The 56157-nt window shown below is 63.6% G+C and carries 50 protein-coding genes, 1 other RNA gene and 3 pseudogenes (2 of these 54 cut by a window edge); 35 read left to right on the top strand and 19 right to left on the bottom strand.

Translation table 11 applies throughout. The features are described from left to right. A protein-coding gene (locus NKJ91_RS17260; RefSeq protein WP_029351415.1) for a hypothetical protein crosses the window boundary here: on the top strand, positions 1-280 show its 3' portion. Its footprint begins 2 nt before the window's first position; 280 of the gene's 282 nt are visible here — the last part of the coding sequence; only part of the start codon is in view: it crosses the left edge, with 1 base visible at position 1; the stop codon is at positions 278-280. 7 nt (positions 281-287) lie between these two features. On the opposite strand, the gene NKJ91_RS17255 is transcribed toward NKJ91_RS17260, so the two are convergent. Beyond that, entirely contained in the window at positions 288-863 is a 576-nt protein-coding gene (locus NKJ91_RS17255) for a TMEM175 family protein (RefSeq protein WP_023676740.1), read from the bottom strand. A 182-nt stretch (positions 864-1045) separates the two neighbouring features. On the opposite strand from NKJ91_RS17255, the gene NKJ91_RS17250 reads away from it, so the two are divergent. Further along, on the top strand, positions 1046-2254 hold the full coding sequence (locus NKJ91_RS17250) for an MFS transporter (protein WP_352456547.1): 1209 nt from the start codon (positions 1046-1048) through the stop codon (positions 2252-2254). Positions 2255-2263: 9 nt separating this feature from the next. On the opposite strand, the gene NKJ91_RS17245 is transcribed toward NKJ91_RS17250, so the two are convergent. Then, positions 2264-3736, bottom strand: coding sequence for an MATE family efflux transporter (locus NKJ91_RS17245; RefSeq protein WP_352456546.1), 1473 nt, complete (start codon positions 3734-3736; stop codon positions 2264-2266). Positions 3737-3928: 192 nt separating this feature from the next. On the opposite strand from NKJ91_RS17245, the gene NKJ91_RS17240 reads away from it, so the two are divergent. Continuing rightward, on the top strand, positions 3929-4717 hold the full coding sequence (locus NKJ91_RS17240) for a L,D-transpeptidase (RefSeq protein ID WP_023676737.1): 789 nt from the start codon (positions 3929-3931) through the stop codon (positions 4715-4717). Between the two features lie 146 nt (positions 4718-4863). Here the strand turns inward: NKJ91_RS17240 and NKJ91_RS17235 are convergent, their stop codons facing one another. After that, entirely contained in the window at positions 4864-6342 is a 1479-nt protein-coding gene (locus NKJ91_RS17235) for an esterase-like activity of phytase family protein (protein ID WP_023676736.1), read from the bottom strand. A 247-nt stretch (positions 6343-6589) separates the two neighbouring features. On the opposite strand from NKJ91_RS17235, the gene NKJ91_RS17230 reads away from it, so the two are divergent. Genes NKJ91_RS17230 through NKJ91_RS17205 form a run of 6 tightly spaced genes read left to right on the top strand, consistent with a single transcriptional unit; the run spans position 6590 to position 13082 of the window. After that, positions 6590-7579: a sugar phosphate isomerase/epimerase family protein gene (locus NKJ91_RS17230; RefSeq protein WP_023676734.1), complete on the top strand. Its 990-nt coding sequence runs from the start codon at positions 6590-6592 to the stop codon at positions 7577-7579. Between the two features lie 40 nt (positions 7580-7619). After that, complete coding sequence (locus NKJ91_RS17225; protein WP_352456545.1) at positions 7620-8678, top strand: sugar ABC transporter substrate-binding protein; 1059 nt, start codon at positions 7620-7622, stop codon at positions 8676-8678. A gap of 56 nt (positions 8679-8734) precedes the next feature. Then, positions 8735-10267, top strand: coding sequence for a sugar ABC transporter ATP-binding protein (locus tag NKJ91_RS17220; RefSeq protein WP_352456544.1), 1533 nt, complete (start codon positions 8735-8737; stop codon positions 10265-10267). A 16-nt stretch (positions 10268-10283) separates the two neighbouring features. Then, entirely contained in the window at positions 10284-11261 is a 978-nt protein-coding gene (locus tag NKJ91_RS17215) for an ABC transporter permease (RefSeq protein WP_352456543.1), read from the top strand. Next, on the top strand, positions 11258-12133 hold the full coding sequence (locus NKJ91_RS17210; RefSeq protein ID WP_023721163.1) for a MurR/RpiR family transcriptional regulator: 876 nt from the start codon (positions 11258-11260) through the stop codon (positions 12131-12133). The genes NKJ91_RS17215 and NKJ91_RS17210 overlap by 4 nt, the downstream gene beginning before the upstream one ends. Before the next feature lie 31 nt (positions 12134-12164). Beyond that, a complete protein-coding gene (locus NKJ91_RS17205; RefSeq protein ID WP_352456542.1) occupies positions 12165-13082 on the top strand; it encodes a ribokinase in 918 nt (305 codons plus the stop codon). A gap of 10 nt (positions 13083-13092) precedes the next feature. Here the strand turns inward: NKJ91_RS17205 and NKJ91_RS17200 are convergent, their stop codons facing one another. Continuing rightward, the gene (locus NKJ91_RS17200) at positions 13093-14118 is read right to left on the bottom strand and encodes a LacI family DNA-binding transcriptional regulator (RefSeq protein WP_352456541.1); all 1026 of its coding nucleotides are present in this window, start codon (positions 14116-14118) and stop codon (positions 13093-13095) included. Positions 14119-14314: 196 nt separating this feature from the next. Here NKJ91_RS17200 and NKJ91_RS17195 point away from each other — a divergent pair, with 196 nt between their 5' ends. The 5 genes from NKJ91_RS17195 (at position 14315) to NKJ91_RS17175 (ending at position 19304) form a co-directional block, all read left to right on the top strand. Beyond that, a complete protein-coding gene (locus NKJ91_RS17195) occupies positions 14315-15349 on the top strand; it encodes a Gfo/Idh/MocA family protein (protein WP_352456540.1) in 1035 nt (344 codons plus the stop codon). Further along, positions 15349-16254: a sugar phosphate isomerase/epimerase family protein gene (locus NKJ91_RS17190; RefSeq protein ID WP_502896708.1), complete on the top strand. Its 906-nt coding sequence runs from the start codon at positions 15349-15351 to the stop codon at positions 16252-16254. The genes NKJ91_RS17195 and NKJ91_RS17190 overlap by 1 nt, the downstream gene beginning before the upstream one ends. A 107-nt stretch (positions 16255-16361) precedes the next feature. Next, positions 16362-17375: a substrate-binding domain-containing protein gene (locus NKJ91_RS17185; RefSeq protein ID WP_352456538.1), complete on the top strand. Its 1014-nt coding sequence runs from the start codon at positions 16362-16364 to the stop codon at positions 17373-17375. 85 nt (positions 17376-17460) lie between these two features. Further along, a complete protein-coding gene (locus NKJ91_RS17180; protein WP_352456537.1) occupies positions 17461-18258 on the top strand; it encodes an ATP-binding cassette domain-containing protein in 798 nt (265 codons plus the stop codon). Then, a complete protein-coding gene (locus tag NKJ91_RS17175) occupies positions 18255-19304 on the top strand; it encodes an ABC transporter permease (RefSeq protein WP_352456536.1) in 1050 nt (349 codons plus the stop codon). Before NKJ91_RS17180 ends, NKJ91_RS17175 begins: the two co-directional genes overlap by 4 nt. Positions 19305-19415: 111 nt before the next feature. Here the strand turns inward: NKJ91_RS17175 and NKJ91_RS17170 are convergent, their stop codons facing one another. Then, positions 19416-20354: a Bug family tripartite tricarboxylate transporter substrate binding protein gene (locus NKJ91_RS17170; RefSeq protein ID WP_352456535.1), complete on the bottom strand. Its 939-nt coding sequence runs from the start codon at positions 20352-20354 to the stop codon at positions 19416-19418. 190 nt (positions 20355-20544) lie between these two features. Here NKJ91_RS17170 and NKJ91_RS17165 point away from each other — a divergent pair. Continuing rightward, a pseudogene (locus tag NKJ91_RS17165) lies at positions 20545-20790 on the top strand (helix-turn-helix domain-containing protein); the annotation flags it as partial. Positions 20791-20845: 55 nt separating this feature from the next. Here the strand turns inward: NKJ91_RS17165 and NKJ91_RS17160 are convergent. Beyond that, on the bottom strand, positions 20846-23569 hold the full coding sequence (locus NKJ91_RS17160) for an ATP-dependent helicase (protein ID WP_352456534.1): 2724 nt from the start codon (positions 23567-23569) through the stop codon (positions 20846-20848). A gap of 252 nt (positions 23570-23821) precedes the next feature. Here NKJ91_RS17160 and NKJ91_RS17155 point away from each other — a divergent pair, with 252 nt between their 5' ends. Then, a complete protein-coding gene (locus tag NKJ91_RS17155) occupies positions 23822-26134 on the top strand; it encodes a glucose/quinate/shikimate family membrane-bound PQQ-dependent dehydrogenase (protein WP_352456533.1) in 2313 nt (770 codons plus the stop codon). Positions 26135-26144: 10 nt separating this feature from the next. On the opposite strand, the gene NKJ91_RS17150 is transcribed toward NKJ91_RS17155, so the two are convergent. Beyond that, complete coding sequence (locus NKJ91_RS17150) at positions 26145-26576, bottom strand: hypothetical protein (RefSeq protein ID WP_352456532.1); 432 nt, start codon at positions 26574-26576, stop codon at positions 26145-26147. Between the two features lie 9 nt (positions 26577-26585). After that, on the bottom strand, positions 26586-26780 hold the full coding sequence (locus NKJ91_RS17145) for a hypothetical protein (protein ID WP_352456531.1): 195 nt from the start codon (positions 26778-26780) through the stop codon (positions 26586-26588). A gap of 224 nt (positions 26781-27004) precedes the next feature. Here NKJ91_RS17145 and NKJ91_RS17140 point away from each other — a divergent pair, with 224 nt between their 5' ends. Continuing rightward, complete coding sequence (locus tag NKJ91_RS17140) at positions 27005-27904, top strand: dienelactone hydrolase family protein (RefSeq protein WP_352456530.1); 900 nt, start codon at positions 27005-27007, stop codon at positions 27902-27904. Here NKJ91_RS17140 and NKJ91_RS17135 read toward each other — a convergent pair whose 3' ends face one another. Further along, the gene (locus NKJ91_RS17135) at positions 27905-28813 is read right to left on the bottom strand and encodes an EamA family transporter (RefSeq protein ID WP_352456529.1); all 909 of its coding nucleotides are present in this window, start codon (positions 28811-28813) and stop codon (positions 27905-27907) included. It lies immediately after the preceding gene. 90 nt (positions 28814-28903) lie between these two features. On the opposite strand from NKJ91_RS17135, the gene NKJ91_RS17130 reads away from it, so the two are divergent. Beyond that, the gene (locus tag NKJ91_RS17130) at positions 28904-29383 is read left to right on the top strand and encodes an Lrp/AsnC family transcriptional regulator (protein WP_352456563.1); all 480 of its coding nucleotides are present in this window, start codon (positions 28904-28906) and stop codon (positions 29381-29383) included. 72 nt (positions 29384-29455) lie between these two features. Here NKJ91_RS17130 and NKJ91_RS17125 read toward each other — a convergent pair whose 3' ends face one another. Next, positions 29456-29653, bottom strand: coding sequence for a hypothetical protein (locus tag NKJ91_RS17125; RefSeq protein ID WP_023676715.1), 198 nt, complete (start codon positions 29651-29653; stop codon positions 29456-29458). Positions 29654-29800: 147 nt separating this feature from the next. Further along, positions 29801-30286 carry a thioesterase family protein gene (locus NKJ91_RS17120; RefSeq protein WP_352450083.1) on the bottom strand — a complete coding sequence of 162 codons (486 nt, stop codon included), beginning with the start codon at positions 30284-30286 and terminating at the stop codon, positions 29801-29803. A 119-nt stretch (positions 30287-30405) separates the two neighbouring features. Between NKJ91_RS17120 and NKJ91_RS17115 the strand changes: the two genes are divergently transcribed. Both NKJ91_RS17115 and NKJ91_RS17110 read left to right on the top strand, forming a co-directional pair. Next, the gene (locus tag NKJ91_RS17115; protein ID WP_352456528.1) at positions 30406-31821 is read left to right on the top strand and encodes an FAD-binding oxidoreductase; all 1416 of its coding nucleotides are present in this window, start codon (positions 30406-30408) and stop codon (positions 31819-31821) included. A 94-nt stretch (positions 31822-31915) separates the two neighbouring features. Further along, positions 31916-36031 carry an AsmA family protein gene (locus tag NKJ91_RS17110; RefSeq protein WP_352456527.1) on the top strand — a complete coding sequence of 1372 codons (4116 nt, stop codon included), beginning with the start codon at positions 31916-31918 and terminating at the stop codon, positions 36029-36031. Between the two features lie 11 nt (positions 36032-36042). Here NKJ91_RS17110 and NKJ91_RS17105 read toward each other — a convergent pair whose 3' ends face one another. Beyond that, positions 36043-36480, bottom strand: a complete 438-nt coding sequence (locus NKJ91_RS17105; RefSeq protein WP_352456526.1) for a MarR family winged helix-turn-helix transcriptional regulator — start codon at positions 36478-36480, stop codon at positions 36043-36045. Positions 36481-36634: 154 nt separating this feature from the next. Here NKJ91_RS17105 and NKJ91_RS17100 point away from each other — a divergent pair. Then, positions 36635-38415: pseudogene (locus NKJ91_RS17100) on the top strand (chloride channel protein). A 3-nt stretch (positions 38416-38418) separates the two neighbouring features. Here NKJ91_RS17100 and NKJ91_RS17095 read toward each other — a convergent pair. From NKJ91_RS17095 to NKJ91_RS17080, 4 genes are all read right to left on the bottom strand, one after another. After that, entirely contained in the window at positions 38419-38640 is a 222-nt protein-coding gene (locus NKJ91_RS17095; RefSeq protein WP_352456525.1) for a ribbon-helix-helix domain-containing protein, read from the bottom strand. A 20-nt stretch (positions 38641-38660) separates the two neighbouring features. Beyond that, positions 38661-38864, bottom strand: coding sequence for a DUF4169 family protein (locus NKJ91_RS17090; RefSeq protein ID WP_023676708.1), 204 nt, complete (start codon positions 38862-38864; stop codon positions 38661-38663). A gap of 18 nt (positions 38865-38882) precedes the next feature. Beyond that, entirely contained in the window at positions 38883-39419 is a 537-nt protein-coding gene (locus NKJ91_RS17085) for an SspB family protein (protein WP_023676707.1), read from the bottom strand. 134 nt (positions 39420-39553) lie between these two features. Then, positions 39554-40243 (bottom strand): TetR/AcrR family transcriptional regulator, encoded by a 690-nt coding sequence (locus NKJ91_RS17080; protein ID WP_352456524.1) that lies wholly within the window; start codon positions 40241-40243, stop codon positions 39554-39556. Positions 40244-40411: 168 nt separating this feature from the next. Here NKJ91_RS17080 and NKJ91_RS17075 point away from each other — a divergent pair, with 168 nt between their 5' ends. Together NKJ91_RS17075 and NKJ91_RS17070 are read left to right on the top strand one after the other, a co-directional pair. Further along, positions 40412-41617, top strand: coding sequence for a multidrug effflux MFS transporter (locus tag NKJ91_RS17075; RefSeq protein ID WP_352456523.1), 1206 nt, complete (start codon positions 40412-40414; stop codon positions 41615-41617). 101 nt (positions 41618-41718) lie between these two features. Next, a pseudogene (locus NKJ91_RS17070) lies at positions 41719-42540 on the top strand (LysR family transcriptional regulator); the annotation flags it as partial. 66 nt (positions 42541-42606) lie between these two features. Here NKJ91_RS17070 and NKJ91_RS17065 read toward each other — a convergent pair. Then, positions 42607-43347, bottom strand: a complete 741-nt coding sequence (locus NKJ91_RS17065) for an SDR family oxidoreductase (protein WP_352456522.1) — start codon at positions 43345-43347, stop codon at positions 42607-42609. A gap of 401 nt (positions 43348-43748) precedes the next feature. Here NKJ91_RS17065 and NKJ91_RS17060 point away from each other — a divergent pair, with 401 nt between their 5' ends. Next, positions 43749-45545, top strand: a complete 1797-nt coding sequence (locus NKJ91_RS17060; RefSeq protein ID WP_352456521.1) for an acetolactate synthase 3 large subunit — start codon at positions 43749-43751, stop codon at positions 45543-45545. A gap of 87 nt (positions 45546-45632) precedes the next feature. On the opposite strand, the gene ssrA is transcribed toward NKJ91_RS17060, so the two are convergent. Further along, positions 45633-45988: a transfer-messenger RNA gene (ssrA, locus tag NKJ91_RS17055) on the bottom strand. A 162-nt stretch (positions 45989-46150) separates the two neighbouring features. On the opposite strand from ssrA, the gene NKJ91_RS17050 reads away from it, so the two are divergent. The 6 genes from NKJ91_RS17050 to NKJ91_RS17025 all read left to right on the top strand — a co-directional run bounded on the left by NKJ91_RS17050 (position 46151) and on the right by NKJ91_RS17025 (position 50699). After that, the gene (locus NKJ91_RS17050; protein WP_023676702.1) at positions 46151-46462 is read left to right on the top strand and encodes a DUF2853 family protein; all 312 of its coding nucleotides are present in this window, start codon (positions 46151-46153) and stop codon (positions 46460-46462) included. Positions 46463-46575: 113 nt separating this feature from the next. Continuing rightward, positions 46576-47370 carry a thymidylate synthase gene (locus tag NKJ91_RS17045; RefSeq protein WP_023676701.1) on the top strand — a complete coding sequence of 265 codons (795 nt, stop codon included), beginning with the start codon at positions 46576-46578 and terminating at the stop codon, positions 47368-47370. Between the two features lie 285 nt (positions 47371-47655). After that, positions 47656-48447 carry a molybdate ABC transporter substrate-binding protein gene (modA, locus tag NKJ91_RS17040; protein ID WP_352456520.1) on the top strand — a complete coding sequence of 264 codons (792 nt, stop codon included), beginning with the start codon at positions 47656-47658 and terminating at the stop codon, positions 48445-48447. A gap of 15 nt (positions 48448-48462) precedes the next feature. Further along, the gene (modB, locus tag NKJ91_RS17035) at positions 48463-49167 is read left to right on the top strand and encodes a molybdate ABC transporter permease subunit (RefSeq protein WP_023676699.1); all 705 of its coding nucleotides are present in this window, start codon (positions 48463-48465) and stop codon (positions 49165-49167) included. Further along, on the top strand, positions 49164-50276 hold the full coding sequence (modC, locus tag NKJ91_RS17030; protein WP_352456519.1) for a molybdenum ABC transporter ATP-binding protein: 1113 nt from the start codon (positions 49164-49166) through the stop codon (positions 50274-50276). The genes modB and modC overlap by 4 nt, the downstream gene beginning before the upstream one ends. Before the next feature lie 81 nt (positions 50277-50357). Next, a complete protein-coding gene (locus NKJ91_RS17025; RefSeq protein WP_023676697.1) occupies positions 50358-50699 on the top strand; it encodes a winged helix-turn-helix domain-containing protein in 342 nt (113 codons plus the stop codon). Between the two features lie 33 nt (positions 50700-50732). Here NKJ91_RS17025 and cobF read toward each other — a convergent pair whose 3' ends face one another. Continuing rightward, positions 50733-51506: a precorrin-6A synthase (deacetylating) gene (gene cobF / locus NKJ91_RS17020; RefSeq protein ID WP_352456518.1), complete on the bottom strand. Its 774-nt coding sequence runs from the start codon at positions 51504-51506 to the stop codon at positions 50733-50735. Positions 51507-51646: 140 nt separating this feature from the next. Between cobF and NKJ91_RS17015 the strand changes: the two genes are divergently transcribed. The 5 genes from NKJ91_RS17015 to NKJ91_RS16995 form a co-directional block, all read left to right on the top strand. Continuing rightward, a complete protein-coding gene (locus NKJ91_RS17015; protein WP_352456517.1) occupies positions 51647-52657 on the top strand; it encodes a DUF4424 domain-containing protein in 1011 nt (336 codons plus the stop codon). Next, a complete protein-coding gene (locus tag NKJ91_RS17010) occupies positions 52657-53175 on the top strand; it encodes a dihydrofolate reductase (protein WP_023676694.1) in 519 nt (172 codons plus the stop codon). The genes NKJ91_RS17015 and NKJ91_RS17010 overlap by 1 nt, the downstream gene beginning before the upstream one ends. A 162-nt stretch (positions 53176-53337) precedes the next feature. Continuing rightward, on the top strand, positions 53338-54432 hold the full coding sequence (hflK, locus tag NKJ91_RS17005) for an FtsH protease activity modulator HflK (RefSeq protein ID WP_352456516.1): 1095 nt from the start codon (positions 53338-53340) through the stop codon (positions 54430-54432). Then, complete coding sequence (hflC, locus tag NKJ91_RS17000) at positions 54432-55394, top strand: protease modulator HflC (RefSeq protein ID WP_352456515.1); 963 nt, start codon at positions 54432-54434, stop codon at positions 55392-55394. Before hflK ends, hflC begins: the two co-directional genes overlap by 1 nt. A gap of 146 nt (positions 55395-55540) precedes the next feature. Then, a protein-coding gene (locus NKJ91_RS16995; protein WP_352456514.1) for a DegQ family serine endoprotease crosses the window boundary here: on the top strand, positions 55541-56157 show its 5' portion. It continues 901 nt past the right edge of the window; the window shows 617 of its 1518 coding nt (coding positions 1-617); the start codon lies at positions 55541-55543; its stop codon lies beyond the right edge, outside the window.

The raw sequence follows: 56157 nt of genomic DNA, 5'->3' as shown, positions 1-56157 counted from the left end.
GACCGACTGGATCGAGATCCTGAAAGAACAGACCGCAACCGGCGACCAGATGAGCCGCGAAGTGCCGCAAATGCTTGCCAATCCCGACATCAGCGAAGCGCAAGTGAAAACGCTGTTTTCGGCGCTCGAAAAACAGGCGGAGTTCGTCGAAAAGCTGCGTATGGCGCTTGAGAAATTCGGCCATGATTTTTCAGTGATCAAGGCGGCCGAGCGGCTGGAGGAGCGCTACGCCGACCTTGCCGCTTCGGTAGCGGAAAAGCTGAAAGCAATGCGAGGCTAGAAGGGGCCTATTTCTCGATCAGCCGCTCGAAGCGCCTGTCCGGCACGAACCAGATCATCGCCACCAGGACATAGATCGAGACACCGATCCAGTGATTGACGAAGGTCAGCGCGATGGCGGAAAGATAGAGGACCAGCGAGATCTTTCCCTTGAGGTCATTGCCCAACGCCCTGGCGAAGAGAGTCTCGTTGCCGTGCAGTCGATGCAGGGCCATGGTGAGGATGTTGAAGCCGATGGCGCAGAGCGCCAGGTCGACGCCATAGACGGCAACCGGCACCGGCGCGAAATGGTTCTCACCCATGAAGGCTGTCGTCGCCGGCATCAGCGATAGCCAGAACAGCAGGTTGAGGTTCGCCCACAGCACGCGGCCGTCGACCCGCTGCACGGTATGGAACATGTTGTGCAAATTGTTCCAGTAGATGCCGACATTGATGAAGGACAGCACATAGCTGAGGAAGATCGGCCAGAGTGGTGCCAGCGCGGAAAAATCCTCGCCATGCGGCACCTTCAATTCCAGCACCATGATGGTGATGATGATGGCGACCACGCCATCGGTGAATGCCTCGACTCGTCCCTTGCCCATGAATCTCCCCTGACAATCCGCTGAAGTTAGAAGAGGATATCACTCGGCGCTATCGGCAAAAGCTGCCCAAGTTGTCAGGAGCAAGCCAAGTTGTCAGGAGCAAGAAGGGGAGGGGAACGGCTGACGCGAAAACGGCGTTAGAGTGTCAGGTCCCGAATATCACGCTATCAAAGGTCGAAAAAATGACAGCTCACGCTCAAGTCATGACGCGCGATCACGAACTCGGCGGCCGCGCTGCAGCGGCCGCCGTGGCCGCCATGATTGCGGCTCTTTTCGCCGGCAGCACGGCGCTGACGCCGCTTTACATCATCTACAAGCAGCTCTTCGGCTTCTCGCAGATCACTTTGACGCTGGTCTACGCCGTCTATGTCATCGGCAATCTGGCAGCGCTTCTGATGTTAGGGCGTGTGTCCGATGTCATCGGGCGCCGTCCAATGGCATTGGCCGGGATGGCGGTGGCCGTGGTCAGCGCGGTGGTTTTCCTGTTCGCCGAAAATGTCGCCTGGCTCGATATCGCCCGAATTCTGAGCGGACTGGGAATCGGCGTTGGCGCGGGCACCGGCACCGCCTGGCTCGCCGAATTGCTCCCGACCGACGACAAGTCACAGGCGGCGACGATTGCCACCAGCACCAATTTTCTCGGCCTCGGCCTCGGTGCGCTGGGGGCCGGGTTGCTCGCCGAATACGCGCCTTGGCCGCTCAGGCTGACATTCGTCGTCTACCTGGCGATGCTCGCGACTGTAACCCTGCTGGTCTGGCGCACGCGGGAAACCGTTTCGCGGCCGGGGAAACTGGCTGACGTTTCGATGCGCCCGCGGCTTTCCGTGCCCGATGACATCCGCGCAAGTTTCGTTGCGCCGGCGGTGACCGGCTTTGGCGCAATGGCGCTGGTCGGCTTTTATGCAGCACTCGCACCGAGCATTTTGGCGCAGCAGCTGCAGGTAACCAACCATGCCGAAGCCGGCGCTCTGTTCTTTGAATTGGCGATCGTGACGGCCGCCACCATTGTAGCGACGGCACGTCTTTCGAGCCGAGCTGCGATGTTCGCGGCGCTTGCGCTGATGATCCCAACCGTCGCGCTGATTGTTGCGGCGCAGGTCTTCGCCTCGATGGCCATAATGGTCGCCGCAACTGCTCTGTGTGGCGTGTCGGCAGCGCTCGGCTATCGCGGCGGCTTGCAAGTGGTGAACGAGATCGCGCCGGCGGACCGGCGCGCCGAAGTCGTCTCGGCCTTCTTCATCTGCTGTTTTTGCGGCAACGCGCTGCCGGTCATCGGCATCGGCGTTCTGTCGACGGTGGCAGGTGCGACCGTGGCAAGCCTGGCCTTTGCCGGCATGATTGTCGTCTTTTCCCTGGTCGCTCTCGGGTTTGGCGCGAAATACGCGCGCTGAGCCGACCTTTCAGCCGTTCGGTGTCTCGGGCGAAAGGTGCGCGCGCTGGCGCGGTACGCCGAGGCCGGTATCCGGCGGTTCGCCGGCAGCCGGCCGGCTCTCGATCATGTGCATGGAGCGCCAACGGCCGAAGCGATAATAGGCGGCAGCCAGCACGAGCGACGTTATCGAGCCGGCCGGAAAGCTCCACCACAAAGCTTCCTCGCCGATCACGCTTCGGAAGAAATAGGCGAAGCTGGTGCGCACCAGCAGCACCGAGATCACCAGGATGATCAGCGGCGGCATCACCGCGCCGGTGGCACGCACGGTGGCGAAGAGCACGATGGTGATGCCGAACAGGATGAAGGACCACGACGCGATCTTGTTGATGTGAGTGGCGATCTCGATTGCTGCACTGTCGCTGCCAAGGAAGAGGCTGAGCACCGCGCGATCGAATACGAACAGCAGCGCGACGAGCATGCCGGTGAGCACAAGGTTGAAGCCGACGCCGGAGGCGGCGATGCGTCCAATCCGGTCCCAGCGCCTGGCGCCGACATTTTGCGCCGCCATGGACGACACCGCGGCGCCGATGGCGAGCGCCGGCATCTGGATATAGGTCCAGAGCTGTGCGGCTATGCCGTAGGCAGCCGCGACCTGCGAGCCGTACGAGTTGACCATGCCCATCACCGTCAGCGCCGCGGCCGAAACGACGATCATCTGCAGGCCCATCGGCACGCCCTTGAAGACGACAATGCGCAGCAGCGCCGGGTCCGGCCGCAGCAGAACGAGATTGGCGCCGGCCAGCCGAAGCGGGTGCTTGCGCGCATAAAGCACGATCAGGATGGCAACCACGCTTACCGTCTGGCCGATCAGCGTCGACGCGGCCGAGCCGGCGATGCCGAGTTCGGGGAACGGGCCGATGCCGAGGATGAGCAACGGGTTCAAAACGACGTCGAGCACGACGGCCAGCGCCATGAACAGGAAAGGCGTGCGCGAATCGCCGGCGCCGCGCAGCACCGTCATGACGAAGGACAGCAGGTTCATCATCGGCACGGCGAGGAAGATGATGCGCAGATAGGAGCGCGCCAGCGGCAACGCATCGGCCGGCGTGCCGAGCGCATCGAGGATCGCATCGACCCAGATCCAGCCGCAGACCGCGAACACCACCGAGACGAGGAAGAAGAAGGTGGCGCTGGTTCCGACGATGCGCCGGGCTTCGGGCAGGTCACGAGCGCCGACGGATTGTGCGACCAGGATGGTCGCCGCCATGCCGATGCCGAAGACGGTGCCGAGGATGAGAAACAGCACGAGGTTGGCATTGGACGTGGCGGTCAGCGCCGCTTCACCGAGGAAACGGCCGACCCACACGGCATTGATCGAGCCGTTGAGCGACTGCAGCACATTGGAGCCGAGCACCGGCAGGGCAAACAGCAAAAGGGTGCGCGGGATAGGCCCACTGGTGAGGTCGCCGGTCTGCCGGCGCGGGGGCATGTTGTCGTCCATGGCAGGCAACTCGGCGAAGGCTTGTCTGAGTCCGCAATGATTGCCGATTTAACGGGAGAGGTCGATGCGGCGCTGTAAATTCCGCCTGGCGTGCCTTGATCTAAGCATTTCTCAAACCTTTCGGAATCGTATATTGATCCCGCACGCGTGGGGCCGCATTTTCCTGGATCTCATCGGTAAGCCGGGGGGCTCATGTCCGATATTCCGTTGTTTTTTGAGCGCCTGAACCGGCGCGCCTTTCTTGGTGCATCCGCTCTGGGCGCGGCCTCCGTGGCTCTTTCGTCGTGCACCACGACGGACGTGGCGGCGCCGCCGGTGCCCGCGGCACCAAGCGATCCGGCTCTCGGCGATGCCGCAAGCATGTATGCCGCGCGCATCGACGAGGGCTATCAACTGCCGGCAATTCCGGTAGCCAAGGTCGATCCGAAATTCGTGCGTCAAATCGTGGCCGACCCGACTGGAGAAAAACCCGGCACGATCGTCGTCGATACTTCCGAGCACTTCCTCTATCTGGTGCGCGACGGCGGCAAGGCAATTCGCTATGGCGTCAGCCTCGGCAAGGCCGGTTTCGGATGGACCGGCAGCGCCGTGGTTCAGGCGAGAAAGAAGTGGCCGGTCTGGACGCCGCCGCCGGAAATGATCCAACGCCGGCCGGAACTGGCGAAATACAAGGACGGCATGCCGCCCGGCCCGCAGAGCCCGCTTGGTGCCCGCGCGCTGTATCTCTTCCGTGACGGCAAGGACACGATGTACAGGCTGCACGGCACGCCGGAGTGGGATTCCATCGGGAAGAACGCTTCCTCCGGCTGTGTGCGCTTCATGAATCAGGACATTATCGACCTCTACAGCCGCGTCGACGGCGTCGTGCCGGTCTTCGTGCGCCCGAACCTGTCGGCCGCCGGGAAGATCGCCGCCGTGTCAAACAGGACGGCCGAGCCGATCGATGCAGGCGTGCCAAGGGACGCGGAGATGTTGAGGTAAGTGCCTTCGACTGGATCGTCAGTCGCAGGTTTTGCGATGCTTAGGACACCGTCTTTTCGCGGGCGAGCCGCAACTGAAGGGGCACGACCGTTCAATCGCGCCAGCTCAGGCGGACGCGTTCGGCGCCTCCGCCTGTATGGCTGCCGCTACTTCCCGGTGAGGCCTGGGAGCGTGACCTGATAGACCAGGAACATGGTGTCGACATCGGCGCCATCCTCGGCCTTGTAGGCCGCGCCGACCTGGAAGCCGTCCTGCGTGAGGAAGTCATTGTCATTGGCGACGAACAGGAAATAGTCGTCGGGCAGCTTTGGATCGAGGACGCTCACCACCGACATCGCCTCCCATTTCTCCGAAAGGTTGTTGCGGTCGTTGGGCGCGCCATTGTGCAACCCGAAGCGGCCGAGCTCGCTCTTGTCGTTGATGTCGATGAACGGCGTCAGCTTGGCCGGCGTCACCGATGGATCGAGCTCACCCTTGGGCGCCAGCGGCTTGTCCTTGTCGAACTCTGTGCCGGCGATGTCGGTTGCCGCCGACACATCGACGACGCTGATCTCGCGATGGAGCGAGGTGTCGCCCTTCAGCCCCTGGCCGTTGCCGCTGTCGCGCGCCAGCATCAGGAAGGTCTTGTCCGACAGCGCCACGATTTCACTCTGCGCGGCGATCTTGGTTTTGCCCTTGGCATCGGTGAACACCGGCAGCGGCACGACATATTCATGCGCGAGCTTGAGCTGGCCGGGATCCGAGGCATCGTAGACCAGCACGCGCGTGTTCTGGCGCGTCGAGGCGGAATCGCCGCCATCCTGCCTTGGGGCCGACTGCAGCACGGCAATCAGGAACTTCCCGTCCGGCGTCAGCGCCATGCCTTCGAGGCCCTGGTTGTTCTGACGGCCGGTTTCGGGATCCTTCGGATCTGGGTCTGCCGCGCCAGGTCCCGGATTGTTGGAAGCAAAGTTTGGCGTCCCGTGACGCATCGGGACAAGCGCCGCCGGCGGCTGCGTTGCCGACATCAGACGCCCATCGGCGGAGAAGCGGTAGATGTTCGGACCGTATTCGTCCGAGATGAACATCGTGCCGTCGGGCAGCCGTGCGATCGCTTCGTTATCGAGCGCGAGCTTGCCGTTGGCTTCGGGCAGGATCGGCATGTCGTCGGTCGCGGCACGCACGCCGTTGAGCGGATCGAGCCCGGTTGCGTCGGCGCCCTTGTCGTCGGTCAAAAGCATGGTGTCGGCAAGCGTCGCCCTGAGGCCCGACTGTTCCTGGCCGGCGGCTGGCACTGCACCCGGCGTGATCGGAGCGAACTCGATGGCAATCGTGTTGAGGCGCGGCCGGTAGTCGGTAGTACCGACGACATTGTAGCCGCGATCCGGCAACAGCCACAACGAGCCCTTGTAGCCGTCGGCGCCATGCGTCCAGCCGGCAGCATCGATCGACATGCCTGAGCCGGAGCCAAACGTCTCGCCGAACTTGTCCTTCTGGCTGGCCGGGATGCGGCCGACGCCGACCAGGCCCTTGTTGACGAAGCTGACGCCGCCGACGGTCGCGGAGTTTTCTGCCAGGGCCGGAGTCAAGGCGGTGAACATCGCCAGCGCGACAGCGAGGGACGCGGTTCGGTGCAGGTTTTTCATGGATATCCTCTTTGAGACAAAGCTGCCGGGGCCCGAAAAAGCGCCGCGTCGCATCGAGGATGCCGCGAAAGCCTTCGGAGAAGCGATCTAGGACGCGAACATGATACTTGCGTGACAGTGCCGCGCTTGCTTTGACCCTTGTGGTCGCAACTGGCCTGGACATGCGAATCCGTCGCCGCCGAGAGTGCAATTAACAACTTTACAAATTATCGTTCTTATGTGAAGTTATGACGATGAAAGGCCACCGATGACAGTCTGTCGTTTCGCCACCCGCCTCAATTCCTTTGCCTCGCGGCCACAGGCCGAGTGGCCCGATCTTGTCGGCAAACCGTCCATGCTGCAAATGGCGGCACGTGCGGCGAAGGTTGCGGAGTTGACCGATCTCGACCTCAACTTTCCCGACCATGTCGATGAAAAGCCTGCGGAAATGGCGCGCAAACTCCGCGATCTCGGGCTTTCCATCAATGGTTTCGCCATGCGCTACTACTCCAACCCGGCCTTCAAGCTCGGCGCCTTCACCAATCCGGATCCGGCCGTTCGCCGCGAGGCCATCGACATGACCAAGGCCGGGATCGACGCCGCGCGCGAGGCTGGCGCCAGCCTGATGACGCTGTGGCTCGGGCAGGATGGCTTCGATTATGCTTTCCAGGCCGATTATGCGACGCTCTGGCAACACGAAATCGATGGAATTCGTGAAGTTGCGGCGCATGACCCCGATTGCCAGATCAGCCTTGAATACAAACCCAACGAGCCGCGCTCCTACAGCCTGATGCCCGATGCGGCGACGACGTTGCTGGCGATCCGCGAGATCGGCCTGCCCAATCTCGGCGTGACGCTCGATTTCGCCCATGTGCTCTACGCCGACGAGCAGCCGGCTTTCGCCGCTGCGCTCGTGGCACGGCACAGCAAGCTGCTCGGCGTGCACCTCAACGATGGCTATGCCAAGCGCGACGACGGCTTGATGGTCGGGGCCGTGCATACGCTGCAGACGATCGAGCTGCTGCGCCAGATCCGCCGCAACGGCTACGCCGGCGCCATCTACTTCGACACGTTTCCCGATATGACCGGGCTCGACCCGGTCCACGAATGCGAAGTCAACATCGCGACCGTCAAGCGCATGCTGCGCGTCGTCGATCGGCTGGACGGGGACAACCGCATGTTAGCCGCCGTCGACCGTCAGGACGCGATCGCGTCGCAAGCCATTATCCAGGAAGCCATGCTCGGCCCGGACAGCTGAGGCCCGGCCGCATATTCCGTTCAACAAGGGAGGAAGGACCATGAAATTTCTGCTTGCCACCGCTACCGCTGGCCTGATGGCGCTGTCCATCGGCTCGGTGTTTTCCGCAGACCTCGCGCCGCTCAATTCCGACACCGAGAAGGATCGCATCGACTGGTCGCAGCTCGAGGCCAAGTTCGGGGCCTTCCCCAAGCTGCCCGAGGGTACCAAGGCGGGTGCGGTCTCCAAGACGCTGACCAATGAATACTGGCGCTCGCTGGGAGAGGGCTACAAGTCGTTCGGCGACCGCACCGGCGTGCCCGTCGTCTACCAGGCGGCGCAGAGCGAGGGCGACCAGCTCGGCCAGCTCACCATCGCCGAAGGCCTGGTCACGCAAGGCTACAACGTGCTGCTCGTTTCGCCGCAGACCGACTCCAACCTGCAGCCGATCATGGAACAGGCCAAGGCAGCCAATGTGCCGGTGGTCAACGTCAACGACGCGGTCATCCCGCAGGCCGAGCACTATGTCGGCAATGTCCAGCGCGACAACGGCGTGCGCGTCGCCAAATGGTTCATCAAGAACCGGCCGGATGGCGGCAAGGTCGCCATCGTCGAAGGCCAGGCCGGCGTCTACGCCGCCGTCCAGCGCACCGACGGCTTCAAGACCACCATCACCGAAGCCGGCAAGTTCGACGTCGTCGCCAGCGTCCCCGGTAACTGGGATCGCCAGACCTCCTACGACGCGGCCACCAACATCCTGCAGCAGCACCCCGATCTGATCGGCTTCTATGCCAACAATGACGGCATGGCGCTGGGCATCGTCGAAGCGGTCAAGGCCGCCGGCCTAAAGGACAAGGTCGCCGTGTTCGGCACCGACGGGATTTCCGACGCCTACGCCTCGATCCGCGCCGGCGAGCTGACCGGCACCGTCGATTCGTTCCCGGTGCTGACCGGCGAGGTGGCGCTGGAATCGGCGCTGCGACTGGTGGCCGGGCAGAAGCTGCCGCGCGTCGTCGCCACGCCGCAGGCGCTGATCACCAAGGACAATGCCGACCGCTACTCCGGCGCCGGCGACGCCGTGCGCAAGGCGCTGCTCGAGGACGCGGCAGCGGGCCAGTAGAGCAGGGCCGGCGGGTGCCGGCCTTGGGTCGGCACCTTGCCTGGAGAACCGAAGCAATGTCAGTCATCTCCCGGCTGCAATTCTCGGGCATTTCCAAGGTGTTTCCGGCCGTGCGGGCGCTGAGCGATGTGTCCTTTTCGGTCGGCGCCGGCGAGATCCATGGCCTGCTCGGTGAAAACGGCGCCGGCAAATCGACGCTGCTGCGCATCCTGTCAGGCGTCTACCGGCCGACGGCGGGAAGCGTGCTGATCGACGGCAAACCGGTGACGCTGAACAACCCGGTCGCGGCGCGCGCCGCCGGCGTGGCGATGATCCATCAGGAATTACAGCAGGTGCCACGCCTCAGCGTCGCCCAGAACATGTTTCTCGGCCATCCGTTGACGCGCGGCGGCGTCTTCGTCGCACGGCGCGAGCAGGAAAGCCGCGCTGCGGAAGCCCTGGCCGCCATCGACCCGACCATCGATCCGGCAGCCCCGCTTGGCAGCCTGAAGGTGGCGCAGCGGCAGATCGTCGAGATCGCCCGGGCGCTGCTCGACCGCGCCAGGATCGTGGCGATGGACGAGCCGACGTCGAGCCTCACGCCGAGCGAGTTCGAACGGCTGGCGGAAGTCATTGCCGGTCTGGCACGCGACGGTGTCGCCGTCGTTTATGTCTCGCACAAGCTGGACGAGGTGTTCGGCATCTGCGAGCGCGCCACTGTCATGCGCGACGGCGTTGTGGTCGAAACCGTCGATCTCGCGCAGATGTCCGAAAAGGCCGTCGTTTCGATGATGGTCGGCCGCGAGCTTGCCCAGGAACAACACCGCTCGCATGCTTCCCCCGAGATCAGGCTGAGCGTGCGTGGCCTCGCCTCGGCAACCAAGGTCCGTGACGTTTCGTTCGACCTGCATCGCGGCGAGGTGTTGGGCATTGCCGGCCTGGTCGGGTCCGGCCGCACCGAACTGCTGCGGCTGCTGGCCGGCGCCGACCGGGCCTCATCAGGCGCAATAGAGATCGACGGCAAGGCGGTAAAGCTTTCCAGTCCGCGCGACGCGATCGCGGCCGGCATCGGCCTGGTGCCGGAGGAGCGCAAGCGCGAAGGCATCGTGCCGTTGCGGTCGATCTCCAGCAACATGGCGCTGGCCTCGATGGGCGTGTTCGCGCCGCGCGTCCTCATCGACCATCGCCGGCTGAAGCGCGTGACAGCCGAGAAGATGAAGCGGGTCAATCTCAGGCCGTTCCTGCTCGACCGGCCGATCCGCCTGTTCAGCGGCGGCAACCAGCAGAAAGCGATCATCGGCCGCTGGCTGGCGGCGGGAACGCGGATCCTTCTGTTCGACGAGCCGACGCGCGGCATCGATGTCGGCGCCAAGGCGGAGATCTACCACCTGATCGAGGAACTCGCCGCCGAAGGCCATTCGGTAATCGTCGTGTCGTCCGAACTCCCCGAGGTGATCCGGCTCGCCGACCGCGTGCTGGTCATGCGCGACGGCACGGTCGCCGCCGAACTGGGCCGCGCAAGTCTCAGCGAACAGGCGATCGCCGCGCACGCCATACCCCAAACGGAGATTGAGGCCGGCAAGGCGCAAGGCCGTCGGGCCGGTGCATAACGGACAGGACCAGCGGATGACCGATATAACCCAACACACAGCAGCGCGCCCAAGGGCAGATTTCCTGCACCGGTTTTCCGTGCGCGACGCCGGCACGCTGATCGGACTGGTGGTGATCCTCGCCGTCTTCGGTGCACTGGTCCCCGGCTTCTTTGCCGAGCGTAACCTGATCAACATCCTGCAGCAATCGAGCATCAATGCCTGCCTGGCGTTGGGCATGACGCTGGTCATCATCTCGGGCGGCATCGACCTGTCCGTCGGGCCGACGGCAGCCCTTTCGGCGGTCATCTCGGCCTCGATGCTGGTTGCCGGCGTGCCGTTTCCGCTGGCCATCGCCGCCGGCTTCGCCATCGGCCTCGCCTGCGGACTGCTCAACGGCGTGCTGGTTGCCTATGTCGGGCTGCAGCCCTTCATCGTCACGCTGGGAACGCTCAGCACCTACCGGGCGCTGGCGCTGATCTATACCGGCGGCAATCCGGTGCTCGGCCTGCCTGCCGGCTTCCGTGCCATCTTCAACGGCTCGCTGTTCGGATTGCCGTTGGCGGTCATCATCGTGGCCGTGGTCGCGCTGATTGCCTGGATCATCCTCAAGAAGACGCCGTTTGGCGAATATCTGCTCGCCGTCGGCGGCAATGAGGAGGCGGCCTACATAGCCGGCGTGCCGATCGCCCGCACCAAGATCGCCGCCTATATGATCTCGGGCCTGCTGGCAGCGCTTGCAGCGCAGATCCTGATCGGCCGGCTGGGTGCGGCCGAACCCATTCTCGGCAATCTCTGGGAGCTCGACGCCATAGCAGCGGCGGCGATCGGCGGTGCCTCGCTGATGGGCGGCAAGGGCAGCGTCGTCGGCACCATCCTGGGTGCCGTCATCCTTGGCAGCATGCGCAACGGCCTGACGCTGATGAACGTGCAGTCCTTCTATCAGCTCCTGGCAACTGGCCTTATAATCCTCGCCGCGATGCTTATCGATCGCGTGACGAGGGGACGTGGATGACCTTGACCGGGCTGGACCTGAAAGCGGTAGGACCGCGCATTCGCATGATGATGCCGCATCTGACGCCGCTCGAGGCGAAGGTGGTTGAAACGGTCTTCGGACGGCGCGGCTTCGACGAGACCATACCGCTCAAGCAGATCGCCGAGGAGGCCGGTGTCTCGGAGGCGATGGTGGTCAAGATCGCCAAGAAGCTGGGTTTTTCCGGCTATCGCGACTTTCGCACGGCGGTCTATGAATACAGCCGCCTGCCGACCGCCGAGATGCATCAGGAGCTGTCGGTGGACGACAGTTCGGCCGAGATCGTGCAGAAGGTGTTCCGCACCTCCATCCAGGCGCTGGAGGAGACGCTGGCGATCCTCGACATGGACGATTTCGACCGTGCCGCCGATCTGCTTTACCGCGCCAGGAATCGCGATTTCTACGGCGTCGGCGGCTCGGCGCAGATCGCACGCGACGTTTCGCACAAATTCCTGCGCATCGGCATCCGCACCTCCGTTTACGACGATTCGCACATGATGCTGATGTCGGCCTCGCTGCTCGGCGCCGACGACATTGCTGTCGGCTTCTCGCATTCCGGCAACACGAGCGCCGTCATCGACGCCATCCAACTTGCGCGCAAAAGCGGCGCGCGCACGCTGGCCATCACCAACTATGACAACTCGCCATTGGCAGCCGTCGCCGACATCGTGCTTTGCTCGACCGCCCAAGGCTCGCCGTTGATGGGTGAGAACGCAGCGGCGCGCATTGCCCAGCTCAACATTCTCGACGCGCTGTTCGTCGCGGTCGCGCAACGCGACTACCAGGCGGCGGAGCGCAATCTCGGCCGCACCATGTCTGCGGTGACGTCGAAACGGAAAGATAAGAACTCATGAAAGGCAAGCGGCTCATGAAGGTCTGGGGCACATGACGGCTCCTCCGCCGCTGGTGACCGTATTCGGCAGCCTGCATTACGATATCATCGTCGAAGCCCCCGATCGCCCACGCAAGGGCGAAACGGTCACCGGCCATGCCTGGCATCCGAAATGCGGCGGCAAGGGCGGCAACCAGGCGGTGTCGGCAGCGCGGGCCGGCGTGCGTGCGGCGATGATCGGAGCTGTCGGCGACGATGATTTCGGCCGCGCGCTTCTCGACAATCTCGATCGCAACGGCGTCGACCAGCGCTTCGTGGGAGTGGCTTCGGGCGCCGGCTCGGGCATGAGCGTGGCGATTTTCGACGACAGCGGCGACTATGGCGCGGTGATCGTCTCGGGGAGCAATCTCACTCTCGGCGAAAAGGACATTGCGGAGGCGGCCGAGCTGATCGCGCAAACGGCGGTTCTGCTGCTGCAAAACGAGGTGCCGGAAGCCGCCAATATCGCCGCGGCGCGAGCGGTGAAGGCGTATGGCGGCCGCGTCGTTCTCAATGCGGCGCCGGCGCGAAAGCTGTCAGCCGAACTGGTCGCACTGACCGATATCGTCATCGTCAATGCCATCGAGGCGGAATTCCTGGCCGGCGTTGCGGTCGTCGACACGCTCGAGGGGGCTGCGAAGGCGGCCGGTATGCTCGTCGGTTCCTATCCGGCCGCGATCGTCACGGCAGGCGGCGAGGGCGTTGCCTATCGCGACCGTGGCGGCCAGGCGTTCGCACTGCCTGCGATGCCGGTGAAGGTCATCAGCACCCACGGTGCCGGCGATGAATTCGTCGGCGCCTTTGCGGCGTGGCTTGCGCGTGGAGAGCCCGTCGAGGCGGCACTTGCCGCCGCCAATGCCGCCGCTGCCTCGCTGGTCGCAACGCCGGAGCGCGAGCGCGGGGGTCTTGTTCAATCTGAGCCTGCTCAGTGACCGCCGCGATTCAATCGCTGTCGCGCGCGATCAGTTCCAGCGGCCAGACTTCACGGATGATGCGTGCGCCTTCGGCGCCGGCGTAAGCCGGGATCGATGCCAGCAGCATTTCGGCCAACCGCTCGCCCATCGGCTCCAGCGCCGGTCGGAAGCCGGTCAGCGCCGGCGAAAAATAGCGGCAAAGCGGCGTGTCGACGATGACGATCACCGCAACGTCGTGGCCGGGCTTGATGCCCGCCTCGGCCAGAGCCTTGCAGCCGCCAAGCGCCATCGCATCATTGTTGAAGATGATGGCGGTCGGCGGGTCCTTGGAGCGCATGACCTTCGGCGTCACCGCGTAGCCGCCGGCCTCGTTGATGAAGCCGTCGGCGATCAGTTCGGGGTCGAACTCGATGCCGTGCCGCCGCAACGCCTTGCGATAGCCGGCGAGGAACAGATAGCCGAAATTGAGGTCGAGCGACGGGCGGACGGCGGCGATGCGGCGGTGACCGCGCGCGACGAGACGATCGACCGCGTCAGCCCCGGCTTTTTCGAAATCGAGGTCGAGCGAGGGATAGGAATCGCCGCCGGAGCGGCTGCGGCCGAGCGTCGCGAACGGGAAACCGGCCTGGGTCAGATAGTCGATGCGCCCGTCCTCGCGCCGCGTCCAGGCCAGCACCACCGCATCGGCCCGCCGCGTCTCGACGACACGGCGCAGGCGCTCCTGCTGATAGTCGCCCGGCGCGCCCATCACTACGATCAGGTCAAGGCCGCTTTCGGCGAGCTTGGCCTGCAACCCGGTCAGGAACGGAATGAAGAACGGCTCGCCATATTCCTGGTCGCCCGGATGCGGCTGCAGCATGAAGGCGATCGAATGGGTGGCGCCGCGCCGCAGGCTGCGGCCGGACTGGTTCGGTGAATAGTTCAGCTTCTTGGCCGCATCGAGCACGCGCTGGCGCGTGTCGGCATTGACGTCGGCGCGGCCGTTGAGCGCGCGCGACACCGTGCCGATGGAAATATTCAGGTGACGCGCAAGGTCGTGAATACTGGACGCCAAAGGACAGTTCTCCCCCTTGCTTGGCTAGCACCGGCCGCTCTTCAGGCCAAGCCGGCATCACGTTTTTCGCCATCGGCCAATTGACATTCTACGCCATCGGGTGTGTTCTCGTAAACGTTTACGGAAGAAACGTTTGCGGCCCTGCCGTGAACGCCGTGACGATCGGTCTGGAGGGGCCGAGAGGGAGGAGTGCTGGATGATCAATGTCGTCCTGGTCGGCTGCGGCGCGATGAGCAAAGCCTGGCTCGATGCAGCCAAGCAGATCGACGGGCTCGCCATTGTCGGCCTGGTTGATCTCGACGCCGAAAGGGCGCGGGCAAGGGCGCGCGAATACGAGCTTTCCGGCGCCGTCATCGGAACCGACCTCGACGCCGTGCTCGACCAGACCAGGCCCGACGCGGTGTTCGACGTGGTGGTTCCCGCCGCCCGCCGCGAGGTCGCGCTTTCCGCCTTTGCCCACCATTGCCATCTCTTGACCGAAAAGCCGCTGGCCGACAGCCCGGACAATGCGCGTGCCATTGTCGAGGCGGCCCGCAGCGCCGGCCGCATCCATGCCGTCGTGCAGAACCGCCGCTATGTCGCCAACGTCAGGCGCATCCGGCGCTTTCTCGATTCCGGCGCCATTGGTGCGCCAACCAGCATCCACGCCGATTTCTTCGTTGCGCCGCATTTCGGCGGTTTTCGCGAAGAGATGCGCCATGTGCTGCTGCTCGATATGGCGATCCACACATTCGATGCAGCCCGCTACATGGTGGCCGGCGAACCGGCCGGCGTCTATTGCCAGGAGTGGGAGCCGGCCAACTCCTGGTATCGGCAAGGGTCGTCGGCAACCGCAAGCTTCGACCTCGGCGGCGGCAAGCTGTTCACCTATGCCGGCAGCTGGTGCGCGGCCGGCTTCCGTACCAGCTGGGACAGTACATGGCGGATCGTCGCCGAGCGCGGCAGCATTGTCTGGGACGGCGCGGACGGGTTGAAGGCGGAAGTCGTGCGGCCGGTCCGTGAAGGCCTGTTCGACCGCACCGAACCGATAGCCGTGCCGCCGCTCGACCCGGCAGATCGCGTCGGCGGCCATCTCGGCATCATCCAGGATTTCGTCCGCGCCGCCGAGACCGGCACCGCGCCGGAGACGCGCGGCGCCGACAACATCAAGAGCCTGTCCATGGTTTTCGCTGCGATCGAGAGCGCCGAAACCGGGCGCCGGGTCGCTATCGCCTCACAGGAAGGATCATGATGCCAAACCCGCTGCTCGACATCAGGATCGGCACCATGGTGCGCGCCAACCTCGACGACCCGGCCGCCTATGTCAGGCAGATCCTGCCGCTCGGATTCGAGAGCATCCAGCCGTTCTTCTGGCAGACGCTGGGCGGCAAGGACATTCCGCGGCTGGCGGGCGAGATCCGCGAGGCGATCGGCGATGCCGATGTCATCGTCTCGTCGATCGGCGTGTTCGGCAATCCGCTGGAGAGCGGCGAGATCGATCGCGGCGTGCTCGAGGCGTGGGAAACGATCATCGACAACGCGCATCTGTTCGGCACCAATGTGGTCAGCGGCTTCACCGGTCGCATCCGCGGCAAGCCGCTGCCCGACAGCCTGCCGCGCTTCCGCGAGGTCTGGGGGAAGCTGGCAAAGCGGGCCGCCGACAAGGGCGTGCGCATCGCCTTCGAGAACTGCGCGATGGACGGCAACTGGGCCAGCGGCGACTGGAACATCGCCCACAATCCGGACGCCTGGGAGCTGATGTTCAACGAATTGCCGGACGACAATCTCGGCCTGGAGTGGGAGCCCTGCCACCAGCTGGTCTATCTGATCGATCCGATCCCGCAGATCCGCAAATGGGCGCAGCGTATCTTCCACGTCCACGGCAAGGACGCGACGGTGCGCTGGGACGTGATCCGCGAACATGGCGTGTTCGGCCGCCTGCCGTTCGTGCAGATGCGCACCCCTGGCTTCGGCGATAGCGACTGGACGCGGGTGATCAGCGAGCTGCGGCTGGTCGGCTACAAGGGCGCCATCGACATCGAGGGCTGGCACGACCCGGTCTATCGCGGCGATCTCGAGATCACCGGCCAGGCGCGTGCGCTGGATTATCTCCAACAATGCCGGGGAGGCGCGAGCTACCTGCCGAACCCGGTGTGAGAAGTTTCGGCCGGCGGGAGGTGCCGGCCAGCGAAAGATTGCGGCGCAATGCCGAAGCGATCGTCGAAACCCCTCGGCTAGCGAGGGAACAAAGGGAGGATAAGTGCATGAGCATTACGATGAGAAGGACAGTTCTGCGCTCGACCGTCGCGGCAGCCGCGATGGCGCTCGCCGCCGCACTCTCGACCTTGCCGGCGCAGGCGCTCGATGCCCAGTGGTGCAAGGATGTCCATATCCGTTTCTTCGTCGGCGGGGCGGAGGGCGATGCCTTCGGCACGATCGTCTATAATGGCGCCAAGCAGGCGGCGGCCGATCTCGGGCCGAAAGTCGACTACATCTTTTCCCAGTGGGATGTCGAGAAGATGGTGCAGCAATTGCGCGAGGCTGTCGCGGTCAAGCCCCAAGGCATCGCCATGATGGGCCACCCCGGCGACGCCGCGATCATGCCGTTGGCCGAACAGGCGCACAAGGACGGCATCAAGATAATGTACCAGAACGTGCCGGTGCCGACGGTCACGGCGGCGTTCGGCGGCGGCTATGTCGGTGCCCAGCAGGAGCAGCAGGGCCGCGCGCTTGGCGCCGAGGCGGTCAAGCTGGCCGGGCTCAAGGCCGGCGACAAGGCAATCATGATCGGCCCGTTCGAGAACGAGAGCCGCGGCGCGCGAGAACGCGGCACTGTCGCTGCCCTCAAGGAAGCGGGCGTCGAGGTCATACAACTCTCCTCGCCACCGAGCGGCGAATGGGCTTCCGACCCAAATCTGGCCCTTCCGGTGATCACCGCGGCACTGCTCAACAATCCCGACGTCAAGGCGGTTGGCTATCCCGGCGGACAGATGCTGGGCAACGTCCCGACTTACATGCAGGCGGCGGGCAGGAAGCCGGGCGATATCTTCAACTTCGGCTTCGACACCAGCCCGCAGATCGTCGAGGGCTTCAAGGGCGGCTGGGTGCAGCTGACGGCCGACCAGCAGCCGTTCCTGCAAGGCTATCTGCCGATCCTCAGCCTCTGCCAGCAGGTAGTGCTCGGCCTTGCGCCGATGAATGTCGATACCGGCGCCGGCTTCGTCACGCCGCAGAATTACGAGATCGTCGCCGAGCTCGCCAAGCAGGCGTTGCGCTGACCTCCCAAGCCGTCGGCCGGGATCGAGCCCGGCCGGCGGGACCGCCGGCGAAAAGGCCGGCACGCGACATCAAGCGAGGATCGCCATGGCCGAACGCATCATCGAACTGCGCGACATCAGCAAGTCCTACGGCCAGGTCTATGCGCTGGGCGGTGTCAATCTCAGCGTCGATCGCGGCGAGGTGGTCGGTCTGATCGGCGACAATGGCGCCGGCAAGTCGACGCTGATCAAGATCCTGTCCGGCGTGGTCAAACCGACCAGCGGCGAGATTCTCGTCCGCGGCAAGCCGGTGACCGGATGGAGCCCTGCGCGCTCGCGCGACGCCGGCATCGAAACGGTGTTCCAGGACCGGGCGCTCGCCGTGCAGCAGACGATCGTGCGCAATATCTTCATGGGCCGCGAGCTCACCGGCTGGCTTGGCTGGCTGAAGGTCAACAAGGAGATTGCGGAGGCGAGCCGGCTGATGCGCGAGATCGGCTTCACCTCGAAAGTGTTCACGCCACAGTCGATCGTCGGCCAGCTCTCGGGCGGCGAACGCCAGGGCGTGGCGATCGCGCGGGCCATCTATAAGAAGGCGGAGCTGATAGTCCTCGACGAACCGACGACCGCGCTATCGCTGACCGAGACCGCCAAGGTCTTCCACTTCGTGCGCCAGGTGCGGGCGAGCGGTCGCTCGATCCTGTTCATCGGCCACAACATCCACCACGTCTTCGATATCGCCGATCGCTTCGTGGTGCTGGACCGCGGCAAGGTCGCGCTCAGCGCCGACCGCAGCGAGGTCAAATCGGCCGAGGACCTGATCAATTTCATGGAAGACGTCGCCCACCCCAGCGGATTGCCGGGGTTGCACGACGCGGGCGATGCGGAGAGGGCGGCACGATGAGCAAGACCATGGAACCCGATCTGCAGAGCCCCCTCGGCGGCACGCATAATGAGGCCGCCGGGAAAGAGTGGAGACACCCGTCCGACAACTGGCTGCGCGGGTTCATCCTCGACAACCGCGCCGCGCTCGGCACGCTTGCCGTGTTCATCGTCATGATGGCGGTGTTCATGATCGCCAACCCGATCGTGTTCACCACCTGGTATCTTTACAGCTCCGTGCTGACCACGCTGCCGGTGGCGCTGTTCGTGGTGGTGCCGCTGGTCTTCGTCGTCACCTGCGGCGAGATCGACCTGTCGTTTCCGGCGACGATGGGCTTTGCCTCATGGGTCTTCGCGCTGGTCGTGCAGGCCGGCTACGACCCGTTCCTCGGCATCGCCGCCGCAATGGTCACCGGCATGCTGCTCGGCTTCCTGGTCGGCTCGCTGGTCGTCTATGGCGGGCTGTCGTCGCTGATCGCCACGCTCGGCATGAACTTCCTGCTGCGCGGCCTGATCCAGATCATCAACGAGGGCAGGTCGACGGCGCTGACCGGCCTTGCCGACAGCTGGGCCTACAAGATCTTCTCCAGCCAGGTTTACGGCATTCCGGTGCAGATCTTCTGGGCCATCGCCTTCGTCGTGCTGTCGGCGCTGCTCTACAACCGCCATCGCTTCGGCGCGCAGGTCAAGGTGGTCGGCGACAATCCCGACAGCGCCCAGCAGATGGGTATCGACGTCAAGCGCGTCAGGGTGAAGGTGTTCGTCTTCGTCGGCATCGGCGCGGCAATCGCCGGCACGTTCTCGGTGATGATCAACTTCACCTGGTGGCCGACGGCGGGCGACGGATACCTGCTGCCGGTGCTGGCATCGGTGTTCGTCGGCGGCACTCCGACCTGGGGCGGCATCGGCACCGTCGTCGGCGGCGCGATCGGCGCGGTCACCGTCTCCTTCATCCAGACCGGCGTCGTCGCGGCGGGCCTGAGCGGCTTCTACGTCCAGTTCTTCAACGGCCTGATCATCATCCTGTCGCTGCTCGGCCATAAGTGGAACCAGGCGCGGTATCGCTAGTGGTATCGACCTAACATAAGAGTCCGGCTTGGGATTCCCTTTCTGGCGCATGCGCACAGGAATATCCTTCGTTGCGCGAATTATGCAGACACCTCATCAGGCCGTTCCCTATTAGGGCTTGACACTGGCGGCTTTCATGAGTCGCGCCGTAGCTTCACTCTCGCTTTCCACGAAACGCACAAACTCGGGCTGCGTCATGCTCATTGGCTCGCCTCCGTGTTTAGCGATCCACTCGCGCAGGTCCGGTCCAGTGAGCACGCGCCCGATGTCGTTCGAAAGCTTCTCAACCACGCCGGTCGGAGAGCCAGCCGGCGCCCACATTCCATACCAGATCGGGAAGTCGAAGCTGACGACGCTCGCCTCCGCGATTGTCGGTACCTCCGGGAGCAAGGTCGAGCGCCGAGCGGTACTCACGCCTAGCGCAACGAGTGTGCCGTCGTGAATGTGGGGCAGGGCAAGAGAGATTGGCACCAAATAGTAAGTGAAGCGCATCGCTATCGCGTTGGCGATCGTATCGGCGTTCGAATCATTCGGCGAGGGAGGCACATGCAGCGCCTTGATTCCCGCCGCTTGATTGAATTTCTCGACTCCAACATGTGTGCCGGTGCCTATACCGGTGGATCCAAATTTGAGCTCACCTGGCTTCGCCCTCGCCGCCGCAATGAGTCCGCCGACGGTGGTGACACCAGTCGCCTTGCCTGCCACGAGTACGTAGGCTTGCCTCGTGAGCGGAATGATCGGAATGAAATCCTTCAACGGGTCATACGGGAGGTCTTTCAAGAGCGCCGCACTGTATGCCTGAGCGTTGGTGTTTATCAGCAGCGTGTAGCCGTCGGCCGGTGACTTCGCGACCTGGGCAGGGCCCGCAGTGGCTCCCGCACCTGGGATGTTCTCCACTGTCACCGGTTGGCCCCACAGCTCAGAAAGCTTCGGGGCCAGGGCGCGGGCCAACAGATCAGGCCCGCCGCCCGCCCCGAACGGCTCAATGATGCGTACCGGCTTGGCCGGATAGTCTCGTGCGGACGCGGCCAGATTTGTTGCGCTTCTCATCGTGTCCTCATGTGCCTCGGCACAGCCAACGAGAAATAGCAAAGAGCAACGCAATTGATCGAAGCGTCAGTCCCATAAGATTTCTCCTTGTGTGACTCAAAAAGCTACCTACTGGTATCGGCCCAACATAGCCTAACATAAGAATCCGGCTTGGGATTCCCTTCGGCGAAAGCGAATGCGAGTCTGGCGCGTGCGCACAGGAATATCCTTCACCGTTTCGCCGACCGATCGCCAGCGACTGATGGCTGTCGTAAAAGACCGCAATGCGCCGCAAAAGCATGTTTGGCGCGCCGAAATCATCCTGTTGAGCGCCAACGGCGTCGGCACCGTCGAGACCATGCGGCAGACCGGCAAGTCCAAGACCTGCGTGTGGCGCTGGCAGGAACGCTTTGCCGAGGAAGGCCTCGAAGGGCTGTTGCGCGACAAGACGCGACCTTGCAAGCGATTGTACCCTATTTGTTCTGGGGGTGCCAGACAATTTTCCACATGCCTCACACCCCGGTGACAAACCCGTCCAGCACGCGTTTCTGGCCGGCCTTGTCGAAGTCGATGGTCAGCTTGTTGCCTTCGATGGCGGAAATGTTGCCGTTGCCGAATTTCTGGTGGAAGACGCGGTCGCCGACGCTGAAGGGGGACGGCGTGTCGGCGACGGATTTGGCGACCAGCTCGCCGTCGATTGTGCGCCCCTTGACCGAGGTGCGGCCGGCGCCGTAGCCGGAGTCGGTTTCGCCGTAGCCGATGCGCTCGACCTGGTGGCCGGAGCGCGTGCCCCAATTGCGGTCGGTCGCCTCGGTGCGGTTGGCTTGAGCACGCTGCCAGCCCGGCGTCGCATAGGTGCTGGAGAAAGCGCCGGATTTCTCGGCGCCGTTATTGCCGCCGATGTTGTCGAAGCGCGATGCTCCATAGGGGTTCTGCCTGCCTGCCCCTTGGCCGCCACGACCGGAGGCGAACGAGCCGCCACCATAGGCATTGCCGTAGCCGCCATAGGAGTTGCCGCTCTCGGAAACTTCGACATGGGCTTCCGGCAGTTCGTCGAGGAAGCGCGACGGGATGGTTGACTGCCAGAGGCCGTGGATGCGGCGGTTGGAGACGAACCAGATGTGCAGGTTCTTCTTGGCGCGGGTCAGGCCGACATAGGCGAGGCGGCGTTCCTCCTCCAGCCCGGAGCGGCCACCCTCGTCGAGGGAACGCTGGTGCGGAAAAAGACCTTCCTCCCAACCAGGGAGAAAAACGGTTTCGAATTCGAGGCCCTTGGCCGAATGCAGCGTCATGATGTTGACGGCGTCGAGCTCGGCGTTCTGCTCGGCGTCCATCACCAGCGCGACATGTTCGAGGAAGGAGCGCAGCGATTCATACTCCTCCATGGAGCGGATCAACTCCTTGAGGTTCTCGAGGCGGCCGGGCGCTTCAACCGAGCGGTCGTTCTTCCACATGTCGGTGTAGCCGCTCTCCTCCAGAATGGTCTCGGCGAGCTCGGTGTGCGGCGTGGTTTCCAGCGCCTTCTGCCAGCGCTCGAAATTGGCCGATACCTCGCGCAGTGCGGCGCGCGGCTTCGGCTTCAGCTCGTCGCTTTCGGCGAGTTTTGCCGCCGCCTCCAACATCGGGATGCGCAGCGCCCGTGCGGTGTCGTGGATCTGGCGGATGGTGGCCTCGCCAAGGCCGCGCTTCGGCACGTTGACGATGCGCTCGAAGGCGAGGTCGTCGGCGCCTTGTGCGACGACGCGGAAGAAGGCCAGCGCATCGCGGATTTCGAGGCGCTCGTAGAAGCGCGGGCCGCCAATGACGCGGTAGTTGAGGCCGAGCGTGACGAAGCGGTCCTCGAATTCGCGCATCTGGAAGGACGCGCGGACGAGGATCGCCATGTCGTTGAGATTGTGCTTCTGGCGCTGGTAGGCCTCGATGGTCTCGCCGACGGCGCGGGCCTCCTCTTCGGAATCCCAGGCGGCATGGACATGCACCTTCTCGTCGTCCTCGGCGATCTTTTCGGTGAACAGCGTCTTGCCGAAGCGGCCCTCATTGTGGGCGATGAGGTGGGAGGCGGTGCCGAGGATGTGCGCGGTCGAGCGATAGTTGCGCTCCAGCCGGATGATGGTGGCGCCGGGAAAATCCTTGTCGAAGCGCAGGATGTTGTCGACCTCGGCGCCGCGCCAGCCATAGATCGACTGGTCGTCGTCGCCGACGCAGCAGATATTTACGGTGGACAGGCGCGGGCTTTCCTCCCCCTTGAGGGGAGGGTGGCCGGGCGAAGCCCGGTCGGGTGGGGTCCGTGCGGCAGTGCTCGACCTACCGGCGGCAGTGCTCGACGCTCTAGCGGTGCCTTCTGCGGCAACCCCCTCCGCCCGCTTCGCGGGCACCTCCCCCTCAAGGGGGGAGGATTGCGGCCGCTGCGCCAGCAGCCGCAGCCACATGTACTGGGCGGTGTTGGTGTCCTGATACTCGTCAACGAGGATGTAGCGAAAGCGCTTGTGGTATTCCTTCAGCACGTCCGGATTGGCGCGGAAGATGCGGATCGGATGGCACAGGAGATCGCCGAAGTCGCAAGCGTTCAGCGTTTTCAGCCGCTCCTGATAGGCCTTGTAGAGCTCGCGGCCCTTGCCGTTGGCGAAGGCACGGGCATCGCCCTCGGGGATGTCGGCGGGGCCAAGGCCCTTGTTCTTCCAGCCGTCGATCATCTGGGCGAACTGCTTGGCCGGCCAGCGCTTGTCGTCCAGCCCTTCGGCCTGGATAAGCTGCTTGATCAGGCGCACCACGTCGTCGGTGTCGAGAATGGTGAAGTCGGATTTGAGCCCGGCCAGCTCGGCATGTCGGCGCAGCAGCTTCACTCCAATCGAGTGGAAGGTGCCGAGCCACGGCATGCCCTCGACATTGCCTTCGCCGATCAACAGGCCGATGCGCTGCTTCATCTCGCGCGCCGCCTTGTTGGTGAAGGTGACGGCGAGGATCTGCGAGGGGAAAGCCTTGCCGGTGGCAAGGATGTGGGCGATGCGGGTGGTCAGGACGCGCGTTTTGCCAGTGCCGGCGCCGGCCAGCACCAGCACCGGGCCTTCGGTGGTTTCCACCGCCAGCCGCTGCTCGGGGTTGAGGCCGTTGAGATAATCGGGCGCGTTGTTCTGGTTGCTGCGGGCAGCCATGGCGCGCGCGGCAATGCCCGACGGGGCCACGGGCCGCGCGTTCGGTTCGTCAAAAAAGGGCATGTCTTCCGAAAAGCCGGACATCTCCCCCCGAATGTAGTGATTCGGCAGCGAAAGGCCAGAAGTGTCTCCGTTTTGTTCTCTGTCCAGTCGGTAGACTCACAATCTGAATGGGTCTGCTAACCAAAACGCCGGGCTTGCGATGGGCCGGCACCGTAAAACGCCGAGCTTGCTTGACAGGGGAAGCGGGCCGGAGAAAGTTGCGTGGGGGCAGGAACGCAATGCGGGGTTGCCCATGGACGCGTCGCGGAGCGCACCAGTCGAAGGAGCACCGTCTTGGCTGTGGTCATCACCTCCCTGATCCTTTTCCTCATCGGCCTGGCGATTGGCGGCGGCGGCATCTGGCTCGTGACGCTGGGCGGCAGCTGGTACTACGTCATCGTCGGTCTAGCTTTCCTTGTCGCGGCCTGGCTGCTCTACAGGCGCAGATCCACGGCGCTGTGGCTCTACGCGGCGATCGTGCTCGGCACGCTCGCCTGGGCGGTCTGGGAGACCGGCTTCGACTGGTGGGAGCTCGGCCCGCGCGGCGGCATCATCGTGCTTGTCGCGCTATGGCTGTTGACGCCATGGGCGCGGCGCGGGCTTACCGGTCCCGACGGACGCGCGCCGCTGATCCTCGCCGTGCTGGCCTCGCTTGCGGTCGCCGGCTATTCGATGACGACCGATCCAAAGGATATTGCGGGTGAACTCAACACCGACAAGGTGACGCCGACGGCCGATCTCGGCGGCAACGTGCCGGCTGGCGAATGGCACTATTACGGTCGCACGCAATATGGCCAGCGCTATTCGCCGCTCGACCAGATCACCGCCGAAAACGTTGCCAATCTGCAGCCGGCCTGGACCTATCGCACCGGCGACGTGAAAGGGCCCGACGACATCGGCGAGACGACCTATCAGGTGACGCCGCTAAAAATCGGCGACACGCTCTACATCTGCACGCCGCATAATTTCGCCATCGCCATCGATGCCGCGAGCGGTAAGGAGAAATGGCGCTTCGATCCGCAGGTCAAGCTCAACAAGGACCGCCAGCACCAGACCTGCCGCGGCGTGTCCTATTATGCCGATGCCAAGGTCGCCGCCGGCCAGCCCTGCGCCACACGCATCTACCTGCCGACATCCGACGCCCGGCTGATCGCGCTCGATGCGGCGAATGGCCAGGTCTGCCCGACTTTCGCCGAAGGCGGCACGCTGAACCTGCTCGCCAACATGCCATATCCGAAGCCGGGCTATTATTATTCGACCTCGGCGCCGCTGATCGTCGCCAACAAGATCATCGTCGGCGGCGCGGTCAACGACAATTATTCGACGCAGGAGCCGTCCGGGGTCATCCGTGCCTACGATGCCGACACCGGCGCGCTGTTGTGGAATTGGGATTCCGGCAATCCGGATCAGACGACGCCGCTGCCGCCGGACCAGACCTACACCAACAACTCACCCAACATGTGGTCGACGGCGAGCGTCGACGAGAAGCTCGGGCTGCTTTATGTGCCGCTCGGCAACAAGACGCCGGACCAACTCGGTGCCGGACGCAGTGCCAATGACGAGAAATTCTCCTCTTCGATCACCGCGCTCGATCTCAACAGCGGACAATTGCGCTGGGTGCGGCAGACCGTGCACCACGATCTCTGGGACATGGACGTGCCGGCGCAGCCGACGCTGGTCGACATCACCACGGAAAGTGGCGTGGTGCCGGCGCTGGTCGGGCCGACCAAGCAGGGCGACCTCTATGTGCTCGACCGGCGCAGCGGCGAGCCGATCGTTCCGGTCAAGGAAGTGCCGGCGCCGGGCGGCGCGATCGAAGGCGACCATACCTCGCCGACGCAGCCGGTCTCGGACCTGAGCTTCAGTCCGAAACCGCTGACCGGCGCGGACATGTGGGGCATTACCATGTTCGACCAGTTGGCCTGCCGGATCGAGCTTCGGAAGTTGCGCTATGAGGGCCGCTATACGCCGCCGTCGCTGCAGGGCTCGCTGATCTACCCCGGCAATTTCGGCACCTTCAACTGGGGCGGCGTGGCAGTCGATCCGGTCCGGCAGGTGATGTTCGGCATGCCGACATACCTGGCGTTCATCTCCAAGCTGGTGCCGCGCGCCGACGTGCCGCCGCCCGGCGACACCAAGGGCAGCGAACAGGGCCTGAACCGCAATGACGGTGCGCCTTACGCAGTCATATTGAAGCCGTTCCTGTCGCCGCTCGGCATTCCCTGCCAGGCGCCGCCCTGGGGCTATGTGGCGGGTGCCGACCTTCGGACCGGAAAGATCGTCTACAAGCATCGCAACGGCACCGTCTACGACATGACGCCATTGCCGCTGCCATTCAAGGTCGGCGTGCCCGGCATTGGCGGGCCGATGATCACTGCCGGCGGCGTCGCCTTCCTCGGTGCGGCGGTCGATGACTATGTGCGCGCTTATGACCTGACAACCGGCAAACAGCTCTGGCAGGCGCGGCTGCCGGCGGGCGGGCAGTCGACACCGATGACCTACACGGTAGCCGACGGGCGCCAGTTGGTCGTCATCGTTGCCGGCGGCCACGGCTCGGTCGGTACCAAGCCGGGCGACTATGTGATGGCCTATACGCTGCCGAAATAGAGAAGTTCCTTCAGAGCCCGAGATGCCCTTTCAGGTCGGGTACCGATGCAAGTACCTCACTGGTCAGCTGCGGGCCGGCGGCTGTCTCGGCCTGCTGGACCAGCATCGTGCCGGCCTGGCTGATCTGTGCGAGCGTAAGGCCTGATGCCTTGAGTATGGCGACCCCGTTGATCAGCGCGCCGGTCTTTTCGCCGAGAGCGCCACCGAGCGCGCCCTCCAGCGAGGACAGGAGGCCACCACCGGAAGCCGCGCCGGGAGCCATGACATCATATTGCTTGGCCAGGGCGTCGGCTCCCGGGATCTTGGCGAAGAAGCTGGACAGAGTCGTGCCTTCCGCCTCGTGTTCGAGCACCAAGAAAATCGTGCCGGCGATCTTTTCCGTCAAAGCCTGGTTGAGACCGGATTTCTGGGAGACGGTGTTGATGATGTCCTGAACGTCCATGACCTTTCCTCAGGCTTTGGTGTTTGCGGCCGGGTGCCGGTTGGCGCGGATCTTGATCAACGATCGTTTGAATGCGGTGAAGGCAGTGAACCGCAGCGCCAGCAAAGCCATAGCGGCGAGGGCGAACCCACTTGCCAGAAGCGGGGAGGGAAAGGTCATGGGCGTAATTCCTTCGTCGTCAATCAGGCATTCTTTTCCCGCCAAATGGCCATTCTCGTTCGCCAAATGGCCCGAGTAAGGCATAGCCCTTCTTTTTACATCGTGGTGCGTGCATTTAGCATTGCCACAAAGGACCAAAATTTAACGACAGTGCGGCGCGCGGCATCACGGCCTCGTGCAGGGACTTATGGCAGCCTCACTCAGCCGTGACTGGACCAGGCAAGCTTCGGCTCTATGTTGCCGCAGGGGGCGCCGACGAGGAGCGCGCCATGACAACACCTGCCGGACCCACTGCCGCCGAGCCTGTCATTACCCAGGCGATGATCGATGCCTATGACGAATACACGCACCTGACGCTCGACCGGCGGCGCTTCATGGAGCAGTTGACCAGGCTTGCCGGATCGGGTGCGGCAGCTGCCGCGATCGCGCCGCTGCTGGCGGCGAACTCGGCCCAGGCGGCAATCGTGGCGGAAGACGATCCGCGTGTGAAAGGCGAGGACATCAGCTATCCCGGCAGCGCCGGCGAGATGAAGGGCTATCTGGTCAAGCCGGCGGACCAGACCGGCAAGCTTGGCACCGTCATCGTGGTGCACGAGAACAGGGGTCTCAACCCGCATATTCGCGATGTGGCGCGGCGCGTTGCGCTGGAAGGGTTCGTGGCGCTTGCGCCGGACTTCATGACACCGCTCGGCGGCACGCCGGACGATGAAAACAGGGCACGTGACCTGTTTTCCCAGCTCGATCCAGCACAGGTCGCCGCCAATGCCGTGGCAACGGTCGCCTACCTCAAAGGCTACAAGGACGGCAACGGCAAAGTCGGCGCCGTCGGCTTCTGCTGGGGCGGCGGCACGGTGAACATGCTGGCCGTCAACGCGCCGGACCTCGCCGCCGCCGTCGCCTATTACGGCATGCAGCCAAAGGCCGAGGACGTGCCGAAGATCAAGGCCGCGCTCATGCTGCATTATGCCGGGCTCGACACCCGCACCAATGCCGGCATCAATGCCTTCAAGAAGGCACTCGACGCGGCTCATGTCGAATACTCGGTCTATGTCTATGAAGGCGCCAACCATGCCTTCAACAACGACACGTCGGCGGCCCGCTACGACAAGAAGGCGGCTGACCTCGCCTGGGGCCGGACGATCGCTTTCCTCAAGGAGAAGCTGGCCTGATCAGGTGGGCGCCGGCGCCGGTTTGTGAAGGGCGACGCCGGCCACCACCAGCGCGATGCCGATGCAGTCGGTGAGGCTCGGCACCTGCCGCAGCACAATGACGCCGATCAACGTCGCGGTGACCGGCAGCAAAGACAGCATCAGCGCGAAGCTGGAGCGCGGCAGCCGCGACATGGCAAGCTGGTCGCAAATATAGGGAATGACCGACGAGCAGATGCCGACGCCGACCCCCGCAAGCAGCAGCGGCGGCGCCGAGAAAGCCGGCAGAGCATCGGCGAAACCGATCGGCAGAACGACGAGAAGCGCGACCGCCATGGCGGCACCCAGCCCGGCGATGCCATCGCCGGCGCCGCCGCGCGCAACGCGGTGGCCGAGCACGATGTAGCCAACGAACAGCGTGCCGTTGAGGAAGGCCCAGAACAGGCCGACGGGATCGCTCGACCATCTGACGTCGATCAGCAACAGGGTGCCGGCGACAGCGATTGCGAGGGCGGCGAGATTGCGCGGGCTTCTGAGGCCAACAAGCGCAACGCCGATGGTGCCGACGAATTCGATCGCCGCCACCAGCGAGATCGGCAGCCGATCGAGCGCCAGGTAAAACGAGCAATTCATCACCCCAAGGCAGACGCCGAAAGCCACAAGCAACAACCGCGTCGAGCGATCGGCGCGGGCGAAGACCGCCCATGGCCTGGTCAATGGGGCAAAGACGAGTGCCGCGGTGGCGATGCGCAGCCAAGCCATGCCGAGCACGCCGACATGCGGGAACAGCAGCACCGCGAAGGCCGGTCCGAGATAGTGGAACACGGCGCTGACGCCGAACCAGAGATGCGGCGGCACCGCGTTTGCCAAGATAAAGGCGGGGCCGGCGAGTGCCGGACTTGCTGCGGGGGCTTGCGTCCGGTCTTGCATGGGATCAGTATCGCAGGCGATTTTTGCCATTGATATGGATGATGGCCGGGCACAACGGCCATTTCCTTTCTGAAAGCAAGGAGTATTCCGCTGAAACGCCTTCGAAATGAAAATAGCGATCTGGATCCGGCGGACCTGAAAATCCTGCGCCTGCTGGAAAAGGACGCGCGCACCAGCACCGCCGAACTGGCGCGGTCGGTCGGCCTGTCGGCGCCGAGCGTTGCCGAGCGCATCAAGCGGCTGCAGGAAAGCGGCGTGATCGAGGCCTATACGGTGCGTATCAATCCGGCCGCGCTCGGCATGAAGCTGTCGGCATGGCTGCGCATCAGGCCGGTGCCGGGGCAACTGGCTGTCGTGGCCGAAATCATCCGCGACCTACCGGAAATCGCCCAATGCGATCGGGTCACCGGTGAAGACTGTTTCATCGCGCTGGCGCATGTCGCCTCGGTGGCCGAGCTCGAGCGGGTGATCGACCGGATCATTCCGTTCGCGATGACCAATACGGCGATCATCCAGTCGTCGCCGGTGGTGCCGCGATCGCCGCTGGGGGCGGTGAAGCGCCAGCCTTGACGCTTGGGATCGTTCGTCAGCACATCATCAGAAATGCAAACCGGACGGCCGGTCTGTTTCTTCCCCCACCGTTCAGGCGTGGCCGCGTTTCATCCGCGCCTGCTTCAGGATGGCGCGCCAGCGGATCATGGCGAAAGGGATTGGCTCGTTGTTGTTGGCGATGTGGAAGATCTCGTTATTGAGGTTCTTCAGCGAGCGCCAAAAATCATAGTCGGTGATGCGTGGATCAGCCGCCAGCCTGTCGGCCTCGACCTTGATATCGGTTTTCATGCACGTTCCCCGAACCGCTGCTGCTCCGCCGCCCGTATCGCAATTCGATGCGGACGGTTTTCCAACGCCGCGCTGAGTCGTTCAACGTCTCAATTCGGCTTGTTCACGTTAAAACCTCGGTAAGGTTAACGGCGGTTGGACCGTGGTTCAAGCCGGCTTACGACGAATACCGATCGAGCGGCCGGCGCGCTCCGGCATCGGCAGGGCGGCATGGGCGGCGCGCATCGCTTCCACCCTGGCCAGGACGTCGGCGGGGAAGGGCGCTACCTTCGGGCCAGCCATGTCGACGTGCAGCGACAGCGTTTCGGATGTGGCGGCAAGCCAGCCGTCGAGATGGCGGATTTCCTGATAGGCCCTCAGCCGCTTCTCGTCATGGTCGAGGAGTTGGAACGAGACCGTGACCTTGTGGTCGAGATGCAACTCCTGGACGTAGCAGACATGGACTTCCGCGGTGTAGATGGTCAGCCGTCGTTCTTTCACATAATCCGGCCCCATCCCCATCATCTCGAATGCTTCGTCGGAGCACCGGTCGAACAGCACGTTGTAATAGGCCATGTTGAGATGGCCGTTGTAGTCGATCCAGGCCTCCTCGATGTCCATGGCGCGAGAGACGAAAGGGGCAGGGATGGGCATCGGAAACTTCCTTCTCGTCATACCGGGATAAGCGTGGACTGGACAGAGCGTGGTTGGTGAGACTACGCATCCCTAGATGCAGAACAAGGGTGGACGCTGGTCCATTCGCGGAGGAATCGATGGCTCTAAGCGACCTCAATCCGGTCGAGCGCAACGAAGAAGGCATTGCCGCCGTGCTCGGCATCCTCAAGCAGCGGCTCGGCGAGCGATTCCAGACCGGCCAGGCGATCCGCGCCCAGCACGCGCACACCACGACCTATATCCCGATGCAGGCGCCGGACGGTGTCGCCTTTGCCGAGACGACGGAGGAAGTGCAGGAGATCGTGCGCGCATGCGCGGCGCATCGCGTGCCGGTGATTGCCTTCGGCGTTGGCTCTTCGCTGGAAGGTCACACCAATGCGCCGGGCGGCGGCATCTCGCTCGATACGTCACGCATGAACCGCATCATTGCGGTCAATCCGCAGGACCTCGACTGCACCGTCGAGCCCGGCGTGACGCGCGAGGATCTGAACCGGCACCTGCGCGACACCGGCCTGTTCTTTCCGATCGACCCGGGCGCCAACGCCTCGCTCGGCGGCATGGCGGCGACGCGGGCGTCGGGCACCAACGCGGTGCGCTACGGCACGATGCGCGAGAACGTCCTGTCGCTGACGGCGGTGATGGCCGACGGGGAAGCAGTGACGACCGGCAAGCGCGCCAAGAAAAGCTCGGCCGGCTATGATCTGACGCGGCTGCTGATCGGTTCGGAGGGCACGCTCGGCATCATCACCCAGCTGACCTTGAAGCTGCAGGGCATTCCACAGGCGATTTCAGGCGGCGTCTGCCCGTTTCCCAGCCTCGAGGCGGCGTGCAACGCGGTGATCGCGACCATCCAGATGGGCATTCCGGTGGCGCGCATCGAACTGGTCAACGCGCTGCAGATGCGGGCGATGAAGACCTATTCGAAGCTCGACTATCCGGAGAGCCCCTGCCTCTTCGTCGAGTTCCACGGCAGCGATGCCAGCGTCGCCGAACAGGCCGAGACCTTCGGCATGATCGCCGAGGAAAATGACGGCGGTCCGTTCCTGTGGACCAGCGTCGCCGAAGAGCGGACAAAATTGTGGAAAGCCCGGCACGATGCCTACTGGTCGTCGCTGACGCTGCGGCCGGGCGCCAAGGGCCTCTCGACCGATGTCTGCGTGCCGATCTCGCGCTTTGCCGAATGTGTCACGGAGACCGAAGCGGATATCGCCGAGATGGGCCTGATCGCGCCGATCGTCGGCCATGCCGGCGACGGCAATTTCCATGTGCTGGTGCTGATGGACGTGGACGATCCGAAGGAGATCGCACTGGCGGAAGAATTCGTGGCGCGGCTCAATATGCGCGCCATCGCCATGGACGGCACCTGCACCGGCGAGCATGGCATAGGGCAAGGCAAGATCGGCTTCCTGCGGCATGAGCTCGGCCATGGCGTCGACATCATGCGCACGATCAAGCAGGCGCTCGATCCGCTGAACATCATGAACCCGGGCAAGATATTGCCGGGAAAGGACTGACGTCAGGCCGCTGCCGTACCCCTATTTGCCTCTTTATCGACACGCTGATGCGGGTAGAGTGCCACTGACTTTACTATCAACTGTCTAGGAGTTCATGCTCGCACGCCTGTTCGTGATCTTCGGTGGGCTTCTTGTGCTGGTGCTGTGTGCGGCGCTGGTGGTGCCGTACTTTGTCGACTGGACAGGTTACCGTGCCGATTTCGAGCGCGAGGCCAGTGCCGTCCTGGGCCGCAAGGTGACCGTGCGAGGCGATGCGACGGCAAGGCTGCTGCCGTTCCCCTCGGTGACCTTCTCGAACGTCGCCGTTGCCGGTGGCCCCAACGGCCAGCCGGCGATGACCGTCGAAACCTTTTCGATGGATGCAGAACTTGCGCCATTCCTGCGCGGCGAGGTGCTGATCTTCGACATGCGGCTGGTGCGGCCGAAGGCGACGATCGACATCGCCGCCGACGGCACGGTCGACTGGACGATACGGCCGTCCTCGCCCTTCGATCCCGGCCAGATCTCCATCGAGAAGCTGACGGTGACGGAAGGACAGATCGCGCTCAGCCACGCCGCAGGCGGGCGCAGCCATCTCATTTCCGAGATCAACTCGACGATCTCGGCCAAGTCGCTGGCCGGCCCCTGGCGGCTGGACGGCTCGCTGTTGCTGGACGGGTTGCGGACCACGATCGCCGCTTCCACCGGCAAGGCCGAACCGGACGGGCAAATGCGGCTCAGGCTCAAGGCCGAGCCGGACGCCTATCCGCTGGTCATCGAGACCGACGGCAATGTGGGCCTCGTCGAGGGCGCCGCCGTCTATTCGGGCCAGTTCAAGATATCGGGCGCTGACCAGACTGCGGCGCGGCAGCTGGGCACCGGCGGCGAGGCGCTGAAAGTCAGCGCCGGCAAACCGGACCCGGGCTTCAGGCTGAACGGCAAGTTTTCGCTCGACCACCAGAAGCTCGGCGTCGACGAATTCCGCTTCGAGACGGGGCCGCGCGACAATCCCTACACCGCCGACGGCAAGGCTGCGGTCGACCTTGGGCTGAAGCCGCATTTCTCGATCGAGGCCAATGGCGCGCAGGTGCAGTTCGACGAGGCCGTGGGGGCGGCGGCCGGTGCCGGATTGACGCTGTCCGAGCGGGTAGCGGCGCTGGAGCAGGCGCTGCTCGATCTGCCGAAGCCGACCATACCGGGCACGGTCGAGGTGAAACTGCCGGCGGTGGTGGCAGGCGATACCACCGTTCGCGACGTGCACCTGTCCGCCGAGCCAGCCGAGGGCGGCTGGGCGGTAAAATCGCTGGCCGCCACGCTGCCCGGCCGCGCCAAGCTGGAAGCCACCGGCATGGTCAGCGTCGAGGACCATTTCGGTTTCACCGGATCGCTGCTTCTGGCGGTGGCGCAGCCCTCCGGCTTTGCCGCATGGCTGTCGAAGGACGTCGACGAGGCGATCCGCCGCTTGCCGGCCGCCGGCTTCAAGGCCAAGGTGGATTTGAGCGAGAAGCACCAGGCCTTCAGCGATCTCGAACTCATCCTCGGCAAGGCGAAGTTCTCCGGCCGCATCGATTCCAGCCAGCCCGACGACACCCGTCCATCGGTGCTGATGCAACTGGAAGGTGGCGAACTCGATGTCGATGGGCTCGCCGCCTTCGCCTCGATCTTCGTCAGCGACAAGGGCGCCAACCGCTTTTCCGACCGCGACCTCGATTTCCAGATCAAGGCCGGGCCGGTCAGCGCCGGCGGGTTGACCGCCGATAGCGTCGACACCGCGCTTAGATTGCGCGATGGGCTGCTTGAGATCGATCGCCTGTCGGTCGGCGGACTTGCCGGCGCCTCGATCAGCGCCACCGGTCGAATCAAGGATTTCCCGGCGAGCCCGACCGGCAAGCTCGACGCCTCGGTGGTCGCCGTCGACCTCAAGCCGCTGATCGACGTCGCCGTCCAGCATTATCCCGGCAATGCAGTGCTGAAGGGCCTGGCGGAGCGTGCTGCTGCCTATCCCGAGCTGTTCCAGGATGCGCGTATCGATGCGGTCACGAGTGCCGCAGACAATGGCGACGGTACGACCGGACTGGCAATGAGCGCACAGGGCAAGGCCGGTGGCTCGGCCTTTTCGGCGTCGTTGTCCGGCAAAGGGGCGCTCGACCGGCCTCTCGAAGCGCCGGTGACGCTGACCTTCAACGCAAGGAACGCCGACGCCACCGCGCTTCTGGCGCTTTACGGTTTGCCGGCGCTGCCACTCGGCATGCTCGGCGAGGCGACCACCGACGTCTCGGCCAAAGGCACGCTTGGCGGCGGCCTGGCGACACGCTTCAGCCTGGCCGGCAACGACTTCAAAGCTGGTTTCGACGGGACAATTGCCGACACGCCTCAAGGCGCGGCCGCCAAGGGCAAGGTCAGCCTTGAAACGGCCGACATCGAGCCATGGCTGATGACGACCGGCGTCGGCCTGCCCGGCATGGGCACCGGCATGTCGACGTCGCTTGCAGCCGATGCCGATTACGGCAATGGTCTCCTGGTGCTGAGCGGCCTCAGCGGCGCCGTCAACGAAGCGGCGGTTTCCGGTGACGTAAATATCGACATCAAAGAGGGGCTGCCGCATCTTGCCGGCGCGCTGTCGCTGGACGAGCTGGACCTCGATCCGATGGCGGTGATGCTGTTCGGTGACCAGGCCTTCCTTGTCAATGACAGGACCTGGCCGACGGCACCGTTCAGCCAGAAATCCAGTCTGCCATTTACCGCCGATCTCGATCTGACGGCGGCGTCGCTTGCCGCCGGCCCGCTTGCCACCGCCTATGACGCTGCGCTGTCGCTGCAGCTCGACCAGGAGGGCATCCGTGTTTCCGACCTCAAGGCAAAGTTCCTCGGCGGCGCGTTGAGTGGCCTGTTCGAGCTCAAGAACAATGACGGCACCGGGCTTTTCTCCGGTCAGATGAAACTCGCCGGCGCCGATCTGGCAGCCGTGCTGCCGGAGGCCGGCATCAGCGGAAGCGGCGAGTTCTCGACGGCGCTTTCGACCAGCGGCAAATCGGTCGACGCGATGGTTGCGGCGCTGTCCGGTTCCGGCACGGCAACGCTCAAGGGCATGACTATTGCCGGCTTCAATCCCGATGCCTTTGGCGCATTCATCGCCAAGGCCGATGCGATAGGGCGCGATGTCGACGCGTCGAAGACTGCCGGCTTCGTGCCGCAGATCGCCGCGGCGGGCAGTTTTCCGGCGCAGGACACCGATATTGCCTTCACCATCGCCGGCGGCACGCTGAGGGCGCCGCCGGTCAAATTCGAAAGCCCGGGCGCGACGCTGTCCGCCGACATCACCGCCGATCTGAACACCAGCACCGTCGATGCCAAGGGCGAGATTGCTTACCGGCCCGGCGACGAGGTGCTGGTCGGCTCCGAACCGATTTTGAATTTCAGCGTCGACGGGCCGTTCGGCGCCACCAAACGGCAGTTCGACAGCGAGCCGCTGGCACAGTTCCTGACCCAGCGTGCGCTGGAAAAGGAGCAGCAGCGGGTCGAAGCCATGCAAGCCGCACTGCTCGAGAAACAAAGGCTGCGGCGTGAGGTGCGCTACTACGCTGCGCTGCAAACCGAGCGTGAAAGAGCGGCGGAGGAACTGCGCAGACAACAGGAAGCAGCGCGGCTGAAGGCCGAGGCCGACGCCAAGGCAAAGGCCGAAGCCGAGGCTCAGGCCCAAGCCGAAGCCGAGGCGAGGGCGCAGGCTGAAGCCAAGGCGAAGGCTGAAGCGGACGCCAAGGCGGATGCGGAGGCGAGGGCGCAGGCTGAAGCCAAAGCGAAGGCTGAAGCGGACGCCAAGGCAAAGGCCGAAGCTGTGGCGCAGGCCAAAGCCGAAGCGGAGGCCAGGGCGCAGGCTGAAGCCAAGGCGAAGGCGGATGCAGCGGCGAAGGCCGAAGCCGAGGCCAGGGCGAAAGCCGAGGCGGCTGCAAAGGCCGAAGCGGATGCCGAAGCCAAAGCCAAGGCGGCGCAACAGGCTGCCGAGGAAGCAGCGCAGGCCGAAGAACAGCAACGCCAGAGGGCGGAAGAGGCGTTGCGGATCGCCTCGGAAGAGAAGGCAAGGCTCGACGCCGAACGCAAGGCCGCGGCGGAGCGAGCGGAACGGGCGCCACCGGCCGCAAATAACGTGCCACCGCCAGTGCAGCCCCCGCCAAAGCTCAAGTTCGATCCCTCGTCGATCGACGATCTGCTAAAATCGCTGAATGGCGGGTGACGGCGCATCCCTTATGTGTCGCGTCCAGCAAGCAAGCGCTTCAGCATCGGCTCGATCCGCCCGAGTTCGTCGAGATGAGCGGCTGACAGATCGGCGAGACTGTCGTCGGCGCGCTCGGTCAGCCGCAGCAGCACGCGGCGGTGGTCCTCCTCGTCGTGGTCCCTCGCGACCAGCCCGGCTTCGCAAAGACGGTTGACCAATTCCACTGCGCTGTGATGGCGGATGCGCAGGCGCTCCGCGAGGTCGCCAATGGTCACTGGCCCTCCGCCGGGAAACCCTTTGATTGCAAGCAGGGCCTGATGCTGGCGTGGTGTCAGGCCGGCTTCCTGCGCCTGGATCTGGCTGAATTCGAGAAAGCAGCGGATCAGGTAACGAAATTCGGACAGCCTCTGGTAGTCGGCCCGCCCGATCGTTGCGCCGCGCTTTTGTGGCTTCGAAGTGTCTGCCATCGATTCCTTTCCGACAAAGCCGCAAACGGGCCTTGAACATTTATATCGTGTTACGATACAGAGCGCACCAACATGGCTCGTGCCCGCCATCTTCGGTGGCACGGCCAGCGACCCATCCGCAAGTCGGCACGCCGCCAGAAAGCAAGGTTTGCAAATGAAGTCCGATCACGCCAACCCCGCCCATCTGCGCGATTTTACCACCGATGCCCGGGTGCTGCTCATTGCCGGCATAGCGGTGGTGGTTGCGACGGCGGGGTTGTTTGCCGGCATTGCCCTTTTGAAGCTGATCCGGCTTGCCACGAACATCGCCTATTTTGGCCAGTTCACGCTCGCCGACCTGAAACTGCAGGATACGCCTCGGTATTTGTTCCGGTCATCGGGGCACTGATCATCGGTGTGATGGCTCGCTTCGGAAGCGAAAAGATTCGCGGCCATGGCATTCCCGAAGCCATCGAGGCGATCCTGCTCGGACGCTCGCGGCTCGACGCCAAGGTGGCAATCCTGAAGCCGTTGTCGTCGGCGGTCTCGATCGGTACCGGCGGGCCATTCGGCGCGGAAGGGCCGATCATCATGACCGGCGGCGCCATCGGTTCGCTGATCGCGCAGATGCTGCCGGTCAGCGACAATGAACGCAAGACGCTGCTGGTGGCGGGTGCGGCGGCCGGCATGACCACCGTGTTCGGAACGCCGATCGCCGCCATCATGCTTGCGGTGGAATTGCTGCTCTTCGAATGGACGCCGCGCAGCTTCATTCCTGTGGCGGTCGCCGCCATCATTGCCGAGGTCGAGCGCACCATGCTGCATCTGCCGGGGCCGATCTTCCCGTTTCAGGGCGGCATGGAGGTTTCATTTCCCGGCCTTGCCGGCTGGGTGCTGGTCGGCCTGGCAGCCGGGCTGCTATCGGGGTTGCTGACCCAGATGGTCTATGCGTGCGAGGACGGTTTCCAGAAGCTGCCCATCCACTGGATGTGGTGGCCGATGCTCGGCGGCCTGGTGGTCGGCATTGGCGGGCTAATCGAGCCGCAGGCGCTCGGCGTCGGCTATGACAATATCGCCGACATGCTGGATGGCCGCACGATAGCGACCGCCGCGCTCACCCTGTTGGTGGTGAAGGCGATCATCTGGTCGGTCGCACTCGGCTCGGGAACGTCGGGAGGTGTGCTGGCGCCGCCGCTGATCATGGGCGGGGCGATGGGCGCGGTCCTCGCCGGCTTCCTGCCGGCCGCGGATCCGGGCTTCTGGGCGCTGCTGGCGATGGCGGCGACGATGGGCGGCACCATGCGTGCGCCGCTGACCGCCACCTTCTTTGCGGTTGAACTGACCGGCAACACCCATGTCCTGGTGCCGCTGATCGCGGCGACTGCCACGGCGCATGCGGTGACCGTGCTGTTGATGAAGCGTTCGATCCTCACCGAAAAAATCGCAAGGCGAGGGCATCACCTGGTTCGCGAATACCGTGTCGATCCGTTCGCCTTGACCAGGGTGCGCGAGGTGATGACCAGCGAGGTCGAAAGCGTGCCGGCGACGATGACGCTGCATGGCGCGGCAGCGTTCCTGACGGCGCCCGAGACGCGGCATCCGAGCTTTCCGGTCGTCGATGAAGAGGGCCACGTGCTCGGCGTCATCGACCCGCCGGCGATCCTGCGCTGGAGACGCGCCGGCAAGCACCGCACGACGACACTTGGCGAACTGCTGGCCGGCAGCAAGGTCACGCTGGCCTATCCGGATGAGTATCTCGAGGGCCTCTCCGACAAGCTGCTGATGGCGAACGTGTCCCATTTGCCGGTCGTCACGCGAGAAAATGCCCGGCTGGTGGGCTATGTCGGCTGGAAGGACCTGATGCGCGTCAGATCGAAGAAACAGGCCGAAGAACGCGACCGCTCGGCTTTGCTGGGCTTCCGTATCCGGCGCAGAAAACAGGATAGCGTTGCCTGAAGGCTACAACTTGCCGCGCTTGGCCCAATCCAGCACATAGAGCCGGAGCGCCGAGGAGAGATTGGCATCGCGCGGGCGGCTCTCGTCGATTTCGGCGACAAGCGCGGCGAGCGTCAGTTTTCGCACGGCCGCGATGGCGCCCAGGTCGTCGTAAAAAGGCTTTTCGAGCGAATAGCTGGTGCGGTGGCCGCGAATGGTGACCGAGCGCTTTTCCACCGGGCTCACGAGACGATCCTACTCACACTTCAAGCATCGGATTTGTCCGAATCGCCCGAATTTTCGCGGCGATGGCCGGCGACGAATTTATCGGCCTTGTCGGCGATCAGGCGGTCGCGATCCCGGCTGGGTTTGGAACGGCCATGCAGCGCCCGGTTCTGTTCGGCCAGGCGCTCCTTCTCGGCTCGCGCCTTCTGCTTGCGTGCCTGACGGAGATTGACGATCTCGGCCATGTCACGCCGCCCGTCGGGTCACTTCTTGCGGAAGGCGTCAAGCGACACCACGTCGGCGCCCTTGGCGCCGGCGTCGGCCGCGGCAGGCTTCTTTTCCGCTTCGGCGGTTTTCTTCTTCGTCTCGGGCTTTTTCTCGGCGACGATGGCCAGCGGTTCGGGAGCAGGCTTGGCCTTTGTCTCCTGTTCCGCCGGGGTATCGGTCTTGACGTCGAATTCGAGCTCGAAGTTGACGGACGGGTCGTAAAAGCCGCGTACGGCCGAGAACGGGATTTCCAGTTTCTCCGGCACGTCGGAAAACGACAGCCCGACCTCAAAGCCGGTGTCGCTCACCTTCAGGTCCCAATACTGGAACTGGATGACGATGGTCATCTGTTCGGGATAGCGCTCGCGCAGCCGCGACGACACGCGCACGCCCGGCGCGCCGGTGAGAAAGGTGATGAAGAAATGATGGTTGCCCGGGAGACCGGTGCGCGCGACCTCGGCCAGGACCTTGCGCATGACGCCGCGCAACGCCTCCTGGGCCAGAATGTCGTAGCGGATGTGGTCGTCGGCCATGTGGCTGTCGGGTTCCGTTGAATCGTCCTGATAGCTGTAATCAAGCTTGAGCGCGGCGTAAACCGGATATAGATCGCCGGCGTGCGGAAGCGAAGCCCATTGGCGACGATTTGATCGTCAAACGGCTTTGATCGTCAAGCGCTGGCGAGCGCGCCCTGTTTGCTTGCCCGGGCCATAGGCTGCCGCTTGCCGAAGGCGCGCAGGAAGGTGCGCACGCCATTTGTCGCCGACTGCACCACCTCGTCCTCGGTCGGTGTGCCGCCGAGCATGAACGTCGTCTGCAACTCGGCATTGGCAAGCGCCATGAACTGGCGCGCTGCGACATCGGGATCGTCGATGTCAAGGAAGCCGGCATGAGCGAGGCGGGCGAAGCGGGCGGCGATCGCCGGCCATGTCCTGCCCGGTCCTTCTTCGCGCCATTCGGCGAACAACTCGGGATAGCGCCCGCCCTCGGTCTGGATCAGCTTGCGCAGGAATTTGCCGTCGCGGTTGCAGATGCAGTTGTGGTTCATCCGCACAGCAAAGGCGATGAGGTCGGCCTCGAGATCCTTCGGCTGATCGGGAAAAGTGGAAATCGTAGCAAAGATGCCGGCATTGCAACGTTCGGTGAGGTCGCGGACGATGGCAACGAAGAGTTTTTCCTTGTCGCCGTGATGATTGTAGATGGTCTGGCGGGAGACGCCGGCCTCGGCGGCAATCATGTCGATATTGGCACCGGCAAAGCTTTCGCGGCAGAAGACCGAGGCGGCGGCATCGACAATCGACATGCGCTTGGCCTCGTGGCCTCGCGGCGGGAAAATGTCAGGAGAGACGTTGGCCTTCATGCAAAACTATATAGAGATGGTTGACGAATTAGACAAGCCTGTCTAAATTTGTGGACTTGCACGAAGGGGGTTTCGTTCCGCAGAAGAGTCGGAACTCCACGGGATGGAACGTCCTAGGGTTACACGCCGGTCCTCGGCGGCAACCAGAATTCGAAAGAGCCTGCTATCATGAACGCCAAATTCCTCCGCATTGCGGTCGTGCTCGGCCTATTGTCCGCGATCGGCCCGTTTGCCATCGACATGTATCTTCCGGCCCTGCCGTCAATCGGCGAGGATCTGCATGCCAGCACTGCCGCGGTGCAGATGAGCCTGCTGATCTTCTTTCTTTCCATGGGCTTCGGCCAGATCGTCGTCGGACCAATCTCCGACATGGTCGGCCGCAAGCTGCCGCTCTACGGCGGCCTGGCGCTGTTCATGGTCGGCGGCGTCGGCTCGGCGCTGGCTCCCTCGATCGAATGGCTGATCGCCTTCCGTTTCCTGCAAGGGCTCGGCGCCAGCGCCGGCATGGCCGTGCCGCGTGCGATCGTGCGCGACCTGCATACCGGCACCGAGGCCGCCAAGCTGATGTCGCTGCTGATGCTGGTGTTTTCGGTGTCGCCGATCCTAGCGCCGCTGACCGGTAGCCAGATCATCGAGAATTTCGGCTGGCGCGCCGTGTTCTGGACGGTGACGGGCGCGGCCGTGCTCGCCACCATCCTGCTGGCGACCTCGCTCAAGGAGACACGGCCGGTCGAAGAGCGCGCCGGTTCGTCCTTCGGGACGGCACTTTCCGGCTACCGCTTCCTGATGGGCGACCGCAACTTCCTTGGCCTGACGGCCATCGCCGGCTTCGGCATTGCGAGCTTCTTCGTCTATCTGTCGAGCTCGTCCTTCATCCTGATCGATCATTACGGGCTGTCGCCTTCAGTCTACAGCGTGTTCTTCTCGATCAATGCGGTTGCCTTCATCGGCATGTCGCAGCTGACCGGGTTGCTGTCGGAGCGGTTCGGGCTGCAGCGCGTGGTGCGCGTCGCGGTGACCGGCTATGCGACGACGATGGTGGTGCTGTTCGCGGTGATGGCATCGGGTGTCGACCGGCTCGACGTGATGGCGGCGCTGCTGTTCATCGGCTACGGCTTTCTCGGCCTGGTCATCCCGACGACGTCGGTGCTGGCCATGGAAGAGCATGGCGAGATCGCCGGTACCGCGTCGGCGCTGATGGGCACGCTGCACTTCGCCATCGGGGCGGTCGCCATGGGCGTCGCCGGCGTGTTTTTCGACGGCACGCCGCTGCCGATGGTGGCGGGCATCACGCTCTGCGCGGCGATCTCCTTCACACTGGCCAAAATAACGCTCGGCCGCAGCCGGGACGTCGCGGAAGCGCCGGCGGAGTAAACTTCGCCTATCGAGACAAAAAGGCCGGGCGATGTTCCCGGCCTTTTCACGTTTGCGGTCCCGGTTCAAAGCAGCCTATGCCTATATGACGGGTTCAGGACATGCAGCTTCGACATCTCAAAACCTTCGTGGCGGTCGCCACCACCTCGAACATCACACGCGCCTCCGAGCGGGTTCATCTTGCCCAATCGAGCGTGACCGAACAGATCCAGGCGCTGGAAAGCGATCTGGGCACGTCGCTGTTCGACAGGTCACGGCGTGGCTTGAAGCTGACGGCGGCGGGACAACGCCTGCTGGACTACGCAAACGATCTCCTCGACCTCGCGGACGAAGCCCGTTCCGCAGTCGCCGACGCGAGCGGCACGGTTGCCGGTCGCCTGACTGTCGGCGGCCTGGAGACGCTTTGCTCGACACGCTTACCAGCTCTGCTGGCGGAATTCCATCGGCGCCATCCCGATGTGGAACTGAACCTCAGGGCGGACGATAGCAGTGGGTTGCGTGCCGGCGTGACAAGCGGGGCGCTGGACGTATCTTTCCATTTCGGAGCCGTCCCGGCGGCGGCGCCGGAGCTGCGAAGCGAGCAAGTGGCAGTAGAAGAGCTCGTCACCATAATGCCGGCAAATCACCGGTTGGCCGGATATTCTGCCATAACGCCCGACGATCTGGCTGACGAGGCCTTCCTCGTGACCCAGCCCGGTTGCGTCTATAGGCGGATGTTCGACGAAACGTTTGCCGCAATGTTGCCTGACCGTCCAAAACTCGTCGGCGAGTTCGCCAGCATGGGTGCGATACGGGGCCTTGTCGCAGCCGGTCTTGGCTGCGCGCTGGTTCCGCGTCTCGTGGCTTCTGCGGCTGACGCCAATCTCGTCGTGCTGACTTGGGTCGGAAGCAGTCCGGTGACGCCGGTCACCATGGTATGGCGCCACCGGCGCATTCAAGCGCCGGTCATGCGGCTGTTCCTCGCAATGGTTCGCGAGGTCTGGCCGTCACTAGACCAGCCGCTGGCCACCATCGACATGAAGCACGGTTCCGGTGATGAAGCCGTTGTGCATGAGGGACGTGATGGCTTGGGCAATGTCGGCTGCCTGGCCGATCCGGCCGACGAGCAGACGCTTTGCCATGGCATCCAGCGCGGCCGCCTTTCCGCTGCCGACGACGGCATCCCAAATCGGCGTGTCGACCCAGCCCGGCGAGACGACGTTGACGCGGATCGGCGCCAGTTCGACGGCAAGCGCGTAAGCGAGTGAGCCAAGTGCCCCATTAACGGCTGCCACCACCGAGCCTTTCGCCGCCGGACGATAGGCGGCGATGCCCGAGGTCAGCGTGATCGATCCCCCGGGCGTCAGACGAGGCGCGCCATGCTTGGCAAGAAGAAGCGGCCCGACGACTTTGGAATCCATCACTTTGCGCGCCACCGAGATATCCATCTCGGGAAGCAACACATAGACGCCGGTAACGTCGGCGGCGGTCGAGACGATGTGGTCGAGCGTGCCGACATCCTGGAACAGGCGCTGGACCTCGTCCTCGCTAGTGACGTCGGCTGCGATCGTCCTCAGCCCTTCGGGGTGAGGCACGCGCTGCCGTGCGGCCGACAACCGGTCCTCGGAGCGGCCGACGATCGTAACCTCGGCGCCGGCGGCAAGCTGCTGTTCGGCCAGCGACAGCCCCATGCCGGAACTGCCGCCAACGATCAGGATGCGTTCGTGTTTCGGTGTGGTTTCCTGGTTCATCTTATCTCTCCATGAGGCAGCTCGCCGGGCATGACCACACGCGGCGAGAAACTGAGGCCTTGTCCCGCAAAGGCGTGGAAGAAGGGAAACGGGAAGAAACGAATGCTGCCATCGGAGGTTCCGATGATGGGAGGCCCTTGGGCTTTCGCCTCTGAGACGCCTCAGCCTGAGACGTTGACGATGCGCGATTTTCTGTGTAGCAGCGATCATCATGAAGATCGCAATGGTTCTTGCAGTGGTAGGAAAGCGCACGGGCAGGATGGTGTAACCATCCGGCGACAGCCGTCCGTGCGCGACAAACAGGCTCCCGACGGGGCCTTTTTTTATGCCCGAAATTCTTCTTACGCCCGATTTCGGCGATGCCCCGTCAACCCATCCTCATCACGCTACGGGACAGAACCATGACAAGCGATAATTCCATTCAGCATACGAGCAACCGCATGACAGGAGCGGAGATCGTTCTCCGCGCACTCAAAGACAATGGTGTGGAGCATATTTTCGGCTATCCCGGCGCGGCCATATTGCCGATCTATGACGAGATATTCCAGCAGGACGACATCAAGCATATCCTCGTGCGCCATGAACAGGGCGCCGGCCATGCCGCCGAGGGTTATGCCCGGTCCACGGGCAAGGTCGGCGTGATGCTGGTCACGTCAGGCCCAGGCACGACAAATGCCGTGACGCCCCTGCAGGACGCGCTGATGGATTCAGTGCCGATCGTCTGTCTGTCCGGACAAGTGCCGACAACATTGATCGGCTCCGATGCCTTTCAGGAATGTGACACGATTGGCATCACGCGATCCTGCACTAAGCACAGTTCGCTCGTCAAAGACGTCAACGACCTGGCCTCGACGATCCATAGGGCATTCCACATCGCCCAGTCGGGGCGACCGGGGCCTGTTCTCGTCGACATGCCAAAGGATGTTCTGTTTGCGTCGGGCATGTACACGCCGCCTTCGGACGTTGCTGCGCTGAAAAATTATCAACCGAAGCTGCAGGGTGATATCGGCAAGATCGGCCAGGCGATAGCACTGATGGCCAATGCCAGCCGTCCCGTTATTTATGCCGGCGGCGGCATCGTCAATTCCGGCCCGGAAGCATCGAGATTGCTCCAGGAACTGGTTCAACTGACCGACTTTCCGGTCACCTCGACGCTGATGGGCCTTGGAGCTTACCCCGCCTCAGGCAAGAACTGGCTCAAGATGGTCGGCCTGCATGGTTCCTATGAGGCGAACATGGCGATGCACGATTGCGACACCATGATCTGTATCGGCGCGCGTTTCGATGACCGCGTGACCTCGCGTGTGGATGCTTTTTCGCCCAACTCCAGGAAGATCCATATCGATATAGATCCGTCCTCGATCAACAAGAACGTCCACGTCGATATCGGCATACAAGGCGATGTCGGCAATGTTCTGGGGGACATGGTTCGTCTGTGGCGCGCATTGCCTCAGAAACCGGATGGAAGCGGCCTTCAGGACTGGTGGAGAAAGATCGCCGGCTGGCGCGCGCGCAATTCATTCTCCTATGAGATGAACAAGGACGTGATCATGCCGCAATACGCGGTGCAGCGTCTCTACGCGCTGACGAAGGATCGCGACACATACATCACCACTGAAGTGGGCCAGCATCAAATGTGGGCGGCCCAATTCTACGGCTTCGAAAAGCCGAACCGCTGGATGAGTTCGGGCGGCCTTGGGACGATGGGCTACGGCCTGCCGGCGGCGCTGGGCGTGCAGATCGCACATCCGGACGGCCTCGTCATCGATATCGCTGGCGACGTATCGGTTCAGATGACCATGAAAGAGATGTCGACGGCAGTCCAGTACGACGCGCCGATCAAGATATTCATTCTGAACAACGGATATATGGGCATGGTTCGCCAGTGGCAGCAAATTCTTCACGGCAACCGCCTCGCGCATTCCTATTCCGAGGCCTTGCCCGATTTTGTCAAATTGGCCGAGGCGTTCGGAGCGGTCGGCCTGCGCTGCGACAAACCAGCCGACCTTGATGATGCGATCCAGGAAATGATCGATGTGGACCGGCCGGTGCTCCTTGACTGTCGTGTTGCCAAGCTCGCCAATTGTTTTCCGATGATCAGGACGGGCAGGGCGCACAATGAGATGCTTCTGTCACATGAGGCCACCGACGAGACCTTTGGCAGCGCGATCGAAACGATCAGCCAGGGACTGGTATGAACGCCGCGGCGCCAGGGCGTAAAAAGCCCAGGCCTGCAGCTGCACATATCGGGCGAGCCTGCGGCTGCGCATACCAAAAGAGGGAGAAATGGAGGTTTCTGTTGCCAGGTACCTCCGAACCCCGCCTAGAAGTGCGAACCACTAGGGCTTGAATTGAAGCTATCGCACCGCTTACGCGGCGAGACGTGCTTCCGCATAGTTGTCGTTGGCAACTATAAGTTTAGCCCGATAACGGTGGTACAATGCCGGGCAAAAGTACGATCTTTACACCTTCGTCGATCCTATTTCGCCCCCAGCAAAAGCCGCTCCTGAGCAGCGGTTTTTGGTGGAGGCGCCGGGTACCGCCCCCGGGTCCGAACGGCTTATTTCATCGCCTGTTTATCGCCATAGTCGGTCGAGCCGACGAGGCGAATATAGGGACTGACGGTGGAAAATGAAAGGCCGGAATGCCACTTTCGTCCGTGTCAAAGTGGATCATCAAGGGGTTGACTTGCAGCCGGTCTCAACCGAAGCTTTGTGGCGGTGAGGAGACCTAGCGCATACTTGCGGCAGCGCGCCACGATCCTCACTGACCGGATCCCGTGGCGCCGACGAGGGGAAATTCGATGGCCGATTATCTCGCAGACGTAAAGAAATATGATGCGGCGGCGGATGCCGACGCGGTCGCCAAGATCGTCAAGCATCTGGGCATCGCGCTCAGGAACCGCGATTCCTCGCTGGTGTCCTGCACCGACCCGGAGGAACTGAAGCGCGTCAGGAACAGCTGGGTCGCCGGCAAGCTCGGCGTCACCGACGGTGCCAAGGCGGATGCGGCTATCGAAAAGACCTGCAAGGCTATGGCGGCCGACAACAGCAAGAGCCGGGTGACATTCTATTACCTCGTCGCCAAGGATCTGGGCATGCTCGGCTCGCTCTGAGCAACCTCGCCGCCGGTGCTGGTGAGGCTTCTGCTGGAATCGTCTCGCTTTGCTGTGTTCGGCCGACGGTCATTCGGCTATGATGGCTGACAACCCGAATCGGACCGGAGCCGATGCGCCAGTATCTCGACCTTCTGAAGCATGTGCTGGAAAACGGCGCCGATCGCGGCGACCGCACCGGCACCGGAACGCGCTCGGTATTCGGCTACCAGATGCGCTTCGACCTGGCCCGCGGCTTTCCGGTCACCACCACCAAGAAGCTGCACCTGAAGTCGATTATCCACGAGCTTTTGTGGTTCCTGGCCGGCGACACCAACATCAAATATCTCAACGATCACGGCGTCTCGATCTGGGATGAGTGGGCCGACGAGAACGGCGATCTCGGCCCGGTCTATGGCAAACAATGGCGGTCGTGGCCGGACGGCCATGGCGGCGCCATCGACCAGATTGCGAATCTTCTGAAGGAGATACGCAAAAATCCTAATTCGCGGCGGCTGATCGTTTCGGCGTGGAACCCGGCCGAGGTGGAGGCCATGGCCTTGCCGCCCTGCCACTGCCTGTTCCAGTTCTATGTTTCGGAAGGCAAGCTTTCCTGCCAGCTCTACCAGCGTTCGGGCGATATCTTTCTCGGTGTGCCGTTCAACATCGCTTCCTATGCGTTGCTGACGCTGATGGTGGCGCAGGTGACCGGATTGAAACCCGGCGATTTCATCCACACGCTCGGCGACGCGCATCTTTACTCGAACCATTTCGAGCAGGCGCGCGAACAATTGCGGCGCACGCCCAAGGCGTTGCCGACGCTGTGGATCAATCCCGAGGTGAAGGATCTCTTTGCCTTCCGCTTCGAGGATTTCCGGCTCGAGAACTATTTCGCCGACGCGACGATCAAGGCGCCGATCGCGGTCTAGCACCATAGCTGACCGTGCATATCGACATTGCCTACTGCGGCTGCGCCCTCGGGCGTTGTCAGCATCCATCTCGATCGGCAGACGTCGACCTCACGCCCAATCCCGGGTCGCTGATTTCATGTGAATATTTCCTTCGGCTTCGACGCCGCTGTATCCAACGACGATTGTCGCAGGCCGGGAAAACCTCGGTTCAGAATGCCGTCGCCGGTAAAGAGCCTTTCCTTGTTATGTTCACATGAATATATCGATGGACGCCTTCGGGCGTTCCGAGACGAGGAGAGTTTCATGCTGGCGCGCAAAGGTTCGACGACGATTGCCATCGCGGGTCTCGCCGCCATCCTGATGGCCGCGGTGCCGGCGGCCCATGCCGATGACAAGGTGGTCGTGTTTGCCGCAGCGAGCCTGAAGGACGGGCTCGATGCCGTCAACAAGGCCTGCGAGGCCGATGTCGGCGAGGCGGCAACCATTTCCTACGCGGCGAGCTCGGCGCTGGCCAGGCAGATTGAAAGCGGCGCGCCGGCAGACCTGTTCATCTCGGCCGATCTCGACTGGATGAAATATCTTGCCGACAGGAAGCTGACCAAGCCCGGCACCGAAGTGAAATTGCTCGGTAACCAGATCGTGCTGATTGCTCCGCGGGATTCCAAGGTCGAGACCAGGATCGAAAAGGGGTTCGATCTTGCCGGGCTGGTCGGTAACGGCAAACTTGCCATGGGCGATGTCAAGGCAGTGCCAGCCGGCAAATACGGCAAGGCGGCGCTCGAATCGCTCGGTGTCTGGTCTTCCGTCGAAGGCAAGGTGGCGCAGGCCGAGAATGTCCGCGCCGCTCTAAAACTGGTATCGACCGGCGAGGCAGCACTCGGCATCGTCTATGCCACGGATGCGCATGCGGAGCCTGGCGTGAAGGTGGTCGGCACTTTCCCCGCGGGTACCCATCCGCCGATCATCTATCCAGTCGCCCAGCTTGCGGATTCGAAGAGCAGGGATACCCCGGCATTCCTGAAATGCCTGCAATCCGCCAAGGCTGGCGAACTCTTCAAGGCGCAAGGTTTTACAATCCTCGCGCCGAGCAACTGACGTACGGCACCGCACATGAACTGGCTGCTGGATCTCGCTCCCGACGAATGGAATGCGGTCCGGCTGTCGATCAAGGTGGCGACCGTGGCGATGATTGCCAGCCTGCCGCCGGGCATTCTGATCGCTCTTGTGCTTGCCCGCGGCCAGTTCTGGGGCAAGACGCTGCTCAATGGTCTGGTGCATCTGCCGCTGATCCTGCCGCCGGTGGTGACCGGCTATTTGCTGCTTTTGACCTTCGGCAAGCGTGGTCCGGCCGGCGCTTTCCTGGCCGAACATTTCGGCATCGTTTTTTCCTTCCGCTGGACTGGCGCCGCGCTCGCCTGCGGCGTGATGGGCTTTCCGCTGATGGTGCGGGCCATCCGGCTGTCGATCGAGGCCGTCGACCGCAAAATCGAGGCGGCCGCAGGCACGCTCGGCGCCAATCCGCTATGGGTATTTGGCACGATCACGCTGCCGCTGATCCTGCCCGGGCTGATCGCCGGTGCGATCCTCTCCTTCGCCAAGGCGATGGGCGAATTCGGCGCGACGATCACCTTTGTCTCCAACATTCCGAACGAGACGCAGACGCTACCGTCGGCGATCTACACTTTCACGCAGGTTCCCGGCGGCGACGCCGGCGCGCTCAGGCTGACGCTGATCTCGATCGTCATCTCGATGGCGGCACTTGTTGCCTCGGAAGTGCTGGCGCGGCGCGTCGGCCGGCGGATGGACATCGAATGACGGTTCAGGTCGACATCAGCCACCGGCTTGGCGATTTCGCCGTCAATGCCCGCTTCGAGAGCGCCGGGCGGCTGACTGCGCTGTTCGGGCCTTCCGGCTCCGGAAAGACGACGCTGATCAATTTGATTGCCGGGCTGATCCGCCCCGACAAAGGTCGTATCGCGGCCGAGGGCCGCGTGCTGGTCGATAGCGATGCCGGTCTGTTCGTGCCGAAGCACAAACGGCGGATCGGCATGGTGTTCCAGGATGCACGGCTGTTTCCGCATATGAGCGTGGCGAGCAATCTGCGCTATGGCCGCTGGTTCACGCCGGCTGCCGAGCGTTACGCGGATATCAATGGCGTGGTCGAACTGCTCGGGATCGGCCATTTGCTCGACCGGCGGCCGGCAAAACTCTCCGGTGGCGAGAAGCAGCGTGTGGCAATCGGCAGGGCGCTGCTTGCCAGTCCGAAATTGCTGCTGATGGACGAGCCGCTGGCTTCGCTCGACGAGGGGCGCAAGGCCGAGATCTTGCCTTATATCGAGCGGCTGCGCGACGAGACGAAAATCCCGATCGTCTATGTCAGCCACTCGATCGCCGAAGTGGCGCGGCTGGCGAGCGACGTCGTGGTGCTGATGCAAGGAAAGGTCGCCGCTTCCGGTCCGACCGGAGCGATCATGCAGCGTCTGGATCTATTGCCGGCCGAAGAGCGCGGCGAGGGCGGTGCCGTGCTGGATACCGCGGTTCTGCGCCACGACGAAGCCTTTGGCATGACGGTGCTAGGCTCATTGGCGGGCGAGATCCGGGTGCCGCTTCTGGCAACGCCAGTCGCTGCGCCGGTGCGCGTGCGCATCCGTGCCCGCGACGTGATGATCGCCACCGAGCAGCCGGTTGGCCTCAGCGCGCTCAACATATTGCCGGGCACGATCGTGGCGATACAGCCGGGCGAAGGGCCTACGGTCGAGATTGGCCTCGACTGCAATGGCGCAACCGTGCTTGCCCGCATCACCGAACAGTCGCGGCAGACACTGGGGCTTCGGCTTGGTCGACAGGTCTTCGCCGTGGTCAAGACGGTGAGCTTCGACCGGGCGAATACCGGCGCCGGCCTGCCCGCCGAGGCGGATGAGTGAACGGCCGATGATTCGCTATATCGTTTTAGAATAGCGGTATCGCTGCAGAACTTGTAGAATGGCGTCACCGCGGAGGAGCAAATGCCGTCGCTGAGTTTGCGGATAAATCTCGATCCAGATGGCCGCATCGGACCGGGCAAGATCGAGCTTCTGGAACAGATCGCCGCCTTCGGCTCGATTTCGGCCGCGGCACGCGGCATGGAGATGTCCTACAAGCACGCCTGGGATCTGGTCGAAGACATGAACCGCGTGTTCGGCAAGCCGCTGGTTGCGGCACAGACGGGCGGCAAAAAAGGCGGTGGCGCCCAGTTGACGTCGGTCGGGCTTGCTGTGGTCAGCCGCTTCCGCGCGATCGAGCGGGCTGCGTCTTCAGCAGCGGCGGCGCATATGGAGGCGCTGCAGGCCGAGATCGACGCAGCGTGACGCCGGCGGAATTCATGCCGCGTGTGATCCCTGTTACTTCTTAGGCTCGCCCGGCTTGCGCAGCAGATAGGTGTCCATGATCCAGCCTTTTTTCCGGCGGGCCTGCTCACGGGTGCTCACGATCTTGTCGCCGACGTCGCCAATCCGGCCCGAGATGACGATCTCGTCGGGCGTCCCGAGATAGGCGCCCCAGTGGACGGTGACGTCGTTGTCGTCCAGCGTGTTGAAGGCGCATTTGCCGTCCAGCATGACGATGGTGCTGCCGGCGTTTTCGGGCAGACCTTCCTCGGCGAGCCGGCGGCCGGTGGTGATCAAAATGGCGTCGCCGATCCGGTTCAATGCCATTTTGTGGCTGGCTGCGAGTGCCTGGATGGCGGTGATGCCAGGGATGACCTCCAGCTCGAACGCTACATTGCCTCTGAGGCGCACGCGCTCGAGGATGCGCAGCGCACTGTCGTAGAGCGACGGATCGCCCCAGATCAGGAAGGCGCCGCAGCCATCTTCAGGGAGTTCGTCGCGGATCAGGCCTTCGTAGATCGCGGCGATCGCCTCGTGCCAGTCGTCGACGGTCGAGCGGTAGGAAGGCGCCGGCTCGGCGCGCACCGGCACCTCGAATTCGACACGGCGCGAGTTCGGATTAATGACGAAGCGGTCGCAGATCTGGCGGCGCAATTCGGAGAGATCGTTCTTCTTGGCGCCCTTGTCGGGAATGAACAGCAAGTCGGCCCGATTGAGACCGTTAATGGCCTGGACCGTCATGTGCTCCGGATTGCCGGCGCCGATGCCGATGACGAGAAGCTTGCGCATGGGCGAACTCCTGCCCGATCGGGACCGGCGTGTCTAGACCGACACGACATGCCGGCAGGCGCCGGCGCATTTGCCGAAAGGCTTTGAAACGCCACATTGAACAGCTAGAGTCATATTGGCATCTCGCCGGGGGAGCTTCCATGTTCCGTTACGTCCTGACCGCAGCCTTGGCGCTCTCGGCTACGCCTGCGCTCGCCAATGATTCGGTCGCCGAACTCGGCACCGGTGGGCTGATCCTTTCGCGCAGCGATGCGGTGGCGATGGAAAGCGAGGATCTCTACATCTCGCCGGAAAAAGTGATGGTCGATTACGTCTTCCGCAACAACACCGACAAGAATGTCGATGCGATCGTCGCCTTTCCGATGCCCGACATCGAAGGCGACCCCGAAGAAATACCGGCGATTCCGGAGGCGCAGAGCGACAATTTCCTCGGCTTCGAAGTGACGATCGACGGGGTGCCGGCAAAGCTGCAGCTCGAGCAGAAGGTGTTCGCGCTCGGCATCGACATCGGCGCTGACCTGAAGGCGCAGGGCGTGCCGTTCTATCCGTTCGGCGATGCGGCCAAGGCAGCGCTGGCAAAGCTGCCGCAAGCGGTCGCCGACGACTGGGTCAACCGCGGCCTCATCATCGAGGACACTGCCGACGACGGTTCGGGCATGAAGACCGTCTATACGCCGTTCTGGCAATTGCGCTCGACCTATTGGTGGCGCTCGACGTTTCCGGCCAACAAGGCGGTCCATGTCTCGCATCGCTACAAGCCGAGCGTCGGCGGCACCTCCTCGGTCAGCTTCTTCTATGACGGCCAGTTCCAGGGTCAGTATGCCGCCTACAAGACACGCTACTGCATGGACGATGCCTTCGAGAATGCCGTGCGCAAGGCAGCCAAGGACGATCCCGACGGCTACCCCAAATATTTCGAGAACCGCATCGCCTATATCCTGACCACGGGCGGCAACTGGGCCTCGGGAAACATCGGCACGTTCAAGCTGACCGTCGACAAGGGCGATCCGAAGAACCTGGTCTCGTTTTGCGGCGAAAACGTCAGGAAGATCGGACCGACGACGTTCGAGATGAAGGCGCAGAACTTCTACCCCGAGCACGATATCGACATATTGCTGCTGGAGCCATCCGATGGCGGAAACGGCGGCTGATGGACCTCGCGATTTATGTCGCCATCGCCGAGAACGGCGTGATCGGGCGCGAGGGTGGGTTGCCGTGGCGGCTGTCCACCGATCTCAAGCGGTTCAAAGCCGATACGATGGGCAAGCCCATCATCATGGGCCGCAAGACCTATGAAGGCATCGGCCGCCCATTGCCGGGCAGGCTCAACATCGTGGTGACACGAGACAGGGCATGGCGCGCCGAGGGCGTCGAAGTCGCGCACTCGATCGAGGACGCAATCGCGCTGGCGACGGTGCGCGGGCGCTGCATGGCCGGCGCCGACGAGATCTGCGTCATCGGCGGCGGCGAGATCTACGCTCAGGCGCTGCCGTTGGCCGATCGGCTGCACGTGACCCATGTTCTGGCCGCGGTCGACGGCGATGCCCATTTCCCGCCGATCGATCCGGCGCTGTGGCGGATCGTCCGCTCGCAGGAGGTGGAGGCTGGCGAAAAGGACAGCCATGCGACACGCTATTCGGTTTACGAGCGGCGCCGCGACGTGCATTGAAGGCGACAAAGGGGTCGCGACAGGTCTAGATGGACCCAAAAGGCGGACAGTGGCGGCAGCCGATCGCGTTGAAAGCGTGCCGCTGCATCCCTATAGAATAATAATATTGGATTTTGCGCCGGTGAGCCGGCGCTTGAGGGAATTCCAAGCGAAAGGACATTCATGCCCTGGAACGACAAGAGCGGCGGCGGCGGCCCGTGGGGCGGCGGCAACAATCAGGGGCCTTGGGGTCAGGGACCAAAAGGACCCAGCGGCCCGCAGGGCTCGCCTCCCGATCTCGAGGATATCATCCGGCGCGGGCAGGACAGGTTGCGGCGCGCGCTGCCGGGCGGCGGTGGCGCGAGCCCTGCCGTGTTCGGGCTGATTGCCGCGGCGCTGGTGGTGCTATGGGCGTTCAAGGCGGTCTACACCGTGCAGCCCGACGAAGTTGCGGTGGAACTCAGGTTCGGCAAGCCGAAGGCGGAGCTGTCGCAGCCTGGCCTGCATTTCCATTGGTGGCCCATCGAAACGGTCGAGACCGCCAACATCGCCGAGCAGCTTGTCAGTATCGGCGGCGGCAGTTCCAGCGGCAATGGCCTGATGCTTTCCGGCGACCAGAACATCGTCAATGTGCAGTTCTCTGTGGCCTATCAGGTCTCCGACCCTAAGGCCTATCTGTTCGACGTGTCCGACCCGGACGGCATGCTGCAGCAGGTCGCCGAAAGCGCGATGCGCGAAGCGGTCGGCCGGCGCCCGGCGCAGGACATTTTCCGCGACGACCGGCAAGGCATCGCGGCGTCGGTGCGTGAGATCATCCAGACGACGCTGGATGGTTACAAGGCCGGCCTCAACGTCAACGCCATTTCGATCGAGGACGCCGCGCCACCGCGCGAGGTGGCAGACGCGTTCGACGAGGTGCAGCGCGCCGAGCAGGACGAGGACAAGTTCGTCGAGCAGGCCAATCAGTATTCCAATCAGAAGCTCGGCCAGGCACGCGGTGCGGCCGCACAGATCCGCGAAGACGCGGCCGCCTACAAAAACCGGGTCGTGCAGGAGGCCGAAGGCGAGGCGCAGCGCTTCATCTCGGTTTATGACGAATATGCCAAGGCGCCGGAGGTGACGCGCAAGCGACTCTACCTGGAAACGATGGAGAGGGTGCTGAAGGATTCGAGCAAGGTCATCGTCGAGCAGGGCAACGGGCAAGGGGTCGTTCCCTACCTGCCGCTGCCGGCATTGCAGCAGAAGGCGCCGACACCGGCCACCGGAGGAAACCAGTGATGGCCAACCGTCTTCCCGTCATTGCGGTCATCGCCGCGGTCATCCTGTTCCTGCTCTACTCGTCGGTCTTCGTCGTCAATGCGCGCCAGCAGGCGCTGGTGCTCAGGTTCGGCGAAATCGTCGACGTCAAGAACCAGCCGGGCATCTATTTCAAGGCGCCATTCTCCTTCTTCGATGCCGACACCGTGCAGCTGATCGAAAACAGGGTCCTGCGCTTCGACCTCGACAACATCCGTGTCCAGGTTTCGGGCGGCAAATTCTATGAGGTCGATGCCTTTATCGCCTATCGTATCTCGGATCCGCGCGTGTTCCGCGCCGCGGTGTCCGGCCAGATCGAACTGGCCGAGGCCCGGCTGAGGACGCGTCTCGACGCCGCCTTGCGCCGCGTCTATGGCCTGCGAGACTTCGAGGCGGCGCTCTCGGAAGAGCGCGCGGTGATGATGCGCGAGGTGCGCGATCAGCTGAGGCCCGATGCCACCTCGCTTGGCCTGCAGATCGAGGATGTCCGCATCCGCCGCACCGATCTCACGGCCGAAGTCTCGCAGCAGACCTTCGATCGCATGAAGGCCGAACGTCTCGCCGAAGCCGAGCGGCTGAGGGCGCGAGGCAATGAGGCAGCGCAGCGGATCAGGGCTCGCGCCGACCGCGAAGTGGTCGAAATCGTCGCCGAAGCGCAAAAAGAGTCTGAAATCCTGCGCGGTGAAGGTGAAGCCCAGCGCAGTGCCACGTTTGCCGGGGCCTATCAGCGCGATCCGGCCTTCTTCGATTTCTATCGGTCGATGAATGCCTATGGCACGGCGCTGAACAGCGCCGGAACGACGATGGTGCTGTCGCCGAATTCCGAGTTCTTCCGCTTCTTCCGCGACCCGGACAGCAAGGAAACGCCTGTGGCACCGGCGGCACCAGCGCCAGCACCTGCCGCTCCCGCCGCACCGGCAGCGCAGCCAAGCACCGGCCAGTAGGGCCGGTGCAGGGATAGCCGGCGTAACAGAGGATTTATTCTCTGGCGGTAGCCATAGCCGCAAACGTGCCTTATTTCTTGCCAACATGACGCGGACCGGCATTTTTGCCGAAGCGGTTTTTTTTCAGAACACCCGGAGGCCTTTCGATGACATCCACCACCCTTCTGCGTGCAGCGAGGCGGACGTTCATCGCCGGGGCCGCTGCGCTTCTGGTCGGCGCCGTTGCCGTTCCGTCGTTCGTGGCGCCGACGATGGCAGCCGACGGGCCGCCCTCGGTTGCCGATCTCGCCGCCGGCCTGCTTGGCGCCGTGGTCAACATCTCGACGTCGCAGACTGTTAAAGGCACTGAGGGGCCGGGCGCAGTGCCGATGCCGCAGCTGCCGGAGGGCTCGCCCTTCCAGGAATTCTTCGACGATTTCTTCAAGAACCGTGGCGGCGACAAGGGCGGCGGCGGGCAAAAGGTGCAGTCGCTGGGCTCCGGCTTCGTGGTCGACGCCGAGCAGGGCATCGTGGTGACCAACAACCACGTCATTGCCGATGCCGACGACATCGAGGTGAATTTCTCCGATGGGGTGACGCTCAAGGCGACGCTGGTCGGCACCGACACCAAGACCGATGTCGCGGTGCTGAAGGTCGATCCGAAAGGGCACAAGCTGACGGCGGTGAAGTTCGGCGATTCCAACACGATGCGTGTCGGCGACTGGGTGATGGCGATCGGCAATCCGTTCGGTCTCGGCGGCACGGTGACGGTCGGCATCGTCTC

Source organism: Mesorhizobium sp. M0040 (assembly GCF_040323505.1).
GTDB lineage: Bacteria > Pseudomonadota > Alphaproteobacteria > Rhizobiales > Rhizobiaceae > Mesorhizobium.
Note: the sequence above shows the minus strand (reverse complement) of the source record. Positions and strands in the feature narration are given on the sequence as shown.

Excerpts from the sequence above, each read along its gene's own strand:
- NKJ91_RS17235 (WP_023676736.1), bottom strand. The coding sequence starts at position 6,342 with ATGAAAAACCTGCACCGAACCGCGTCCCTCGCTGTCGCGCTGGCGATG.
- NKJ91_RS17210 (WP_023721163.1), top strand. The coding sequence starts at position 11,258 with ATGACCTTGACCGGGCTGGACCTGAAAGCGGTAGGACCGCGCATTCGC.
- NKJ91_RS17185 (WP_352456538.1), top strand. The coding sequence starts at position 16,362 with ATGAGCATTACGATGAGAAGGACAGTTCTGCGCTCGACCGTCGCGGCA.
- NKJ91_RS17025 (WP_023676697.1), top strand. The coding sequence starts at position 50,358 with ATGCCGTCGCTGAGTTTGCGGATAAATCTCGATCCAGATGGCCGCATC.
- NKJ91_RS17010 (WP_023676694.1), top strand. The coding sequence starts at position 52,657 with ATGGACCTCGCGATTTATGTCGCCATCGCCGAGAACGGCGTGATCGGG.
- modC (WP_352456519.1), top strand. The coding sequence starts at position 49,164 with ATGACGGTTCAGGTCGACATCAGCCACCGGCTTGGCGATTTCGCCGTC.
- NKJ91_RS17150 (WP_352456532.1), bottom strand. The coding sequence starts at position 26,576 with ATGGACGTTCAGGACATCATCAACACCGTCTCCCAGAAATCCGGTCTC.
- NKJ91_RS17080 (WP_352456524.1), bottom strand. The coding sequence starts at position 40,243 with ATGAAGGCCAACGTCTCTCCTGACATTTTCCCGCCGCGAGGCCACGAG.
- NKJ91_RS17075 (WP_352456523.1), top strand. The coding sequence starts at position 40,412 with ATGAACGCCAAATTCCTCCGCATTGCGGTCGTGCTCGGCCTATTGTCC.
- NKJ91_RS17115 (WP_352456528.1), top strand. The coding sequence starts at position 30,406 with ATGGCTCTAAGCGACCTCAATCCGGTCGAGCGCAACGAAGAAGGCATT.
- hflK (WP_352456516.1), top strand. The coding sequence starts at position 53,338 with ATGCCCTGGAACGACAAGAGCGGCGGCGGCGGCCCGTGGGGCGGCGGC.
- NKJ91_RS17135 (WP_352456529.1), bottom strand. The coding sequence starts at position 28,813 with ATGCAAGACCGGACGCAAGCCCCCGCAGCAAGTCCGGCACTCGCCGGC.
- NKJ91_RS17215 (WP_352456543.1), top strand. The coding sequence starts at position 10,284 with ATGACCGATATAACCCAACACACAGCAGCGCGCCCAAGGGCAGATTTC.
- NKJ91_RS17180 (WP_352456537.1), top strand. The coding sequence starts at position 17,461 with ATGGCCGAACGCATCATCGAACTGCGCGACATCAGCAAGTCCTACGGC.
- NKJ91_RS17050 (WP_023676702.1), top strand. The coding sequence starts at position 46,151 with ATGGCCGATTATCTCGCAGACGTAAAGAAATATGATGCGGCGGCGGAT.
- NKJ91_RS17140 (WP_352456530.1), top strand. The coding sequence starts at position 27,005 with ATGACAACACCTGCCGGACCCACTGCCGCCGAGCCTGTCATTACCCAG.
- hflC (WP_352456515.1), top strand. The coding sequence starts at position 54,432 with ATGGCCAACCGTCTTCCCGTCATTGCGGTCATCGCCGCGGTCATCCTG.
- NKJ91_RS17125 (WP_023676715.1), bottom strand. The coding sequence starts at position 29,653 with ATGAAAACCGATATCAAGGTCGAGGCCGACAGGCTGGCGGCTGATCCA.
- NKJ91_RS17220 (WP_352456544.1), top strand. The coding sequence starts at position 8,735 with ATGTCAGTCATCTCCCGGCTGCAATTCTCGGGCATTTCCAAGGTGTTT.
- NKJ91_RS17160 (WP_352456534.1), bottom strand. The coding sequence starts at position 23,569 with ATGTCCGGCTTTTCGGAAGACATGCCCTTTTTTGACGAACCGAACGCG.
- NKJ91_RS17120 (WP_352450083.1), bottom strand. The coding sequence starts at position 30,286 with ATGCCCATCCCTGCCCCTTTCGTCTCTCGCGCCATGGACATCGAGGAG.
- NKJ91_RS17225 (WP_352456545.1), top strand. The coding sequence starts at position 7,620 with ATGAAATTTCTGCTTGCCACCGCTACCGCTGGCCTGATGGCGCTGTCC.
- NKJ91_RS17230 (WP_023676734.1), top strand. The coding sequence starts at position 6,590 with ATGACAGTCTGTCGTTTCGCCACCCGCCTCAATTCCTTTGCCTCGCGG.
- NKJ91_RS17250 (WP_352456547.1), top strand. The coding sequence starts at position 1,046 with ATGACAGCTCACGCTCAAGTCATGACGCGCGATCACGAACTCGGCGGC.
- NKJ91_RS17015 (WP_352456517.1), top strand. The coding sequence starts at position 51,647 with ATGTTCCGTTACGTCCTGACCGCAGCCTTGGCGCTCTCGGCTACGCCT.
- NKJ91_RS17090 (WP_023676708.1), bottom strand. The coding sequence starts at position 38,864 with ATGGCCGAGATCGTCAATCTCCGTCAGGCACGCAAGCAGAAGGCGCGA.
- NKJ91_RS17060 (WP_352456521.1), top strand. The coding sequence starts at position 43,749 with ATGACAAGCGATAATTCCATTCAGCATACGAGCAACCGCATGACAGGA.
- NKJ91_RS17255 (WP_023676740.1), bottom strand. The coding sequence starts at position 863 with ATGGGCAAGGGACGAGTCGAGGCATTCACCGATGGCGTGGTCGCCATC.
- NKJ91_RS17195 (WP_352456540.1), top strand. The coding sequence starts at position 14,315 with ATGATCAATGTCGTCCTGGTCGGCTGCGGCGCGATGAGCAAAGCCTGG.
- NKJ91_RS17245 (WP_352456546.1), bottom strand. The coding sequence starts at position 3,736 with ATGGACGACAACATGCCCCCGCGCCGGCAGACCGGCGACCTCACCAGT.
- NKJ91_RS17105 (WP_352456526.1), bottom strand. The coding sequence starts at position 36,480 with ATGGCAGACACTTCGAAGCCACAAAAGCGCGGCGCAACGATCGGGCGG.
- NKJ91_RS17110 (WP_352456527.1), top strand. The coding sequence starts at position 31,916 with ATGCTCGCACGCCTGTTCGTGATCTTCGGTGGGCTTCTTGTGCTGGTG.
- NKJ91_RS17045 (WP_023676701.1), top strand. The coding sequence starts at position 46,576 with ATGCGCCAGTATCTCGACCTTCTGAAGCATGTGCTGGAAAACGGCGCC.
- NKJ91_RS17240 (WP_023676737.1), top strand. The coding sequence starts at position 3,929 with ATGTCCGATATTCCGTTGTTTTTTGAGCGCCTGAACCGGCGCGCCTTT.
- NKJ91_RS17065 (WP_352456522.1), bottom strand. The coding sequence starts at position 43,347 with ATGAACCAGGAAACCACACCGAAACACGAACGCATCCTGATCGTTGGC.
- NKJ91_RS17175 (WP_352456536.1), top strand. The coding sequence starts at position 18,255 with ATGAGCAAGACCATGGAACCCGATCTGCAGAGCCCCCTCGGCGGCACG.
- NKJ91_RS17190 (WP_502896708.1), top strand. The coding sequence starts at position 15,349 with ATGCCAAACCCGCTGCTCGACATCAGGATCGGCACCATGGTGCGCGCC.
- NKJ91_RS17170 (WP_352456535.1), bottom strand. The coding sequence starts at position 20,354 with ATGAGAAGCGCAACAAATCTGGCCGCGTCCGCACGAGACTATCCGGCC.
- cobF (WP_352456518.1), bottom strand. The coding sequence starts at position 51,506 with ATGCGCAAGCTTCTCGTCATCGGCATCGGCGCCGGCAATCCGGAGCAC.
- NKJ91_RS17085 (WP_023676707.1), bottom strand. The coding sequence starts at position 39,419 with ATGGCCGACGACCACATCCGCTACGACATTCTGGCCCAGGAGGCGTTG.
- NKJ91_RS17205 (WP_352456542.1), top strand. The coding sequence starts at position 12,165 with ATGACGGCTCCTCCGCCGCTGGTGACCGTATTCGGCAGCCTGCATTAC.
- modB (WP_023676699.1), top strand. The coding sequence starts at position 48,463 with ATGAACTGGCTGCTGGATCTCGCTCCCGACGAATGGAATGCGGTCCGG.
- modA (WP_352456520.1), top strand. The coding sequence starts at position 47,656 with ATGCTGGCGCGCAAAGGTTCGACGACGATTGCCATCGCGGGTCTCGCC.